The sequence below is a fragment of the Gordonia hongkongensis genome (assembly GCF_023078355.1).
Lineage (GTDB): Bacteria > Actinomycetota > Actinomycetes > Mycobacteriales > Mycobacteriaceae > Gordonia > Gordonia hongkongensis.
Map to the genome: position 1 here is coordinate 4,716,527 of NZ_CP095552.1, position 57,671 is coordinate 4,774,197.

At 68.2% G+C, this 57,671-nt stretch carries 50 protein-coding genes, 1 tRNA gene, 2 pseudogenes and 1 riboswitch (2 of these 54 running past the window's edge); of the genes and pseudogenes, 31 read left to right on the forward strand and 22 right to left on the reverse strand.

Annotation, left to right across the window (positions count from 1 at the left end; genetic code table 11):
* The 3 genes in view from MVF96_RS21305 to MVF96_RS21315 are tightly spaced (at most 22 nt apart) and all read left to right on the forward strand, a layout consistent with a single transcriptional unit that may run on beyond the window.
* Positions 1-1,357: the 3' portion of an SDR family oxidoreductase gene (locus MVF96_RS21305; RefSeq protein ID WP_247450352.1), read on the forward strand. Its footprint begins 431 nt before the window's first position; only the last 1,357 of its 1,788 coding nucleotides appear in the window; its start codon lies off the left edge, out of view; the stop codon is at positions 1,355-1,357.
* 5 nt (positions 1,358-1,362) lie between these two features.
* Positions 1,363-2,268 (forward strand): metal-dependent hydrolase, encoded by a 906-nt coding sequence (locus MVF96_RS21310; RefSeq protein ID WP_247450354.1) that lies wholly within the window; start codon positions 1,363-1,365, stop codon positions 2,266-2,268.
* A 22-nt stretch (positions 2,269-2,290) separates the two neighbouring features.
* Complete coding sequence (locus MVF96_RS21315) at positions 2,291-3,415, forward strand: PDR/VanB family oxidoreductase (RefSeq protein WP_247450357.1); 1,125 nt, start codon at positions 2,291-2,293, stop codon at positions 3,413-3,415.
* Here MVF96_RS21315 and MVF96_RS21320 read toward each other — a convergent pair.
* Positions 3,377-5,017: an MFS transporter gene (locus tag MVF96_RS21320; RefSeq protein WP_247450360.1), complete on the reverse strand. Its 1,641-nt coding sequence runs from the start codon at positions 5,015-5,017 to the stop codon at positions 3,377-3,379. The two genes, MVF96_RS21315 and MVF96_RS21320, sit on opposite strands and share 39 nt — an antisense overlap.
* A gap of 115 nt (positions 5,018-5,132) precedes the next feature.
* Here MVF96_RS21320 and MVF96_RS21325 point away from each other — a divergent pair, with 115 nt between their 5' ends.
* Positions 5,133-5,723, forward strand: a complete 591-nt coding sequence (locus tag MVF96_RS21325) for a TetR/AcrR family transcriptional regulator (protein ID WP_137809689.1) — start codon at positions 5,133-5,135, stop codon at positions 5,721-5,723.
* Positions 5,724-5,757: 34 nt separating this feature from the next.
* Here the strand turns inward: MVF96_RS21325 and MVF96_RS21330 are convergent, their stop codons facing one another.
* From MVF96_RS21330 to MVF96_RS21345, 4 genes are all read right to left on the reverse strand, one after another.
* Positions 5,758-7,305 (reverse strand): hypothetical protein, encoded by a 1,548-nt coding sequence (locus MVF96_RS21330; RefSeq protein ID WP_247450362.1) that lies wholly within the window; start codon positions 7,303-7,305, stop codon positions 5,758-5,760.
* A 95-nt stretch (positions 7,306-7,400) separates the two neighbouring features.
* A complete protein-coding gene (locus tag MVF96_RS21335; protein WP_065631630.1) occupies positions 7,401-8,837 on the reverse strand; it encodes a UDP-glucose dehydrogenase family protein in 1,437 nt (478 codons plus the stop codon).
* Positions 8,838-8,989: 152 nt separating this feature from the next.
* The gene (dcd, locus tag MVF96_RS21340; RefSeq protein WP_058249633.1) at positions 8,990-9,562 is read right to left on the reverse strand and encodes a dCTP deaminase; all 573 of its coding nucleotides are present in this window, start codon (positions 9,560-9,562) and stop codon (positions 8,990-8,992) included.
* 21 nt (positions 9,563-9,583) lie between these two features.
* Complete coding sequence (locus MVF96_RS21345) at positions 9,584-11,080, reverse strand: HNH endonuclease signature motif containing protein (protein WP_247450364.1); 1,497 nt, start codon at positions 11,078-11,080, stop codon at positions 9,584-9,586.
* Between the two features lie 252 nt (positions 11,081-11,332).
* Between MVF96_RS21345 and MVF96_RS21350 the strand changes: the two genes are divergently transcribed.
* Positions 11,333-11,406, forward strand: a tRNA-Gly gene (locus MVF96_RS21350).
* 40 nt (positions 11,407-11,446) lie between these two features.
* On the opposite strand, the gene MVF96_RS21355 is transcribed toward MVF96_RS21350, so the two are convergent.
* Entirely contained in the window at positions 11,447-12,508 is a 1,062-nt protein-coding gene (locus MVF96_RS21355) for a YdcF family protein (protein WP_247450366.1), read from the reverse strand.
* A gap of 216 nt (positions 12,509-12,724) precedes the next feature.
* Between MVF96_RS21355 and MVF96_RS21360 the strand changes: the two genes are divergently transcribed.
* Positions 12,725-13,810, forward strand: coding sequence for a beta-mannosidase (locus tag MVF96_RS21360; RefSeq protein WP_247450368.1), 1,086 nt, complete (start codon positions 12,725-12,727; stop codon positions 13,808-13,810).
* A 65-nt stretch (positions 13,811-13,875) separates the two neighbouring features.
* Positions 13,876-15,384, forward strand: coding sequence for an amino acid permease (locus MVF96_RS21365; RefSeq protein ID WP_247450370.1), 1,509 nt, complete (start codon positions 13,876-13,878; stop codon positions 15,382-15,384).
* 58 nt (positions 15,385-15,442) lie between these two features.
* On the opposite strand, the gene MVF96_RS21370 is transcribed toward MVF96_RS21365, so the two are convergent.
* On the reverse strand, positions 15,443-15,913 hold the full coding sequence (locus MVF96_RS21370) for an SRPBCC domain-containing protein (RefSeq protein WP_247450372.1): 471 nt from the start codon (positions 15,911-15,913) through the stop codon (positions 15,443-15,445).
* A gap of 120 nt (positions 15,914-16,033) precedes the next feature.
* On the opposite strand from MVF96_RS21370, the gene MVF96_RS21375 reads away from it, so the two are divergent.
* From MVF96_RS21375 to MVF96_RS21385, 3 genes are all read left to right on the forward strand, one after another.
* Entirely contained in the window at positions 16,034-16,450 is a 417-nt protein-coding gene (locus MVF96_RS21375; RefSeq protein ID WP_205334329.1) for a TIGR03668 family PPOX class F420-dependent oxidoreductase, read from the forward strand.
* Positions 16,451-16,535: 85 nt separating this feature from the next.
* Entirely contained in the window at positions 16,536-18,212 is a 1,677-nt protein-coding gene (locus MVF96_RS21380; protein ID WP_247450374.1) for an SLC13 family permease, read from the forward strand.
* 124 nt (positions 18,213-18,336) lie between these two features.
* Positions 18,337-18,996 carry an NADPH-dependent F420 reductase gene (locus MVF96_RS21385; protein ID WP_247450375.1) on the forward strand — a complete coding sequence of 220 codons (660 nt, stop codon included), beginning with the start codon at positions 18,337-18,339 and terminating at the stop codon, positions 18,994-18,996.
* Between the two features lie 33 nt (positions 18,997-19,029).
* Here the strand turns inward: MVF96_RS21385 and MVF96_RS21390 are convergent, their stop codons facing one another.
* A complete protein-coding gene (locus MVF96_RS21390; RefSeq protein ID WP_418930407.1) occupies positions 19,030-19,797 on the reverse strand; it encodes a LysR family substrate-binding domain-containing protein in 768 nt (255 codons plus the stop codon).
* Positions 19,798-19,838: 41 nt separating this feature from the next.
* Between MVF96_RS21390 and MVF96_RS21395 the strand changes: the two genes are divergently transcribed.
* A complete protein-coding gene (locus tag MVF96_RS21395) occupies positions 19,839-20,228 on the forward strand; it encodes a DUF5997 family protein (protein ID WP_247452152.1) in 390 nt (129 codons plus the stop codon).
* A gap of 55 nt (positions 20,229-20,283) precedes the next feature.
* On the opposite strand, the gene MVF96_RS21400 is transcribed toward MVF96_RS21395, so the two are convergent.
* Positions 20,284-20,892, reverse strand: coding sequence for a TetR/AcrR family transcriptional regulator (locus MVF96_RS21400; RefSeq protein WP_247450379.1), 609 nt, complete (start codon positions 20,890-20,892; stop codon positions 20,284-20,286).
* 90 nt (positions 20,893-20,982) lie between these two features.
* Here MVF96_RS21400 and MVF96_RS21405 point away from each other — a divergent pair, with 90 nt between their 5' ends.
* From MVF96_RS21405 to MVF96_RS21450, 10 genes and pseudogenes are all read left to right on the forward strand, one after another.
* Positions 20,983-22,158: a DUF418 domain-containing protein gene (locus MVF96_RS21405; protein ID WP_247450380.1), complete on the forward strand. Its 1,176-nt coding sequence runs from the start codon at positions 20,983-20,985 to the stop codon at positions 22,156-22,158.
* Between the two features lie 99 nt (positions 22,159-22,257).
* Positions 22,258-22,779 (forward strand): hypothetical protein, encoded by a 522-nt coding sequence (locus MVF96_RS21410; RefSeq protein WP_247450381.1) that lies wholly within the window; start codon positions 22,258-22,260, stop codon positions 22,777-22,779.
* A gap of 165 nt (positions 22,780-22,944) precedes the next feature.
* Positions 22,945-25,149, forward strand: coding sequence for an MMPL family transporter (locus MVF96_RS21415; protein WP_159371562.1), 2,205 nt, complete (start codon positions 22,945-22,947; stop codon positions 25,147-25,149).
* A gap of 37 nt (positions 25,150-25,186) precedes the next feature.
* Positions 25,187-25,831: pseudogene (locus tag MVF96_RS21420) on the forward strand (TetR family transcriptional regulator).
* Between the two features lie 161 nt (positions 25,832-25,992).
* A complete protein-coding gene (locus MVF96_RS21425) occupies positions 25,993-27,162 on the forward strand; it encodes a phosphatase PAP2 family protein (protein ID WP_247450383.1) in 1,170 nt (389 codons plus the stop codon).
* Positions 27,163-27,538: 376 nt separating this feature from the next.
* The gene (locus MVF96_RS21430; RefSeq protein WP_058249622.1) at positions 27,539-28,777 is read left to right on the forward strand and encodes an ABC transporter substrate-binding protein; all 1,239 of its coding nucleotides are present in this window, start codon (positions 27,539-27,541) and stop codon (positions 28,775-28,777) included.
* Between the two features lie 126 nt (positions 28,778-28,903).
* Positions 28,904-30,906: pseudogene (locus MVF96_RS21435) on the forward strand (ABC transporter permease).
* Positions 30,899-31,723, forward strand: a complete 825-nt coding sequence (locus MVF96_RS21440; protein WP_058249620.1) for an ABC transporter ATP-binding protein — start codon at positions 30,899-30,901, stop codon at positions 31,721-31,723. Before MVF96_RS21435 ends, MVF96_RS21440 begins: the two are co-directional and overlap by 8 nt.
* Positions 31,720-32,496 (forward strand): ABC transporter ATP-binding protein, encoded by a 777-nt coding sequence (locus MVF96_RS21445; protein ID WP_058249619.1) that lies wholly within the window; start codon positions 31,720-31,722, stop codon positions 32,494-32,496. The genes MVF96_RS21440 and MVF96_RS21445 overlap by 4 nt, the downstream gene beginning before the upstream one ends.
* 49 nt (positions 32,497-32,545) lie before the next feature.
* On the forward strand, positions 32,546-33,223 hold the full coding sequence (locus MVF96_RS21450; protein WP_065630385.1) for a TetR/AcrR family transcriptional regulator: 678 nt from the start codon (positions 32,546-32,548) through the stop codon (positions 33,221-33,223).
* A 46-nt stretch (positions 33,224-33,269) separates the two neighbouring features.
* On the opposite strand, the gene MVF96_RS21455 is transcribed toward MVF96_RS21450, so the two are convergent.
* Positions 33,270-34,757 carry a cryptochrome/photolyase family protein gene (locus tag MVF96_RS21455; RefSeq protein WP_247450384.1) on the reverse strand — a complete coding sequence of 496 codons (1,488 nt, stop codon included), beginning with the start codon at positions 34,755-34,757 and terminating at the stop codon, positions 33,270-33,272.
* 176 nt (positions 34,758-34,933) lie between these two features.
* Here MVF96_RS21455 and MVF96_RS21460 point away from each other — a divergent pair, with 176 nt between their 5' ends.
* The gene (locus tag MVF96_RS21460) at positions 34,934-35,569 is read left to right on the forward strand and encodes a pyridine nucleotide-disulfide oxidoreductase (RefSeq protein ID WP_247450386.1); all 636 of its coding nucleotides are present in this window, start codon (positions 34,934-34,936) and stop codon (positions 35,567-35,569) included.
* Here MVF96_RS21460 and MVF96_RS21465 read toward each other — a convergent pair.
* Positions 35,521-36,759, reverse strand: coding sequence for an oxygenase MpaB family protein (locus MVF96_RS21465; RefSeq protein WP_247450387.1), 1,239 nt, complete (start codon positions 36,757-36,759; stop codon positions 35,521-35,523). The genes MVF96_RS21460 and MVF96_RS21465 overlap by 49 nt on opposite strands.
* 120 nt (positions 36,760-36,879) lie before the next feature.
* Between MVF96_RS21465 and MVF96_RS21470 the strand changes: the two genes are divergently transcribed.
* A complete protein-coding gene (locus tag MVF96_RS21470; protein WP_247450389.1) occupies positions 36,880-37,470 on the forward strand; it encodes a TetR/AcrR family transcriptional regulator in 591 nt (196 codons plus the stop codon).
* Between the two features lie 9 nt (positions 37,471-37,479).
* On the opposite strand, the gene MVF96_RS21475 is transcribed toward MVF96_RS21470, so the two are convergent.
* From MVF96_RS21475 to MVF96_RS21485, 3 genes are all read right to left on the reverse strand, one after another.
* The gene (locus tag MVF96_RS21475; RefSeq protein ID WP_247450390.1) at positions 37,480-39,060 is read right to left on the reverse strand and encodes an MFS transporter; all 1,581 of its coding nucleotides are present in this window, start codon (positions 39,058-39,060) and stop codon (positions 37,480-37,482) included.
* A gap of 154 nt (positions 39,061-39,214) precedes the next feature.
* Positions 39,215-39,418, reverse strand: coding sequence for a hypothetical protein (locus tag MVF96_RS21480; protein ID WP_065630380.1), 204 nt, complete (start codon positions 39,416-39,418; stop codon positions 39,215-39,217).
* A 136-nt stretch (positions 39,419-39,554) separates the two neighbouring features.
* The gene (locus MVF96_RS21485; protein ID WP_247450392.1) at positions 39,555-40,742 is read right to left on the reverse strand and encodes an ATP-grasp domain-containing protein; all 1,188 of its coding nucleotides are present in this window, start codon (positions 40,740-40,742) and stop codon (positions 39,555-39,557) included.
* 270 nt (positions 40,743-41,012) lie between these two features.
* Between MVF96_RS21485 and MVF96_RS21490 the strand changes: the two genes are divergently transcribed.
* The 4 genes from MVF96_RS21490 (at position 41,013) to MVF96_RS21505 (ending at position 44,157) form a co-directional block, all read left to right on the forward strand.
* Entirely contained in the window at positions 41,013-42,065 is a 1,053-nt protein-coding gene (locus MVF96_RS21490; RefSeq protein ID WP_247450394.1) for an EamA/RhaT family transporter, read from the forward strand.
* A gap of 62 nt (positions 42,066-42,127) precedes the next feature.
* The gene (locus tag MVF96_RS21495; RefSeq protein WP_247450395.1) at positions 42,128-42,994 is read left to right on the forward strand and encodes an SCO6745 family protein; all 867 of its coding nucleotides are present in this window, start codon (positions 42,128-42,130) and stop codon (positions 42,992-42,994) included.
* Positions 42,991-43,461, forward strand: coding sequence for a nuclear transport factor 2 family protein (locus tag MVF96_RS21500; protein ID WP_247450397.1), 471 nt, complete (start codon positions 42,991-42,993; stop codon positions 43,459-43,461). The genes MVF96_RS21495 and MVF96_RS21500 overlap by 4 nt, the downstream gene beginning before the upstream one ends.
* A gap of 9 nt (positions 43,462-43,470) precedes the next feature.
* A complete protein-coding gene (locus MVF96_RS21505; RefSeq protein ID WP_247450399.1) occupies positions 43,471-44,157 on the forward strand; it encodes a phosphoribosyltransferase in 687 nt (228 codons plus the stop codon).
* An 83-nt stretch (positions 44,158-44,240) separates the two neighbouring features.
* Here the strand turns inward: MVF96_RS21505 and MVF96_RS21510 are convergent, their stop codons facing one another.
* The 6 genes from MVF96_RS21510 to thiO form a co-directional block, all read right to left on the reverse strand.
* Complete coding sequence (locus MVF96_RS21510) at positions 44,241-46,847, reverse strand: LuxR C-terminal-related transcriptional regulator (RefSeq protein ID WP_247450401.1); 2,607 nt, start codon at positions 46,845-46,847, stop codon at positions 44,241-44,243.
* A gap of 127 nt (positions 46,848-46,974) precedes the next feature.
* Positions 46,975-47,721, reverse strand: coding sequence for an ABC transporter permease (locus MVF96_RS21515; RefSeq protein ID WP_065630375.1), 747 nt, complete (start codon positions 47,719-47,721; stop codon positions 46,975-46,977).
* A gap of 4 nt (positions 47,722-47,725) precedes the next feature.
* Positions 47,726-48,715 (reverse strand): ABC transporter ATP-binding protein, encoded by a 990-nt coding sequence (locus MVF96_RS21520; RefSeq protein WP_247450402.1) that lies wholly within the window; start codon positions 48,713-48,715, stop codon positions 47,726-47,728.
* Between the two features lie 71 nt (positions 48,716-48,786).
* Entirely contained in the window at positions 48,787-49,575 is a 789-nt protein-coding gene (thiG, locus tag MVF96_RS21525) for a thiazole synthase (RefSeq protein WP_068970961.1), read from the reverse strand.
* Positions 49,576-49,633: 58 nt separating this feature from the next.
* A complete protein-coding gene (thiS, locus tag MVF96_RS21530; RefSeq protein ID WP_078114135.1) occupies positions 49,634-49,846 on the reverse strand; it encodes a sulfur carrier protein ThiS in 213 nt (70 codons plus the stop codon).
* Positions 49,843-50,907 carry a glycine oxidase ThiO gene (thiO, locus tag MVF96_RS21535; protein ID WP_247450404.1) on the reverse strand — a complete coding sequence of 355 codons (1,065 nt, stop codon included), beginning with the start codon at positions 50,905-50,907 and terminating at the stop codon, positions 49,843-49,845. Before thiO ends, thiS begins: the two co-directional genes overlap by 4 nt.
* Positions 50,903-51,014: riboswitch (TPP riboswitch) on the reverse strand. Its footprint overlaps the gene before it by 5 nt.
* Before the next feature lie 47 nt (positions 51,015-51,061).
* Here thiO and thiE point away from each other — a divergent pair.
* The 3 genes from thiE to MVF96_RS21550 all read left to right on the forward strand — a co-directional run bounded on the left by thiE (position 51,062) and on the right by MVF96_RS21550 (position 53,919).
* The gene (thiE, locus tag MVF96_RS21540; RefSeq protein ID WP_247450406.1) at positions 51,062-51,772 is read left to right on the forward strand and encodes a thiamine phosphate synthase; all 711 of its coding nucleotides are present in this window, start codon (positions 51,062-51,064) and stop codon (positions 51,770-51,772) included.
* A 316-nt stretch (positions 51,773-52,088) separates the two neighbouring features.
* On the forward strand, positions 52,089-52,463 hold the full coding sequence (locus MVF96_RS21545; protein WP_247450408.1) for a hypothetical protein: 375 nt from the start codon (positions 52,089-52,091) through the stop codon (positions 52,461-52,463).
* A 379-nt stretch (positions 52,464-52,842) separates the two neighbouring features.
* The gene (locus MVF96_RS21550) at positions 52,843-53,919 is read left to right on the forward strand and encodes an IS110 family RNA-guided transposase (protein ID WP_247450410.1); all 1,077 of its coding nucleotides are present in this window, start codon (positions 52,843-52,845) and stop codon (positions 53,917-53,919) included.
* Between the two features lie 176 nt (positions 53,920-54,095).
* On the opposite strand, the gene MVF96_RS21555 is transcribed toward MVF96_RS21550, so the two are convergent.
* Together MVF96_RS21555 and MVF96_RS21560 are read right to left on the reverse strand one after the other, a co-directional pair.
* Entirely contained in the window at positions 54,096-55,700 is a 1,605-nt protein-coding gene (locus MVF96_RS21555; protein WP_247452153.1) for an IS1182 family transposase, read from the reverse strand.
* A gap of 90 nt (positions 55,701-55,790) precedes the next feature.
* The gene (locus tag MVF96_RS21560; RefSeq protein WP_058249916.1) at positions 55,791-56,273 is read right to left on the reverse strand and encodes an NUDIX hydrolase; all 483 of its coding nucleotides are present in this window, start codon (positions 56,271-56,273) and stop codon (positions 55,791-55,793) included.
* A 349-nt stretch (positions 56,274-56,622) separates the two neighbouring features.
* On the opposite strand from MVF96_RS21560, the gene MVF96_RS21565 reads away from it, so the two are divergent.
* Positions 56,623-57,671 carry the 5' portion of a hypothetical protein gene (locus tag MVF96_RS21565; RefSeq protein ID WP_247450412.1) on the forward strand. The gene runs 403 nt beyond the window's last position, so only the first 1,049 of its 1,452 coding nucleotides appear in the window; its start codon is at positions 56,623-56,625; its stop codon lies beyond the right edge, outside the window.

The window sequence follows — 57,671 nt, forward strand, 5'->3', positions numbered from 1 at the left end:
TGCCTGGGCGCGTGACAATCTCTCCCGACCGACGCCTCGCCGACTGGCCCTGAGTCTCGCCCAAGGTGGCTCGTCGGCGTACACCGCGTTCTTCCAGCTGCCGGTCCTACCGAAGCTCTTCTTCCGGATCGCCGGCTCGGAACGTCTGTGGCGCGAGTTCCTGTACCGAGTCGAGGGCACCCCTCGCGAGAACGCAACCTTCCAGCCGAACCTCCGCACGGACATGATCTCGGGACTTCGTCTGTACCGCGCCAACATCCGCCCCAAGCTCGGCAACCCGAACCCCCGGCCGACATCGGTTCCCGTGCTCGAGGTGATCAACGAACGCGACATCGCCCTACGGCCCGCGATCTTCGACGACACGCACCTCTATGCAAAACGCCTGTGGCGGAGACGAACTCCGACCGGACACTGGCTACCGCTCACGCGACCGGACTACGTCGCCGCACTGGCCCGCGAATTCGTCGCCGAGCAGTCGGCAAACGCGACACTCGAGCACCCCTCGAAACTCGCCCGCACTCGCGTCGTCGGACCACCCAACAGACTAACCGGCCGGCTCGCCGTGATCACCGGCGCCGGTAGCGGCATCGGACGCGAGACCGCCTATGCGCTCGCCGAGCGCAGTTGTGAGTTGATCCTCGCCGATCTCGACCTCGAGGCCGCGGAAGAAACCGCCAGAGAGACAAAGCGATTCGGCGCACAAGCGACTGCATACCGACTGGACGTCTCGGACACCCGCGGTTTCGCGGCGTTTGCCCGGGAGGTCCGCGAGGCCCACGGCATCCCCGACATCGTGGTCAACAATGCGGGAATCGGTTTGGCCGGTGGGGTGTTGGCGGCCACCGACGAGCAGGTCGACCGGCTCCTCGACGTCAACCTGCGCGGCGTCGTCACCGGCAGCCGGGAGTTCGGCCGGCAGATGGTCGAGCGCGGGGTCGGCGGGCACATCGTCAACATCGCGTCGGCCGCGGCGTTCACGCCGTCACGCAGCCTCGGCCTGTACTCGGCGTCGAAGGCGGGCGTCCTCCTCTTCTCCGAGTCGCTCCGCGCCGAGCTCGCCGAACACCGCATCGGCGTCAGCGCGATCTGTCCCGGACTCGTCGACACCAACATCGTCTCCTCGACGCCGATAGCCGGCCTCGACGCCGAGGCCGAACAGGCCCGCCGCGATCGGCTCGACCGGTTCTACCAGCGCCGGGGATTCACTCCGGACCGGGTCGCCGGTGAGATCGTCGCTGCCATCGAGCACAACAAGGCGGTGGTGCCGGTGACCGTGGAGGCGAAGGTGGGATACCGGATCTACCGCTTCGCGCCGTGGCTGTCGCGCATCGGCGCCCGTCAGAACATCACGGGGTGAACGCCATGACGCACAACGACAATCGTGCACCGGGGGACGCATCGTCGGCCGATCCGGGGCCCGTCGAGCTGCACGCCCGCAACGTGGCGTTCGACTGGGACGATGTCCCGCTCCACTGGATACCCGGCCACCCGGTCGCGTCGAACTTCATCAGCGTGCTCAATCTCCTGCTCCCGGAGGGCGAGCGGTGGTTCGTGCAGACCTACAACGAGGCCCTTCCGCTGGTCGACGACGAGGAACTCGCCTCTCGCATGCGAGGATTCATCGGCCAGGAGGCGATGCACGCCGAGGCCCACGATCACGTCCTGTGGGAGTTCCTCGATCACCACGGCATCGACCCGCGGCCCTACCAGCTACAGATGGAGTGGATCTTCCGCAAGGTGCTCGGCCCGCTGGAGGGTGGCACCCAGGAGGCCCGCGACAAGCATCTCGTCGAACGCCTCTGGCTCATCGCGGCTTTGGAGCACTACACCGCCATCCTCGGCGACTTCGCGCTGAACAACACCTGGACCCGGGTCGGGGCGCACCCCACGATGACCGACCTGTTCATGTGGCACGGCGCCGAGGAGGTGGAGCACCGGGCCGTCGCACACGATGTCGCCGCGTACTTCGGCGACGGATATCTGCGTCGCGGCCGGGCGATGTTCGTGGTGCTGCCGATCCTGTTGATCCTCATCCAGCGGGGTTACCGATTCATCATGGGCCAGGACAGGTCGTTGTCGTACAACTACTTCCAGAAGACCTGGCATTACCACCGTGGGGTGCGGGCCGGCGTGCTCCCGAAGATGCGGACGATCGTCTTCGCCACCTTCAGCTACTTCCGGCCCGGGTTCCGGCCGGAGGACATCGGCAGCACCGCACAGGCGGTCGCCTATCTCGCGAGCTCGCCGGCCGCGCGCAACGCGGCGTGAGTGCGGACGGGAGAGCAGGGTCATGAACCAACGCGCGCATCCGCATTCGACAACGCTCACGCAACCACCGCCCCACCTGCACGGCCGATGGCGGCATGACCCGCTGCTCACCGTCGGCACCATGATGTTCCGGGCGTGGTGGCCGGTCTGGCGGCCGCTGTCACCGCTGCGCCGAGGTGCGGTGCGCGACGGGGCCACCCGGGTCCGGATCGTCGGACGCGAGGTGGTCGCGCGCGACGAGAACGTCATCGCGCTCACCCTCGCCGCCGCGGACGGTGGCGCGCTGCCGAACTGGCACGCCGGGGCGCACATCGATCTGTTGTTGCCGTCGGGACGCATGCGGGAGTACTCACTGTGCGGCGACACCGCGGATCGGGAGCACTACCGGATCGCGGTGCGCCGGATTCCCGACGGCGGTGGCGGTTCGGTCGAGGTCCACGACTCGTTGCGTGTCGGCGACGTCTTCTCGATCAAGGGTCCCCGCAACGCCTTTCCGTTCGCGGTCCCCGGCCACGGATCACCTGCGCGCCGAATCCGCTTCGTCGCGGCCGGAATCGGCATCACCCCGATCCTGCCGATGCTCGCCACGGCCGAACGCTTCGGGCTGGACTGGTCGATGATCTACACCGGCCGCACCGCCGAGTCGATCCCGTTTCTCGACGAGGTGGCCGCGTTCGGCGACCGCGTCACCATCCGGACCGACGACGTCCACGGACTGCCGAGCATGGCCGAACTCGTCGGTCCCGTCGACGCCCCCGCCGACCTCGCCGTCTACTGCTGCGGCCCGGTTCCCATGCTGGAGGGGCTTCGCCGTCATCTCGCGACACGCGCCGACATCGAGCTGCACTACGAGCGGTTCAGCCCGCCGCCGGTGGAGAACGGCTCCGAGTTCACGGTGACCCTGGCCTCGACCGGTCAGGAGATCCCGGTCGCCGCAGACGAATCGGCGCTCGCCGCGATCCGCCGGGTGGTGCCGTCGGTGCCGTACTCGTGCCGGCAGGGATTCTGCGGCACCTGCAAGGTCAGGACGCTGTCCGGGGAGGTCGACCACCGCGACAACATCCTGACCGAACCCGAGCGCGCCGCCGGGACCATGCTGACCTGCGTCTCACGCAGTCCCGGCGGGAACCTCACCCTCGACCTCTGAGGCTTCCGCCCCCTGAGCTGAGGTGTGAGGAGCGCTGGCGACAACCCCTCCGCTCCCTGAGGTGCGAGGAGCGCTAGCGACGAGCCACGAAGGGTTTCCGCTGCCCCGCAACAGGAATGCCGCCGCGACGCCCGCGACCGCCGTGACGGCGACCGCGGCCCAGACCGCGTCGTGCAACCCGACCATGAAGGCGTCCTGCACCGCGATCCGGACCGCATCACCGATCGCGCCCGGCGCCTGGCCGGCCACCCCGACCCCGGCCATCACCGATTGCTTCGCCGCGTCGACCGCCTCGACCGGCAACCCGCTGCCCGACAGCCGGTCCCCGACCCCGGCGACATACGCCGATGTCAGGATCGACCCGAGGACCGCGACACCGAGCGTCCCGCCGATCTCGCGTGTCGTGTCGTTGACCGCACTGCCCGCACCGGCCTGTTCCGGACGCAGCGCGTCCATGATGAGCTGGGTGCACGGACCGGAGATGAAGGCGAGACCCGCCGCCATCAGCGACATCGCCCAGATGATGAGTTCCCAGTACCCGGAGTCCCGCGCGGAGAGCTCGACGAGCGCGAACCCGCCGGACATCAGGAAGGCACCGGTCACCGAGACCACCCGGGGCCCGAAACGGTGCGACAGTGCCATCGCAACCGGGGACAGCGCCGCCATCACGATCGCGAACGGAAGGGTACGGACACCGGCCGCCAGCGGACCGTATCCCTTCACCGCCTGGAAGAACTGCGTGATCAGGAAGATGAAGCCGAAGAGCGCGAAGAACGCCACGCTGATCATTCCGGCGGCGGTCGCAAAGCGCCGGTTGGCGAAGAGCCGGACGTCGAGGATGGGGTGCGCGATCCGCAGCTGTGTGGCCACGAACACCGCCAGGATGGCCACTGCGACAACGACACCCACCACCGTGCGCGCCGTGGCCCAACCGACGTGGGGCGCCTCGATCAGGGTGAAGGTCAGCAGGCCCAGGCCGGCGATCGAGAGCACGACCCCGAGCGCGTCGAACCGGGGCACCGACACCGGTCGCGTGCCGGGTACGACCGCCAGGATCATCGCGAGGGCCACCACACCGAACGGGACGTTGACCCAGAACACCGATGTCCACGAGAAGTGTTCGAGGAGCCAGCCACCGAGAACCGGTCCGATGGCCACCGCCACTCCGGAGACCGCCGCCCAGATCCCGACAGCCATCGCGCGTTCCCGGGCATCGACGAAGATGGTCGTGATGATCGCGAGCGTGGCGGGGAAGACCAGCGCCGCGAAGACCCCGAGCCCCGCGCGACCGGCGATGAGCTGCCCGAGGTTCTGGGATGACGCCGCCAGCACCGACACCAGCATGAAACCTCCGATGCCGGTGAGGAGCACGCGACGGTGCCCGAACCGGTCACCGAGGTAGCCGCCGGTCAACAGCAGGCCGGCGAAGACGAGCGTGTAGGCGTCGACGATCCATTGCAGGCCCGAGATCCCGGCGCCGAGGTCGCGGGCGAGCGTCGGGAGGGCCACGTTGACGATCGTGTTGTCGATCATCACGAGTAGTTCGGCGAAGCTGAGGGCGCCCAGCGCCCACCAGCGAGCATGCGTGCGTTCGGTTGGCATCGATCTTCTCCTGGTCGGGTGGCGCAAGCGATTTCTGCGATCCGTTAGAACAACGTTCCAGCGTTGTAGCACAGTGTTCTATTCAAGAAGAACACCGTTCCAGTAGGTTGTCAACATGTCTCCCGCGAAGCCGCGCACGCGTACAGCAGGCGCCGACGTCCGATCCGCGCTGCTCCGGGCAGGTCGCACGATCCTCGAGCGCGATGGCACGGCCGGTCTGACGGTTCGGGCCGTGGCCGGTGAGGCGAAGGTCGCCCCGATGGGCGTCTACAACCACTTCGACGGCCGGGACGGCCTGCTGGACGCCCTGGTCACCGACGGGTACGCGGAGTTCGGACGGGCGATTGCGACGAGGGAAGACGATCCGGCGACTCGTCTGCGCAACGCCGGTGTGGCGTACCGGAAGTTCGCACTCGCCAATCCGGTGCTCTACGGGCTGATGTTCTCAGCGCAGTGCACGCCCGAGATCGACGTGGCCGCAAACGCATTCGAGGTCCTCGTCGACACCATCCGGTACGGCCAGGTGGCCGGGGTCATCTTGTCCGCCGACCCCGTCGAACAAGCCATGCAGACCTGGTCCGCCGTTCACGGCGCCGTGAGTCTCGAACTCGCCCATGCCTATCACCCCGACGTCGATGCATCGGCGAACTACGAGAACGTCCTCGACTTCGTGGCGCGCGCACTGGCGCCCCGGCCCGGCGACTGAGACCCGGCTCGGGGACGGTCATCGGGTTCGTGCGTCAGGGCAGGACGATCGGCGGCAGACCGGGAAGCGGGATCGTCACACCACCTGGCGGACGCGGAGTCCGTGGCCGGGGACGAGGCCGGGGCGCGGGCTCCTCCGCGGAGGGCGTCGTCGTCTCCGGCGGAGGAGGAGTCGTGTATCGGCGCGCCGGTTGCCGGGCCTCGGCATAGATTGCGGGATCAGCGAATTCGGGTTCCGGGGTGGCGCTGGTGCGCTGGGGAAGCGGCGCGGCCACGGTCGGCGACGCCTCATCGTGTCCGACGGCCAACGCCGTGGCCACCGCGACGACGGCCACCGCGCACAGCAGCGCCACCGCGGCGAGAACGCGCTTGCCTCCGTACCGCCGTCGGCTCGCTCCGGCCGCCTGCGGCCCTACTACGGACACGTCGAAGTGCGGTGGAGCCCCGATGGCCGACCCTGTGTCCGCCGGATACCCGGCCATCGGATCGACGTTCACCTCCCCATCGCCGGACCGGACGGGCGGCGTGGGCGTGTGCGCCGACGTCCACCGTGGCGCAGACTCGGCCGACGGCGGCGGCTCGGCAACCGGATTCGTCGGCGTGCGCTGATCGTGACCGACCGGAGAGAGCTCGGAGAACTGCTGGTCGTCCCGAAGCGGCTGGGCGCGAGGGACATCCGGGGCAGCAACATACGGAGCGAGCGCCCCGAACGCCGTGGCCACCACCGGTGGCGACTGAGTGACGGACTCGAAGATGGGGGTGTCGTGCGTGTCGTGCGTATGGTCGTCGCCACGCGGAGCGATCTCGGCCATCTCGGCGGGGGCCGCGAAACCGTCATCCGACCGGGTCGGGACCGCATCCTGTTCGGCGGGCGGGGTCGCCACTTCCACGTCTGGTTCGATCACATCGCCGGACACCGCGATCGGGTGCGGTAACTCAGGTTCCGCCGCGTGTCCGCCGTGCGCCGGGGGCCGAGTGATGCTCCCCGACGGATCGACGTCGACGACCGGCACGGGTACGGCTCGCGCGATCGCGTCCCGGAGGCCGGGCCATGCGCTCACGCGATCGGTGACCACGACCGCGGGGGCGGAGGCTCCGGACACCGCCGCGCGAGCGAGGTCCTCGGCGCGTGCGGTCAGCGGGGCTCCGGCTTCGGCGACGTCGCGGCGCGCCATGCGGAACAGCCGGATGTGGTCGCGGCCCATCAGGAAGGTGCCGTCGGACTCGCGGAGCCGCTCGCGGCCGCGGGTGACGAGGTCGAGGACCTCCTCGTGCCATTCGCGCGAGGTCGGTGCCGCCACCCGCCCGACCCGAACGAGATGGTCGGCGATCACCTCATCCAGGACGGCGAGGGTGAGACCGGAATCGGAGTAGGAGTCCGCGACGGTCCCTCGAGCCGGGTCCAACCGTCCCACCGAGACGCCCGCCCGCGGATCGAGATCGAACAGCACGACCTCGGCATTCTGCGCGATCCCCCGCTCAGCGAGTTCGGCGCGCACGGCGTCGACGACGGCAGCACTGACCGTGACCTCTGCCTGCGCAGACGTCGGTGTCACGGCCGGATCGGCCACCGTGTCGGTCATCTGGTTGATTCCTGCACCTCACGTGCACCTCGCCTCATGTCCCCCACCGGCGAGTAGGTGCCCCCTGGACAGTCGCGAGCTCAACCTAGCACGACTCAGCGGACGGTGGCCCCCGGCGCATATCCGTTCACCTGCTCGGACGGGTGGTTTCGCGGCGCAGGGCGGGTGGGAGCGGGGCCGCCCAGGGCGCGGTAGTCCCAACCCGCGTCGCGCCACATCTGCGGGTCGAGGCAGCGCCGGCCGTCGACGATGCGTTTGGCGCGGACGACGCCCTCGAGTTCTTCGGGCGCCATGTGCACGAACTCGGCCCACTCGGTGGCGATGACGACGACGTCGGCCCGGTCGCACGCGTCGCGCGCCGAGGTGGCGTAGCCGAGGCTCGGGTGGACGCGTCGTGAGTTGTCCATGGCCTTCGGGTCGAAGACGGTCACGGACGCCCCTTCGAGCGCCAGCCTGCTGGCCACCGTCAGCGCGGGTGAGTCACGGACGTCGTCGCTCTCCGGTTTGAAGGCGGCGCCCAGGACGGCGACGTTGCGCCCGAGGACCTCGCCGCCGAGGGCCTCGAAGACCAGTTCCACCGCCGCACCCCGGCGACGCATGTTGATGGCGTCGACCTCCCGCAGGAAGCCGACGGCCCGCGGGGCGCCCATGTCGTCGGCGCGCGCGGTCAGGGCGCGGATGTCCTTGGGCAGGCAGCCCCCGCCGAAGCCGAGACCGGCGTTGAGGAATCGGCGTCCGATCCGCGGGTCGTGCCCGATCGCGTCGGCGAGGGTGTTGATGTCGGCGCCGGCGATCTCGCACAGTTCACTGATCGCGTTGATGAACGAGATCTTGGTGGCCAGAAAGGCGTTCGCCGAGACCTTCACGAGTTCCGCGGTGGCCCAGTCGGTCTCGATCAGCGGCACGCCGGTCTCGAGGATCTCGCGGTAGATCTCGCGGGTGACCTCCCCGGCCGACGACCCGGCGTCGGGGTCGTCGGCGGCCGTGTTGAGGCCGCTCGGGTCGAGCGAACCGGTACCGAGGACGAGCCGATCCGGCCGGAGCGTGTCCTCGACGGCGAACCCCTCGCGCAGGAACTCAGGGCTCCACGACAGCTCGACATCCGCCCCGGCATGGGAGAGCACCGAGATCCGTTGTGCGAGTTCAGCACATGTGCCGACCGGTACGGTCGACTTGCCGATGATGAGGTGGGCGCCCCGCAGCGTCGGCACGAGCGCGTCGATCGCCGAGTACACGTGCGAGAGGTCGGCCCGGTGCCCACGGGGTTCCTGCGGGGTCCCGACGCCGAGGAAGTGCACCGAGGCGTGGTCGGCGGCCGCGAGGTGGTCGGTCGTGAAGCGGAGTCGTCCGGCGTCGATGTTGCGGCGCAGGATGTCGGCGAGCCCCGGCTCGAAGAACGGGACCTCGCCGGCCTGCAGGCGTTCGATCTTGTACGGATCGACGTCGATGCCGACGACGTCGTGCCCGAGTTCGGCCATGCAGGCCGCGTGAGTGGCACCGAGGTAGCCGCATCCGATCACCGTGAGCTTCATGAGGGCAACGGTTACCCAGCTGGAACCACCGGTAACCATCCTCGCCGTGGCGGGTTGTCATCGGCTGGGTGAACTTCCGGAGCCGCGCCCACCCGGTCCGTCCACCCGCCGGTTGAGCCGAGTGCTCCCGCTGGTTGAGCGGAGTCGAAACCTCAGTCGTGCTTCTGGAAGTTCAGGTACGCCTTCGACGGGGTGGGTCCACGTTGTCCCTGGTATTTCGATCCGACCGACGCGCTGCCGTACGGCTCCTCGGCCGGGCTGCTGAGGCGGATGAGGCACAGCTGCCCGATCTTCATGCCGGGCCAGAGGGTGATCGGTAGATTCGCGACGTTCGACAACTCGAGGGTGATGTGACCGGAGAAGCCGGGGTCGATGAAGCCCGCCGTCGAATGCGTGAGCAGGCCGAGCCGACCGAGTGACGACTTGCCTTCGAGGCGGCCGGCGAGGTCGTCGGGCAGCGAGCACACCTCGAGGGTGGACCCCAGCACGAACTCGCCCGGGTGCAGCACGAAGGGCTCGCCGTCGGCGGGTTCGACCAGCGAGGTGAGTTCGTCTTGGCGTTGCGCGGGGTCGATGTGGGTGTAGCGGGTGTTGTTGAACACCCGGAACAGGCCGTCGAGCCGGACGTCGACGCTGGAGGGCTGGACGAGGGCGGGATCGAACGGATCGATGGCGAGGCGCCCGTCAGCGATCTCGGCGCGGATGTCGCGGTCGGAGAGCAGCACGGTGTCGAGGTTATCGAATGGTCAGGGAGGATCTGCGCCGGTGTCGGTCGGCGCCGACCCTCCGCGCTCCGGCACCGCTGTACTGCGCCGCCGCCGGACATCAGCGCGCATCCGGTCGAGGATCGCGTCGGTGCGATGGGCATGGTTGATCCGCGGCGTCGACGACGGGTGCGAGCAGGGCGGGTGCCAGACGGCGCGGCCGGCGTCGACCCCTTCGGTGGCGATGGTGGTGACCCACTGATCCACGCCGGTGCCGACCACCCGGTTGTGTGGTGGGCAGGCGGTCGCGAGGGTGTCGAGGTCGGTGGAGCCGTGGTGGGCGTCCCACTCGACGACATGGTGGATCTCGCAGTCGAACGACGGCCGCGTGCATCCCGGGAAGGTGCAGCCGCCGTCGCGGGCGACCGCGGCGATTCGTTGTGCGCGCGAGGCCAATCGCCGGGACCGTCCGAGATAGAGGACCTCACTGGAGTGGTCCCGGAACACCGCGAGATGATGCTGCGCGTCCGCGGCGAGGTCGATGGCGTCCTTGATGGGTAGGAGGGTTCCCGTCGCGGTCCGTGCCGGGTCGCCGGCCGCGTCGCGCAGCGCCGATTCGGTGATGGAGACGACGAGGTGTGGCGGTAGCCCGTGGTGCGAACCCCCGAGCGCGCCGGCGTCGAGCACGAAGCGCAGCATGGCGCGCAACGCGTCGTGGTTCCGCTTCTCGGCCGTGCGCTCGTCGCGTCCGGCAGCGGCGGCCAGCGCGTCGGGGTCCGCGGCGGCGGGGTTCCCGGTGGGCGACTCGGGATCGGCGGGATTGTTCATCCCGGGAGCGGCCCACACCGACAGGACGACGTCGAACATGGCGCGCGTCACGGGGTCGAGCATTGCGGTGAGCCGGGACATCAGTTGGGCGTCTTGCGGCCCGAGTTTGAGTCCGCGGTTGCGGGCGCGGTCGCGATCGTCGGTGATGGTTCCGTCGGGGTCGAGGTGGGCCAGGATGCGGGCGCCGAGGTCACGGAGTGACGACGGGTCGTACTCGCGTGCGTAGTGGGCGAGCGTCGCCTCGGCGGCTTCCCGGTCGGCGGGGTCCACGTCGGCGGGAATCTTGCGCATCACCTCGATGACGACGTCGACATGGCGTCCCGAGATCTCGCCGTCGGCAACACCTTTGGCGGTCTCGGGGAAGCGCGGTTCGAGCGGCACCCCCTGCATGTCCGGGAACCTGCCCAAGGCCCAGACCCGGTTCATCAGGCGGGTCGCCTCGCCGCGCCGGTTCAGCGCGTGGCACAGGAAGTTGGAGACGGTCTGGCACCCCATCTTCCGGTACGCCGACCGCTCGTCGATGTCGACGATGTGATCGGTGAACAGCGACAGCATCCGTCGTTCGGCACGCTCGTGCTCGATCGCGACCTGTAGTAGGTCGGTGTCGGAGCAATCCGTGGACTGCGTCTCGGCGATCTCGTCCATAAGTGCATGCAGGCGCTTGTACTGGTCGAGAAGAAGTGGTGGTGCAGATGGCCCGGTAGAAGCCATGATTTCATCCCCCGTCATCATGGCTTTACTCGAAACTACGTTCGAGACTACCGGCCGGTCGTCCGATGCGCAACCCCTTCCGGCGAGTTGGTCTGCGTCGCAACTGAATCGCGTCGGCCCGCCGAGACCCGGCCTCGCCCAGATGTCGCGGTTCGTTGCGCCTGACGCCACGATCCACGACATCTGCGCGTGCCGACGACCGGCCCGGCTCCGGGTTTGCTAGGCTGTCGTTCGCGAGTCCGGCACTCGCACGCCGATGTAGTTCAATGGCAGAACATCAGCTTCCCAAGCTGAATACGCGGGTTCGATTCCCGTCATCGGCTCCACCATCACCGCGACTCGCGAGGCCCCTGGTCCGGTGATCGACTAGCCGAAGAGAGCGACAGCGGTGCCGGCGATCAGCGGCACACTGAGCAGGACCAGGACGACTCCGTTGATCCATCGGTGGTCACGCAGAACCGCCAAGAACTCACGGACCTGGGCGTTGGGGACGAAGTATCGCGCGGTGTGGGCGCCGGTCGAGAATCCGTCGATCCCGGCAGACCGCATGAGCATCGCTCCGCGGAAGGCGTGATAGCCGCTCGTCACCACCGCGACCGGTTCGGTCACTCCACGCTCGTCGAGCACACGCCTCGAGTACCGGAGGTTCTCCGCGGTGTCGGTGGATCGGTCCTCGAGTGCGATGGCATCACGATCGACGCCCTTCGAGACGAGGTACTCGGCCATCGCCGCGGCCTCCGACAGCCGCTCGTCGCCACCTCTGCCTCCGGAGCAGATGATCAGCGGGTCCAGGCCGGAAGGCCGGGCCAGATCATAGATCTCGCGACCGCGGTCGAGTCGTGACGCCAGCAGCGGACCGACGCGGGACCCGTCGAGCAGACCGGCACCCAGGACGATGATCGCGCCGACCTTCGCCCGTCGCGCCCGCCACCTGCTCCACCGGCCATACAGCCACGACCAGAGAAGCAGCGAGGCGAACACGAAACCCAGGTAACCGGCCGGCATCCCCACCGCCATGAGGAAGTTGAGCAGCGCGTTGCTCGTCGACACGTCGAACCATCCGACCATGATCCCGAGCAGGACAGCGAGCGCGTAACCGGACAGGAGTGCACCCAGGAGCGCCGACAGCAGGTTCGATGGACGGCGCCCCTCTCGGCGCAGAAGCGTCAAGCCGTTGGCGATCAACGACACCCCGAGAATGAGGATGGCAAGCAGCGCAACGAGTCCGAGGGCCACGATGACCACCGCCGGCGCGAGAACCGAGCCGTCGTCGCCGACGCCCCTGTCCACGACCGCGATCACCGCGGCGAGCATCACGCCCGACAAGCCCGCGGTCAGCAGGATGCCGGGGCTCAGACGACGTGGGTCCTGCCATGCGAGCACCGCGCTCATGATGAGCAGCACTGCCGCAACTATCAGTACGCCCATCACGAGCTCGATGGTGTCACAGGTGTCGCGCAGGTCGGGAAATGAGGAATGAGCCCAGTGGCTCTAACTCGATCTCGGCGCACACGAAACGTTTCTCCGTACCCATTCCCAGACACGTTCGAAACCGCGCGGCCGGCGTGCAATCATCAGACGAGTTGGGCCGACGCCACAGTCGGTCCTCGTCATCCCAGGACGCTCACAATGCATCTGCCCGCGATGAGAACTCCGATTCTGGTGCTGAGCATCGGCCTGCTCCTGAGCTGGCTGCTGCCGCCGCCCGCACATGCGTCGCCCAACCGGGTCGATGCCACTCCGGCTGGGCTGACCCTCTATGGACGCCAGTGGTGGCCTTCCGGATTCGACGCCTACCAGCTGGCCACCGATTGGTCGGTGAATGCCGGATGCGGAGCGATGGTTGATCTCGACGACTATTTCGCCGCCTTACCTCCGCATTCGCTCACTCGCTTCAATCTGTTCGCTCAACTGGCCGTGAACAAGTACACCCAGCAATTGGATTTCGGGCCGATGGATGCCGTTTTCGACGCCGCCGCGCGGCACGGTCAGATCGTCTTGCCTGTCCTCGCGGCCGCCGATGGCGCATGCGAGAGCGGAGTTTTCAAGGAACGAGACTGGTACCGATCCGGCTGGCGAACCGTCGCCGGCGCGGGTGGACTCACGTTCGAGCAGTGGGTCAGGACGGCAGTGGGACGCTGGAAGAGCAGGTCGGCCCTGGCGGGATGGGAATTGGTGGGTGAACCCGAAACGTCCATCTGTGGCGATCAGTCGTGTGGATGGCAGCAGCGGTCGTGCCCGGTCGACGCCGCGCGCGTACTGCGGTCGTTCTTCGGCAGCGCAGGTGCGATGGTCACCCGGTTGCACGGCGGGGCGGTGATCTGGTCCGGCTTCACCGGCGGTGGCCAGTGCGGCACCGCCGGGCCCGACTACCAGTACGTCGCCGGCTCCCCGTACGTGGACGTCCTGGACTATCACGACTACGGTGCGGACGGTGTCGCGCTCCCCGGGGATCAGTGGAACGGACTGGCCGAACGTCTACGCCAGGCACGCGTAGTCGGAAAACCCCTCGCGGTGAACGAGATCGGCCAGCATGCCGGCTCATGCGGTTCGACATCCGAGCGCGCCGACGACTTCCGGACCAAGGTCGCCGGTCAGCGGGCGGCCGGGACGGCAACCGCACTCTTCTGGGCATTCGTCCCGGACCCGAGGCACGACCAGTGCACCTACGACATCGGTCCCGGTGACCCGGTGCACGAACTGGTCTCCGAACTGACAAGCCTCGATTGAGGGTCAGCACTCGGGCAACAGTTCAATACCCGGCCGACGGGCCGACCGGCCGTTAGACTCTGCCGATGTCCAGTCCCCTGGGGATCACCCCCGACGAGTCGCTGCGCAAGGGACTTCAGAGTCGTCACATCAGCATGCTCGCGCTCGGCGGTGCCATCGGCACCGGCTTGTTCGTCGCCTCGGGCGCCACCATCTCCGACGCGGGCCCGGGTGGCGCCATCCTGGCGTATCTGCTGATGGGCTGCATGGTCTTCTTCCTGATGCAGAGCCTCGGCGAGATGTCGGCGTACATCCCGTGCAGCAACCCGTTCGAGGAGTACGGAAAGCGCTTCGTGTCCAAGTCCTTCGGCTTCGCAGCCGGGTGGAACTACTGGCTCAACTGGTCGGTCACCCTGGCCGCCGAGTTGGTGGCCGCCGGGCTGATCATGAAGTACTGGGCACCCGACGTGCCGTCGTGGATCTGGTCGGTCGTGTTCCTGGCGGGTCTGCTGGCGCTGAACCTGTTCGCGGTCAAGGCATTCGGCGAAGCCGAGTTCTGGTTCGCGGCGATCAAGGTCATCGCGGTGGTCGTCTTCCTCATCGTCGGCGTGCTGCTGATTCTCGGTGTCATCGGCGACCGTCCTTCGCCGGGCTTCAGCAACTGGACGATCGACGACGCTCCGTTCGTGGACTTCCCGCTCGGCATGCTGTCGGTCTTCCTCATCGCCGGTTTCGCATTCCAGGGCACCGAGATGATCGCGGTCGCCGCCGGCGAGGCGGTCGAACCGAAGACGGCCATTCCACGCGCCGTGCGCACCGTCTTCGTGCGCATCCTGCTGTTCTACATCGGCACCCTGACCGTCATCGCGTTCCTGATCCCGTACACCGACCCCAATCTGCTGAATGCGTCCGAGGAGAACATCGCGATCGCCCCGTTCACCCTCGTGTTCTCCGACGCAGGGATCGCGGTGGCGGCATCGATGATGAACGCCGTGATCCTGATCGCGATCCTGTCGGCGGGCAATGCGAGCCTGTTCGCGGCAACCCGCGCGTTGTACGGCCTGTCGGTGCAGGGCAACGCCCCACGTGTGTTCGCCTGGGTCACGCGATCAGGAGTGCCACTCCTCGCCGTGGCCGCGACGACGGCCATCGGCGCCCTCTGCTTCCTGGCGAGTCGGGTGGGCGACGGTCGCGCGTACGTCTGGCTGGTCACCGCCTCGTCGGTGGCGGGCTTCATCACGTGGATGGGTATCGCGTGGGCCCACTACCGTTTTCGTCGGGCGTGGCAGGCGCAGGGTCTGGACCTCGGCAGACTCCCCTACAAGGCCTGGCTCTACCCGGCCGGCCCGATCATCGCGTTGCTCATGTGTGTCGCCGTCATCGCGGGGCAGAATCTCCCGGCGATCCGCGACGGATCCGCGGGGAATCTCGAACTCTGGCTCACCGCCTACGGCGCACTGTTCGTGTTCCTCGCTCTGTGGTGGGGCCACAAGGTGATCACGCGCAGCCCGACCGTCGACCTGCTCACCGCCGATCTGTCACCCACATCGGCTGCGTCGGCGCATCGCGATCCGGATCCGGACCTCGTCGGCTGACCGGATCGTCGGGCGATCGCGGCGGGGCCGGGTCTCGCTCAGTCGATGACCTCGCGGATCAACCGACAAGTTCGGCGATGTGGTTCAACGAGTTACGCAGATGGTCGTCGGCGAACGGCGGGAACTCGATGTACTCGCGGATGTGGGCGGGTACGGCCGACCAGTCGTAGGTCAGGGTGAGCTCGGTGGACGACTCCCCCACCGGCACCAGGTCGTACCGCCATGTCCAGCCGCCGAACTCGAGCTCCCCGGAGTCGTTGCGCTGCCCTGGTTGCCACGCTATCGCCGACAGCGGTTCGATCACCTCGACCCGGTTCTCCATCAGGTAGTCACCATCCGGATGGTTGGAGTGGTACATGTTCATCCGGAATACCTGGCCCACCTCCCGCAGCGGTGTCGTGTCGACTGCGTCCCGAACCCAGCCGGTGCCGTCGATGGCCTGGTGTGTGCGGGGGTCGGCGAGCGCCGCGAACACCTCGTCGGGCGTGGCGGAGATCGTGCGTCTGACGGCAACGTTCTGGTTCGTCATGGTGCTGGCCCTTTCGGGTCGGGTCCCCTGGATCGGGGTTCGGACACAGAGGTGGACCCGAACCGGCGCCCGAGCTCATCGGTGACCTTGTTTCCCACGAGTGCATGCCATCCTCGGATGATGGACCTGCGCCTGAGTCGCGAACGCTTCGCCGCCGCCCGGTCGGTCACGCTCGCCACCGTGTCACCCTCCACCAAGCCGCACCTGGTCCCCGTCGTGTGCGCACTCGACGACGACGTCATCTACACGTGCGTGGATCACAAGCCGAAACGAACCACCGCACTCCGTCGTCTCGCCAGCATCGCGGACAACCCCGCGGTGTCACTCTTGGCTGACGTGTATTCCGACAACTGGGATGAACTCTGGTGGGTGCGGGTCGACGGCCGGGCACACGTCGTCGACGCCGGTGAACCCATCGGCAGTCACGGCATCGACACGCTGGCCGCGAAGTACCCGCAGTATCGACTCCGACGGCCCGATGGACCGGTGATCGTCGTGGAGTCTCTGACGTGGCACAGCTGGTCGGCCACCTCATAGGCACGTCGGCGGGCGGCGGTTTCGGATAATTCCGACACGCTCCTCGATAGGCTGGGTGCCACGCAGGCATACCGAGGAGGCTCCGATGGTGCAGCGCAGCGGCGAACGGCCACGCGACAACCGGTCCGACACACCGGGCTCGGCCGGCCGAGGCTCCGGATCGCCTGACTCACAGCAGGAGTTCGACGAGATCGACCACCAGTCGGCGGGTGAGCGCGCCGACGAGGTGGAACCGAAGATGCGGCGTCGGCAGTGGATCGGACTCGTTGCCGGCGTGGCACTCGCGGCACTGGTCTACGTGATACTGCCCGCCGAGGTCGGGCAGGGAGCCCGGCTCACGGCGTCGACCGCAGTTCTCATGGGCCTCTGGTGGATGACCGAGGCGATACCCATCCCCGCGACCGCGCTGCTGCCGCTGGTGATCTTCCCGGTCTTCGGCTCAGACGAAGCAGGCGAATCGATCTCGGTGAACGACGTCGGCGCGGCCTACGGGAACAACGTCATCTTCCTGTTCATGGGCGGCTTCATCATCGCCCTCGCGATGCAACGGTGGAATCTGCACCGCCGCATAGCCCTGGTGACCGTCGCAGCGATGGGCACCAAGCCGCCGATGGTCATCGCCGGCTTCATGATCGCCACCGGATTCCTCTCGATGTGGGTGTCCAACACCGCAACCGCCGTGATGATGATCCCGATCGGCGTGTCGGTCCTGGCGCTGGTGCTCGACCTCGGCAAGGAATCGGGCACCGACGCCCCCGCGCCGAAGGCCACCGGCACCGACGAACCGGTGGACGGTGAGACCCTCACCCAGGCGGTCATCAAGAGCAACTTCGGCACGGCACTGATGCTCGGCATCGCCTACGCCGCATCGATCGGATCGTTGGGCACGATCATCGGCACCCCGCCCAACACCCTCCTGGTCGGATACCTCGAGGGTGAAGGCATCGACATCGGGTTCCTGGAGTGGATGATCGCCGGCGTCCCGCTCGCCGTGATCTTCCTGGCCATCGCGTGGTTCCTGCTCACTCACGTCCTGTTCAAGCCGGAGATCGACGACATCCCCGGCGGCCGGCGCATCATCCGCGATCAGCTCGACGGCCTCGGCTCGATGTCGCAGGGCGAGATCCGGGTCGCCGCGATCTTCGGCCTCACCGCACTGGCGTGGATCGCGGTCCCGCTGATCTGGGACGAGAATCCGCCGATCTCGGACACCGGCATCGCGATGACGGCGGCGATCCTGCTGTTCCTGCTGCCCAGCGGCTCCAAACCCGGTGTGCGCCTGCTCGACTGGGAGACCGCGATCAAACTGCCATGGGGAGTGCTGCTGCTGTTCGGCGGCGGCCTCGCCTTGTCCCAGCAGTTCGAGTCCAGCGGACTGACCGCCTGGATCGGCGACGTGGCCGCCGGGCTCGACACGATCCCGGTCATCGTGCTGGTGGTCATCGCGGCGACCGCGATCATCTTCCTCACCGAGATCACGAGCAACACCGCGACAGCGGCAACCTTTCTCCCGGTCGCCGGAGGCGTGGCCATGGGAATGGGTCTCGACCCTCTGGTGCTCACGATCCCCGTCGCCCTCGCCGCAACCTGCGCATTCATGCTCCCGGTGGCGACGCCACCGAACGCGGTGGCCTACGCCAGCGGGTACGTCACCATCGGTCAGATGATCCGCGGCGGGCTCTGGCTCAACCTCATCGGGATCGTGCTCATCACCCTCGCCGCCTACACCGTGTTCGCGTGGTCTCTCGGCATCGCGTACTGACCCACGACTCGACCGGGCCCAGATCGAGTCGCTCGTCACCCTCCCGCCGACCACGGGAATGCACCGAACCGACGGATCCGTTGCGCGAAGGGTCAACAACGTCGTCGAACAAAGAGGTGCAGTTGTGAAGATCGGGATCATCGGAGCGGGATTCATCGGCGGGACGCTCACGCGTCGTCTGGCATCGTTGGGGCACGAGGTGCGGGTGGCGAACTCGCGCGACCCGGAGACGCTGGCCGAACTGGCCTCCGAGACCGGCGCCACCGCCGTTTGGGCCGCCGACGCCGCGAAGGACGCCGACCTGGTGATCGTCAGCATCCCGCAGAAGAACACCCCCGACCTCGCGCCGGGCATCCTCGACGCCCGCAAGCCCGACGCCCCGGTGATCGAGACCAACAACTACTACCCCCAGCAGCGCGACGGCAAGATCGAGGCGATCGAGAACGGCACCCCCGAGAGCGTGTGGGTGTCGGAACTGCTCGGCGTCCCGGTGTACAAGGTGTTCAACGGGATCTACTGGAAGCACCTGCTGAACAAGGGCGTACCCGCGGGCACAGAGGGCCGTATCGCGCTGCCGATCGCCGGCGACGATACGGCGGGCAAGGAGATCGTGTTCCGCGTGGTCGACGAACTCGGGTTCGACCCGGTCGACGCCGGACCGCTCGCCGAGTCGTGGCGGCAACAGCCGGGAACGCCGGTGTACGGCAAGGATTTCGGCGTCGACGACACCCTCAAGGCGCTCGCCGAGGCGTCGCCGGAACGCACCGCTGAGTGGCGCGCCTGACGCACTGACAGGGGCGGCACGCCACGGCGGGAATCACCGACGCTTCGGACGTCCGGGCCCGCGTCGCGCGCCCTTGCCGGGGATCTTTCCGGCCGCCTCGCGTGCCGCCCTCTTCGCCGCCGCCTTCTCCTTGGCCGACCGTTTGGGCGCCTCGTCGGTCCGCCCCCGCGACGACGTCGCCTTGCGGCCGCGCACGATGCCGATGAACTCATCGGCCAATTGAGTTGTGGGAGCAGGCCACAGGAGTCCGACGCTCCCGGTCGGGGCGTCGGTGACCGGTCGATACACCAGGTCCTTGCGGTGATGCAGGCGCGCCAGCGACTGCGGCACGAGCAGTACGCCGACGCCGGCCGCGACGAGTTCGACTGCGTCACCGGTGGTCTCGGGCCGATGATCCACCGCCGCACCCGGGCGTTCGGATACTGTCAACGGCTCGTCCAGCGGCCACAGGAACTGCTCGTCGGCCAGATCAGCCAGGGTCATCTCGTCGCCGGCGGTCAGGGCGTGGTCCTTCGGCACCACGACGACCGTCGTCTCCTCGTACAGGTCGATCGTGTGATGTTCCCGCGCATCGCCGGACCGCAGGGCATCGGGCAATCTGGTGATCGCCATGTCGACGCGCCGCTCCCCGACCGCCTCGGCACAGTCCGCGACGTCGACGGCGACGAGTTCCAGCGGGACGTCGGGACGCCGCTCGGCCCAGATCCTGACCCACTTGCTCGGCGTGACCCCCGAAACGTACGCCAGTCGGAAGACAGGGGCCTCGCCCGCTGCGTGAACGTCGGGTGTGGTCACGCCCAAAGGCTACCGCCCGATACCCTCGTCGAATGAGCTCGCAGTCGATGAAGCCGGCCACCGCCGCCAAGAAGCTGGACGTGTACCTGCCGGCCACTCCTGCGGAGTTCCAGCAGGGCCCGATCACCCGGGCCGAGCTCGCCGCCCTCCAGACCGACCCGCCGGAATGGCTCCGCACGCTTCGCGCCGACGGCCCGCACCCGAAGAATCTGGTCGCGGCACAACTCGGCATCTCGAACTCGGGCCTGGTTCGCGGGGGAATCACCGAGGCACTCACGACGGCACAGATCGACGACCTCCTCGCCGAGATGCCGGATTGGCTGGCCGCCGAACGCGCCACCCAGATCGAGGTCCGTCGCGAGGAGCGGCGCGTCAAGTCGCTGCATGCCGACCGACGACGCGCCCGCGAGGAGGGTGACACGGACCCGGAGAGTTAGTCCTCCGACCGGTCCGCAGCAGCACAACGGTATCCGCCCGACAGCGAATATCGTTTCACTGCAACGTCTCTCGGATCTCGACCGCCAGCCCTGTCAGATACTCCCGGAGCACGCGCTGCGCGCGAGCCGGCGAATCCGTGTCGGCGAGGAGCAGGTGCATCGCCAGACCGTCGACAAGGGCGTGTACCGCGATCGCTTGAGAGTCGAGTTCGCGGCCGGCGCCGATCAGCCCGTGCTCGTCGAGGACGCCCAGCACCGTCCGACAGAGTGAGCGCAAACCGTCGTGGGCCTCGCGCGCAGCATCCGCGAGACCGGGGTGTGCCACCGACTCGGTCACCATCGCGAGGTTGACGTGCATCTCGACGCGCCGCTCGTCGTCCAGCGGTAGGACCTCGGACAACACGGCTTCGGCCCAGCGGAGCGGATCGCGGATCCGGTCGTGCTCGCGGATGCGGAGCGCCACCCGTTCATAGATCAGGCGCATCGAGAACTCGAGCAGCTCTTCCTTGTCCCCGAACACGTGTCGAAGCGAGCCCACCGAGATGTTCGCCTCGGCCGCCACCTCCCGGACCGATACTCCGGATGCGCCTTCGCGCAACACGATCCGCCACAGGGCCTCGGCTATCTCGGCGCGTCGCCCGTCCCGGTCGATCAACTTGGGCATTGACCCATGCTAGTACACCCGTGCTACCTTGACTTCGAGTTTTGATAGCACGGTTGTGTCAGCAAAAAAGTGGCACAGGACGGAGACACGATGGCGACCCGACACGCGGCGCTGGACGTCCTGCGCGGCATCGCGATTCTGGGCACCCTCGCCACCAACATCTGGATCTTCACCAACCCGGAGGGGTTGATCGGCTACATCCAGGGCGCCTACCGGGCCACCGGCTCCTGGGCGGTGGCCGAGGACGTCCTGCAGCAGCTCGCCCAGGGCAAATTCCTCGGTCTGCTCACGATCATGTTCGGAATCGGGCTGGCCATCCAGCAGCGGTCGGCTGTTCGACGAGGCCGGCCCTGGCCGGGACGGTACTACTGGCGAGCCGCGCTGCTGTTCGTCGACGGCGTGATCAACTACTTCCTCTTCACCGAGTTCGACGTCCTCATGGGTTACGCGGTCACCGGACTCATCGTCGCCTACCTGCTGTCGATGCGGCTGCGGCGCCAGTACGTCGCGATCGCGATCGCCGCGTCGACGCATCTGGCGCTGCTGGGGCTGCTGAGCTGGGCCCTTCTCGCCGCGCCCGCTGCATCGAGTCCGGGCGCCGGGCTGTCCCCGAACCCCTACGCAGACGGCAGTTTCGTCGACCTCGTCGCTTTTCGCGCCGAGAACTTCCTGATGTTCCGTGCCGAGGTCCTCTTCATCCTGCCGATGTCGATCGCGCTTTTCCTCATCGGCGCGGCCCTGCTGCGCGCCGGCGTCCTGGAACCGCGCGGCGCCCGGCTTCGGCGACGCCTGATGGCCGTCGGGCTGGGGATCGCCCTACCTCTCGACCTCGCCGTCGGACTGGCCGGTGGCGATGCCGGACTCGTCGTGGGGCGGTACGGGTTGGCGCCGGTCGTCGCACTGGGGTTGCTCGCATGGGTCGCCGGGTACTACGCCGACGGCCGCACTCCCGGGCGGTGCGGCCGCGCGCTGACACCGGTCGGTCGAATGGCGTTGTCCTGCTATGTGTTACAGAACGCGATCGCGGGTGCCGTCTGTTACGGCTGGGGCCTGGGGCTCGCGCAACATCTCGACGGCTCGACGCTGGTCCCCGCCACGGTGTCCCTGCACCTCGCCATCGCCGTGGTGCTCATGCTGTTCTCCCGCTTCTGGCTCAACCGATTCGAGCGGGGCCCTCTCGAATGGCTGTGGCACCGAAGCTACGACCGCATCACCACTTCCGCCGACCGGCGAATGTCACCCGAACGAGTGGACTACCCGCGGTGACGGCTGCTCGACCGCAGGTCAGCGAGCTGACCGGGATGGGTTAGCCATCCCCGCCGCGGGGTACCCGACGCGCACCATCATCCGACCGAGGAGTGAGTCGTGGACACCGCCATCTGGATCATCATCGCCGTCGTCGTCGTGATCGTCATTCTTGCGCTCGTGTTGCTGCTTCTTCGTCAGCGAAAGGCACGCCGACGGGTTCAAGCCGAGGAGATCAGGCAGAACGCCACGCAACAGGTCTCGACCGTCCGCCACCGCGAGGCCGTCGCCGAGGAGGCCGACGCCCGGGCACGGAAAGCGCAGGCCGAAGCCGACGCCAAGTCCGCAGAGGCCAAGCGGCTGCAGGAACAGGCACGCCACCACCAGGGACACGCGGCCGAGTCGCGGCACGAGGTCGAAAGCGAGTTCGCCCGTGCGGACCGTCTCGACCCCGATGTCCGACGGAACGCGGATGGACGGGACACCGAGGGACAGGGCGCCGACGGGCGTGGTGCGGACGGGCGGAACGACCCGAACATCGCAGGCCGGCACGCCGGTCAGCCGTCGAACAACCCTATCGATCCGCGTCACCGCCCGGACGCCGATCCCCGCGGACACCAGACGCCGCCGAACGCCCGCTGACGAGACCCTCTCGCAAGGCGACACCGGCCACACCTGCAGCGCGGCGGACGGAGCAAGATCCGAAAAGTGGTACTCAGTCCCGAGTGTTAGTGGGTACCATTTCTCTCGTCATCTGCGCCGGGACCTTCGGGGGCCGGTCTTCCGCAGCACCAGAGGGGTCCACGCATGGCGTCGTTTCTGTTCAAGCTCGGAAGCTTCTGCTTTCGCCACAAATGGTCGGTGATCGCGGCCTGGCTGGCTGCGCTCATCGCGGTCGCCGGACTGGTCGGCGCACTCCAGCCCAAGTTCGCGCAGGACTTCAGCCTTCCCGGCACCGACTCGGGGGTTGCCACCGAACAGGTCGAGCAGTACTTCCCACAGGTCATGGCCCAGCAGGAACAGGCGTCGACGAGCATCCTCGTCGCTGCCGAGGACGGGCTGCAGAACCACACCGCGCAGCTGAACGAACTCGCCGCGGCCCTCCGCGGACTCCCCGACGTGATCGAGCCGCAGACTGTCGTCAACCCGCTGACGGTTGCGGCCGCTGAACCAGCACTCGCAGCGCAGGTCGTCGGCGACAACGGTCGGGTCGGCCTCATCCAGGTTCGCCAGGACATCCCGATCCTCGACCTCACCGTCGAGAACAAGGAAGAACTCGTCTCGATCCTGGACGAGTTCTCCGTCGACGGTCTGCAGGTGGAGGCAACCGGGTCGCTGATGCAGGTGATGGAAGCCGGCGGCACGGCCGAACTGCTCGGTTTCGCCGTCGCCTTCGTCGTGATGATCGTGGCGTTCGGAGCTCTCATCGCCGCCTTCATACCTCTCGTCACCGCGATCGTCAGTGTCGGCATCACCATCCTGCTGCTCACGCTGTCGGCCGAGGCTCTGTCGATCAACGAGTCCGCCACCGCCATCGTCACGATGCTCGGCATCGCCGTCTCCATCGACTACGCGCTGTTCATCGTGTCCCGGTACCGCGCGGAACTACTCCGCGGCGGCGCGCCATCAGACGCCATCGGCCGAGCCGTCGGCACAGCCGGGTCGGCGGTGGTTTTCGCCGGCCTCACCGTGATCGTGGCGGTGGTGGCCCTCATGGTGATCGGCATCCCGATCATCACTCAGATGGGCGCGGGTGCCGGCGTCGCCGTGTTCATCGCGGTGCTGGCTGCTCTGACCCTCATCCCCGCCATTCTCGGCGCGTTCGGGCGATTCGCCTTCCTACCTCGAATCCCCTGGATCAAGCACGCCGTGGAATCCGAGGACGACACTATGGGCGTCAAGGTCGGGCGCACCGTCGTCAAGTGGCCCATCCCGTTCATCGTGATCGGCCTGCTGGCGCTCGCGGCCGCGGCCATCCCGGCAACCAAGCTGGAACTCGGTCTGTCGCTGTCCAGCGAAGCCGAAGCACCCGCGCAGGAACTGCTGAGCCGCGGTTTCGGTGAGGGCATCAACGGCCCATTGCTCGTCGTCGTACACGACGAGGACGGCGCGATCAACGCCCCGGCCGAGGAGACCGTGCGGCACATCGCAACCCTGAGTGATGTCGCCAACCCCGAGGGGCTCACCTGGACGGGCAACCGAGCAGGCGACACCGCGCTCATCATGGTCACCCCGGAGAGCGCGCCGTCGTCAGCCGCCACACACGACCTCATGGAGCAGATCCGCGCCTTCGCACCGACGGTCGAGAACCGTGGCGCGGAACTCCACGTCGGCGGTCAGACAGCCATCATGTCCGATCTCTCCCAGAAACTCGACGATGCACTCATCCCCTACCTGGTCGTGGTCGTCGGTCTCGCATTCCTGATCATGATCGGCGTCTTCCGGTCGCTCTGGGTCCCGCTCATCGGCACCCTCGGATTCGTCTTCTCGGTCCTGGCGACCTTCGGCGTCACCGTGGCGATCTTCCAGGAGGGCTGGCTGGGATTGATCACCCACACGCAGCCGATCATCTCCTTCCTGCCGATCTTCCTCATCGGCGTGGTGTTCGGGCTCGCGATGGACTACCAGGTGTTCCTGGTGACCCGAATGCGCGAGGAGTTCATGCACGGCTTGTCGGCCAAGGAGGCGATCGTCGCCGGTTACCGGCACGGAGCCCGGGTGGTCACGTCGGCGGCGATCATCATGATCAGCGTCTTCGCGGCGTTCATGCTCTCCCCGGAGACGACCGCCAAGATGATGGGTTTCGCGCTGGCCGCGGCAGTGTTCTTCGACGCCTTCGTGATCCGCATGCTGGTCGTACCCGCGGCGATCGCGTTGCTCGGCGACCGGGCCTGGGGCCTCCCGCGCTGGCTCGACCGCTTCGTGATCAACTTCGACATCGAGGGCGAAGCAGTCCGCCATCGTGGGCTCGAGGAACCGGACGACACCAGGTCCCCGGTCCCGGCGAGTTGATAAGCCGCACAATCCTTCTGACAAGAAGTGAGCACGTATGGGCAACTGCCTGACTGTGCACGCCGGCTCCGACGCCCCGGAACCCGCACCGGGGCGTCGGATGGGCCTGCGTGAACAGAACAAACTGCGCACCCGCAACGCCATCCGGCAGGCGGCGATCACCCTGATCGCCGAGCAGGGGTACGCCAAGACCACCGTCGAGCAGATCGCCGAGGCCGCCGGCGTCTCACACACGACGTTCTTCCGCTACTTCCCGTCGAAGGAACAGGTGGTCGTCGGAGACGAGCACCTGCATGCCTAGGCGCACGCGATCGTCGAGTCCATGCCGCCCGGCCTCAGCCACTTCGATCTCATCCGGCGCCTGATGACCGAGCTGCACCGCCTGACGGTCGACGACCCCTGGGTCGGCAATCCGCTCCGCATGCAACTGATCCGCACCGAGCCGTTGCTGCAGAAGCCCTTTCAGGTCGAGTCCGAGCGCATGATCTCGGACATGACCCAGCTCATCGCCGACTACTTACGGATCGCGCCCGACGACTTCCGGCTCAAGGTGTTCCTCGACGCGGTGGCCGGGGTGACCTTCCATCTGGCCACCGAGTTCGACGACAACCGGGAGATGCCCCAGCTCGAGACGACCCTGCGCGCGATCGATCTGCTCGAGCAGGGGTTGCCGGTCGGATGAACAGTAGTTGTCCGGCCATTCGCCCCGCGAACATTCCCTCTAGGATTCAGAGCGTGATCTCGGACAACGCTGCCCGACCGCGACCGATGCCGGGCCTTCGACACGGCTCCTCGCTGCGCTCGTCGCCGGCTCAGGCAGCAGGGGGCACTGGCCGCTGGTCAGTGATTGCCATTGCGGTGGTCGCGGCCATCGCGGCCACCGTCTCGCTCGCGGCATCGGCCCAGGCCGCGCCGGCCAAGCCGACCCCGGCACCGTTCCCGGTGACCGACATCGCGCGGCTCTACGCCTCGGACGTCTCGTCGTATCCGGGCGGCGTGTACCTGCAACCGGTGGAGACGTTCACCGCCCTGCGCCGCGATCACCCCGAGGTGATGGCCCGCAATCTCGAGACGGCCGTCGCGATCAACCAGTCGGCGGCCGGCAACCCGGGACTGCAGCGCCGAGCGCTCGCCGACGCACACGACGATCCGCTCTGGACGATGTCCGATGCCTTCGGCGACCGGCTCGGACGGGATTTCCGGAACGCCCTCGCCGCCAATCGCCTCCCGAAGACCACGGCCCTCTTCAGCGACTACCTCGCCCGCGCCGGTGGGCTCGCGAACGCGACGCTCGTCGAGAAGTACGTGTTCGGGTACGAGCGGCCGTTCATCGTCGCACCCGAGCGGATCCGCAAGTACATGCGCGCCGGAGCCAGCGAGTACGACGCGCTGGGCAGCAACCCGTCGTTCCCGTCCGGCCACACCAGCCTGTTCTTCTGGCGGGGCACCCTGTTCGCGTCGATGCTCCCGGAACTCGCGCCGCAGTTCCTCGCCCGTGCCTCGGAGGGTGGATATCACCGCATCGTGCTGGGCGTGCACTACCCGCTCGACGTGATCGGTGGAGCGATCGTCGGGCAGGCCGCCGCCGCCGATCGCTGGAACGACCCGCAGTTCCGCCGGCTCCTCGCCGCGTCTGCCACCGAGATCCGCAAGGAACTCGAATGGCGTTGCGGCGCAGCCCTCTCGGTGTGCATCGCGCGTGACACGCCCTACGCCACCGATGCCGCGGCCCAGACGATCTACGCCCAGCGCATGACCTACGGATTCGGACGCGTCTCGTCGCCGACACATCCGATGGTGGTGCCCCGACAGGCCGTCGAACTGATCGCCGGGGCGTACCCGCGACTGACCGACGAGCAGCGGCGTCAGGTCCTGGAACAGACCGCGTCGCCCGCGGGATATCCGCTCGACGACCAGCGTCCCGGCCGCGCCTCCTGGCAGCGCCTGGACCTCGTCCGTGCTTACACCGCCGACGTCACGGTCGGCCGCGACGGTCGGGTGACCGTCCACTGAGGGCCGCCCTGACCTGCCGGTAACTGAATCGTTTGTCCCACTGCCCGTTGCGAACTCGTTCGTGACGGGCAGTGTCGTGCCATGTGGTCCACTGTGTGTCCAGTTTCGCCGAACAGCTTGACACCGGCGTAAGGGTATGGCTACTTTTCGAGTGGCCCACATCACATCCGACGTGGACTCACCGCCGTGACCAGGGCGGACGGTGCCGGAATCGCGGACCCAGACACAGCACTGGGTCGATGAACTCAATCCTTCTAAGCCCCGCCGGGGCGATGTCGCCGTGCCCTCTCGCAGGGCGGTTCCGTCGTGCCCGGAGATCATCGGGAAAGGCAGTCGAAACACGCGTTGGTCGAATTCACGCAGGAGAGCCGGACGGTTGGCGGCGGTCGCCGTCGCCGCGGCGTGCATCTTCTCGGTCGTGTCGTGCAGCAGCGACGACGGCGGATCGTCGGACGGCTCCGCCGCGGATGCCAGCGGCACCAAGGCGTCGGGCGAGGCGATCAAGGTGGGGTTGTTCAACCCCACCAAGGGCCCCGCCACCCAGGGTGGCGTGACCACCGGCAAGGACGCCGCCCTGGACTACATCAACAACCAGATCGGCGGCATCGGGGGCCGGCCCGTCGAGATCGTCGACTGCGGAATCGACCAGACCGCACCGGAATCGACGGTGTCGTGCGCCAACCAGTTCGTCGAGGCCGGCGTGGTCGCCGCGATCGACGGCTACAATGCCGAATCCGCCTCCGCGGTGCCGATTCTCACCTCGGCCGGCATCCCGCTGGTCGGCCAGATCCCGTTCAACACCTCCACCGGCGCCTCGGCGGAGAACCGCGTGTACTTCGGTCCGCCACCCGCCGCGTTCCTCGTCGGTTTCATGCAGCAGCTCAAGGCCGCGAACAAGAACTCGCTGACGCTGGCGAATGCCGATCTCCCTCAGGCACATCAGGTCTTCGACGGTTTGATGAAGCCGCTCGGCGCCCAGCTCGGCATCGACGTCAAGTCGGTCTACTACCCGCCGACCGGCCCGAACTTCACCTCGCTGGCCACCACCCTGGCCGAGGGCAACCCCGCCGCGGCCGGCCTGATGACCTCACAGAACGACAACGTGTGCACCAAGCTCGCGCAGTCGCTGCGGTCGGTGAACTACGAGGGCACCATGTTCATGGCGGCCTGCACCGACTTCATCGACACCATGGGTGCGCAAGCGGTTGGCGCACAGACCTACTCACCGATCTGGCAGCCCCCGGCCATGGACTCCGCACCGGAGCCGGCCAAGGCGAATCTCGGGATCGCCCAGAAGTTCATCGACGAGCAGGGTGGCACCGGCGGTTTCTACGCCTACGGCACCTTCGCGACCCTCGCCGACTTCGCGATCACGCTCAACAACGCCAAGGTCACCGATTTCACCGGCCCGAACGTGCTCGGTGCGCTCAAGGCAGTCACCGACTACCAGTCGTTCATCGGCCCGAAGCTCAACTGCGGTAAGCCGACCACGCCGAACTGCACCACCGAGATGCTGCTGTTCGACGTCGTCGCCGAGAAGAAGACCGAACCCGCCACCGGCGGCTTCATCACCCCGCTTCCGGCTGCGCTGCAGCGCATCCCGGGCGCTTACTGACACGGGTCGCTGGTGTGGCGGGGTGGTCACCCACCCCGCCACACCCGGCTCTGCTCCCCGATCCGAACGCTCCGCATCCTCACACGCGCGTGAGATCCGTACGCGCCGAACGAATGAGTACGCCACATGGGCCAGTTCCTCCAGTTCGTCTTCCTCGGACTATCCGCCGGTGCCATCTATTCGGTGCTTGCGTCGTCCCTCGTGGGCATCTATGCCGCCACCGGCATCATCAACTTCGCGCAGGGCGCCATCGGCCTCTACTCGGTCTATCTCGTCGCCGCACTGCGCACCGACGGCAGTCTCGTCCTGCCCATCGGCACACTGAAACTCGGGAGTGAGTCCGACCCCACCTCGATGGAGTTGGCACTGGTCCTCGGCGTGCTCAGCGCGGTCGTCTGGGCCCTGCTCGCACACGTACTCATCTTCCGGCCGCTCCGCTCGGCCCCGGTGCTCGCCCAGGTCGTCGCCTCGGTGGGACTCATGCTGTTCATCCAGGCGCTCGTCCATCTCCGCTTCGAGACCGAGAACCTCTTCGCCGAGGCCATCCTGCCGGAGGACACCGTCGACATCGCCGGCGCGGTCGTCAACGTCTCGGACCTGATCCTGGCCGGCGTCGCCATCGCCATCTCACTGGTGCTGTGGGCCTACTTCCGGCTCACCACCCTGGGCGTCGCCACCCGCGCGGGCTCCGAAGACGAACTCGCCGCCCGACTGTCGGGTTACTCCCCGGACCGCCTCGCGGCGATCGTGTGGGCACTCACCGGTGCGGCAACCGGTCTCATCGTCGTCCTCGCGTCCTACACCATCGGACTCACCGAGACCAGCTACACCTTCTTCGTCATCCCGGCCCTGGCCGTCGCCCTCGTCGGCCGGCTCACCTCCTTCGGGATCGCCTGTGCCGCAGGTCTTGTCCTCGGCGCATTCCAATCCACCATCACGTGGCTCACCACCAAGGACTGGTGGCCGGAATGGGCGCAGGCCGGCCTCGGCGACGCCGTTCCGTTCGTCATCGTCGTCATCGCCCTCTTCCTGCTCGGCGGTCGGATCCCGTCGCGCGGCTCGCTCGGCGAGGTGCGCATGCCCGCGGTCCGGATCCCCCGCATCCGGCTGATCCCGACCGTCGTCTGCATCGCGGTGGTCGTCGTGGCGATCCTCCTCACGTCCGGCAGCTGGCGGTTCGGCGTCGTCACCTCGGTGATCCTCAGCCTCATCGCATTGTCGCTGGTCCTGCTCACCGGTTACCTCGGCCAGATCTCGCTGGCCAGCATGGCCTTCGCCGGCGCGGCCGGGTTCGCCCTGTCGAAGCTGACGACCAACTGGGATGTGCCGTTCCCGTTCAGCATGATCTTCGCCGCCTTGATCGCGACCGGCCTCGGTGTCCTGGTGGGCGTGCCCGCACTCCGATCCGCGGCGCCCAGCTGGCCGTCGTGACATTGGCAGCGGCCCTGGCCATCCAGAGCTTCGTCTTCAACAACCCGGCGATCACGTCCTTCGAGGGCAACCTCATCGCGGACCCGACGATCTTCGGCCTCGACCTCGGGGTGCGCGACGGCACCAACCTGGTCACGATCCGGTTCTCGCTGATGGTCCTGATCGTCGTCGCGATCGCGACTCTCGTGGTGTTGCGCTTCATGGGCGGCTCGACCGGCCGGGCCTTCCTGGCCGTCCGCTCCAACGAGCGCGCCGCGTCGTCGGTCGGGATCAACGTCGCCGCAACCAAATTGCTCGGCTTCGCACTGTCGGCGTTCCTGGCCGGCATCGGCGGTTGCCTCATCGGTTACAGCCGCGGACAGCTGTCGGCCGGCTCGTTCACGGTGATGATCGGGCTGACGCTGCTCGCGATGACCTACGTCGGCGGCATCACGTCGTTCGCCGGTGCGGTCCTCGCCGGCATCATCGGACCGCTGGGCGTGGGTTACGTCTTCCTCAACCAAACCCTCGCTCTCGGTGAGTACTACGAGCTCTTCGCCGCCGGCAGCCTCCTGCTGATGGCGGTGCTGAATCCCGTCGGCGTCGCGGGGGCCATGTCGGAGCTCGGCGAGAAGCTACGCGCCCACCGGCACAAACCGTCCCCCCGTCCGGAAGCGCCCGGCGCGGCACAGAACGCACAGGAGGGTGCACATGTCTGAGTCGACACTCGAGAAGCCGGCCACGTCGACGACACTCCTCGAGACGGGCGGGCTGTCGGTCCGGTACGGCGGCGTCAGCGCCAACTCCGACATCGACATCTCGGTCTCGGCGGGCGAGATCGTCGGACTGATCGGACCCAACGGCGCGGGCAAGACCACGTTCGTCGACGCGGTCACCGGATTCACCAAGGCCACCGGCACGGTGTCGTTGCGCGGGGAGAGACTGGACAAGGCGAGCCCCCATCGTCGACGCCGGGCCGGCATGGCCCGAACGTGGCAGGCGGGCGAACTGTTCACCGACCTCACCGTCGAGCAGAACCTGGCCGTGGCGGTCCAGCCGGTCGGCCTGCGTGCCATGCTCGCCGACGTCCTCAACGGTTCCCGTCCGCCCGCCGATGTCATCTCGTCGGCACTCGAACTCGTCGGCCTGGCCGATGCCGCCGACCAGTTCCCCGGCGAGCTGACCCTGGGACAGCAGAAACTTGTCGGTGTCGCGCGGGCGTTGGTCGGCGGGACGCAACTCGTCCTGCTGGACGAGCCGGCCGCCGGACTCGACACCCACGAGAGCCGCGACTTCGGGACCGAACTCCGCCGGATCGCGGCGACCGGTATCGGCATCCTGCTCATCGACCACGACATGTCGCTCGTCCTCGACGTGTGCGACCGCCTGTACGTGCTCGACTTCGGCCGGGTGATCGCCAGCGGGCCCCCGGCCGCCATCCAGGACGATCCGGCGGTCATCTCGGCCTACCTCGGCAGTCCCGAGGTGGACCCGGACGCCGCCCCGACCGGACCCGACCCGAAGGAAACGCGATGAGCGCGCACGCCGCCCCCGGCCAGGCGACACCGGACCCGACGACACCGGATTCGACGACCCCGGTGTTGACGATCGACGACGTCACCGTCGGTTACGGCGGGGTTCCCGCCGTCCGCGGTCTCAGCGCCGCCGTCCGTCCCGGCGAGATCCTCGCGCTGCTCGGTCCGAACGGGGCGGGCAAGACGACGAGTCTGCTCGCCGCGGTCGGTGCCCTCGGACTGATGTCGGGCACGGTGACCGCCCTCGGCGACCCCATCGACCGTCGCATCGAACGCAACGCGCGGCGCGGGATCACCCTGGTCCCCGACACCCGGGGCGTCTTCCACCGTCTGTCGGTGTCGGACAATCTCCGTCTCGCCAAGCGTCGTAACGGGCCCGACCTCGACACCGTCTACCAGTACTTCCCGAAGCTCAAGACGATGCGGGGCCGACGCTGCGGCAATCTCTCCGGCGGCGAACAGCAGATGCTCGCACTCGCCAAGGCGCTGCTGGCGGACCCGAAGGTCCTCCTCATCGACGAGCTGAGCCTGGGCCTGTCCCCGGTCGCGGTCCAGGACCTGCTGCCCCGGCTCCGGTCGATCGCCGACGAACACCAGATGGCTGTCGTCCTCGTCGAACAGCACATCGATCTCGCCCTCGGCATCGCCGACGCCGCCATCGTGCTCCATCACGGTCGGGTCGCGCTCTCGGCACCCGCGAGCGAACTCCGCAACCGGCGGGACATGGTCGAGGCGGCCTACTTCGGGCGCACCGTCGAGGACCGCGCCTCCTAGGGCCGCGCGGTCTGCAGGCGTACGGACGAGACGACGGAACCGGGACGACGTGGCCACCGGAGACACCGACGATCCGGTGGCCACGGACGCCGGCGTCGTACGACCGGCCCGCAACACCCGCAATCGGCCCACCGACGACGAGTTGCTCGACGCCGCATGCGCGGTCATCGCCGAGGTCGGTGCCGAGCGCACCACGATGACCGCCATCGCCGAACGCGGCGGCACCACCCGGGTCACCCTCTACGCACACTTCGGGTCCCGCGACGAGCTGGTCAACCGGGTGATGACCCGCGAGCTCGACACGTTCACCTCGTTCATGTTCGAGGTGTACGACGCGAGTGAGGACATGCCGTACGGTGCCCGCGCCCGCTACTCGGTGCAGGCCCTGTTCGACTACGCCCGACGCCACCCGGCAGGTCTGCGTGTCCTCATCGGCCACCGGGAGGGTGGCAGTGACCGCCGGTTGTACGCCGCGCTCGAACCCCGTATCGCCGCACGCCTACGCCAGAACTACGCCGAACGCGGCGCGCGGATCGCGGCCAGTGCCGACACCCTCGCGTCGCTCCTGCTGGGGATGAGCCTCGACGTCGCCCACCGCGCGCTGATCGTCGACGGCGCCGGCGTCGACGAGGCCTGCGACCTCGCGATCACCGCGACCCTCGCCGTGCTCCGCGACGTCCGCGCGGACCAGCTGCGCGCTCTCGACGAATCGCTCGGGCAGCGCTGAACCCGTGACAGGCGGTCGACACGGGCGCGCTCAGGACCCGGGGCGGTCACCCCAGCCAGCGGCCGGCCCGCCGGCTGTGGCCCGCCTTCGTCGCCGCGGGCAACCGGTCGTAGGCCCGGGCGAGGAAGTTCGACCGCGCATTGGCCTCGAAGACGTCCCGGTGGTCGCGAACGAACGTCCAGTACAGCCCGTCCCAGTCCGCGGCCCAGTCGCCGGGCGGTATGTCCGACATCTTCTTCAGATAGTTGCTGCCCGAGACGTAGGGCTTGGTGGTGATCGCCTCACCGGCCGCGAACTGACTCATCGCGTACACGTTGGGGACCATCACCCAGTCGTAGGCGTCGACGAACATCTCCATGAACCACTCGTAGATCTGCTCCGGGTCGATGCGGAGCAGGCACATCGCGTTGCCCAGGACCATCAATCTCTCGATGTGGTGGGCATACCCGTTGGCGAGAATCCGCCGGATGACGAGATCGACCGGCTCGAGTCCGGTCTCGGCGGTCCACCACCCGTCGGACAGCTTCCGATCGTGGCCCAGATGATTCCGGCTCCGGAGGGCACGCCCGCGGGTCTCGTACGACGCCCGCATGTACTCCCGCCAGCCGATCAGCTGCCGCACGAACCCTTCGACGCTGGCCAGCGGGACACGGTTACGTCCACCGGCCTCGAGCGCCCTTCTCAGCACCGTTCGCGGGCTCAGGAGCCCGGTGTTGAGTGCGGGCGTCAGCAATGAATGGAAGACGAACGGGTGCTCGGTGCTGATCGCATCCTCGTAGGGTCCGAACTCCGCGAACCGGTCGGCCAGGAACTGCTCGAGCATGGCCCGCGCCTCGTCGTGGGCGGTGGGCCAGGCGAAACCGTCGGCGTCGCCCGGGTTGTCGGGGAACTCGTCGGCCACCCAGGCGATCGCGGCGTCGACCTCGGGATGTCGCGCCGGCGGTGTCGGTTGCGGGACCTCACGGTTCTTCGGCAGTTTCTTCCGGTTCTCGGTGTCGAAACTCCACCGACCGCCCGCCGGTTTGCCGTCGTCGTCGACGAGGATGCCGAGCCGTCGTCGCTGCCAGGTGTAGAACTGCTGCATCCGCGGTCGCTTGCCGGCGAAGAACTCGTGGATCTGCGCACGGGTGGTGAGGAAGTTCGGACTCTCGACGATGTCGTCGGCCGCGAGTGGACACCCGGCGTGCTGGAAGGCCGCCAGCAGGTCGCCCGTCAGCCAGTCGTCGACGACGTCGTACAGGTGAACCGACGCCGGCGCCCGGCGGGACAGGTACTCCACGAGCTGATCGTGACTGGACTCCTCCGCGTCGGTCTCGAGCACGTCGACCTCGAAACCCCGGTCCCGCAGCCGGTCTGCGAACCTGCGCATACTCGCCCGGTGCAGGACGAGTTTCTGCACGTGGAACCGGTACTGCCGGAACATCAGATCGTGTTCGACGAGGACGAAGCGGGTGCCGGGGTCCGCGTCGAGGTGCGACTCGAACAACTGATGCGGCAGCACCACGCGGACGACATCGCCGGACGGACCTGACATCGGCTCTCCTCTCGCCCCCGCTACACGCTCCCGACTTGGACGGCCCCCTCAAGGGCCGGACAAGTCGACCCCAAGTTCGCACCAAGCGCCCGGCGACATCCTGTCGTTCATCACCCGAACACCACGATGAGCCGCCGAGACCGGGCACCCGCCCACTCCAGACGATAGGAACCACGATGTCGCGCAGCACCGCCAGCTATTCGCACCCCTCCGACGATCGGATTGCCGAGTCCGGCGGCGACGTGCCGTCCGTGGACAGGCCCCTCTGGCAGCTGGGCCGGCGTGCCACGGTCATCGCGGCCTGCGTGGGCTTCGCCGCCCTCGCGGCCTGCAGTGTCAGCGTCGGCACGCAGTCGATCGAAGAGGCCTCCGACATCGACGTGGGCGAGTGCCTGCAGATCGGTGCCGAAGCCGGTGAAGGCAAGGTCGAGGCGACCAAGGCCGAGTGCGAAGGCACCGAGGGACTCACCTTCTACGCGGCCGACAAGGTCAGCACGTCGGCGGAGTGCGGCACCCCCAACACCTCCGCGCTCACCTTCGGTGAAGGCGACCAGAAGCTCTGCCTCACACCCAACTTCGCCGTCGACACCTGCTACCAGATCCCGATCGGCGGCGGCAAACTCGCCGACTACCGTGAGGTCGCGTGCGACGCCTCCCCCGCGGAGAGCACCATCCTCGCCAAGACCGTCAGCCGCGGCGCAGACTCCCTCACCTGCACCGAGGACGAGACGAAATGGGCTTTCACACAGCCGCTGTCGGTCAGTTACTGCCTGACCGAGGACGTCACGGCCGCGAGCCGATTCGACGGCTGAGCGGCGGCCTGCGGGCCGGGCGCCGCGTCGACGAGGTCGTGGGTGACGCGGTAGTCCTCCCGCATCCGCGCCATGGCGACATCCCTTGCGCGATACGATTTCTCGACGCGTGCTCGTGCCCGCCGGGCGCCACCTACCCGCTGCGCCGAATCCGCCACCGCGAGAACCGGTCCGACCCGTCTCAGCACATGTGTGAACCGGCCGTCGGGGATTCCGAGCGCGTCGGCGTCGGCGTCACCGATGAACACCCGCTGCAGTCCGTGCATGGTCTTCGTGGCCAGCCGGCGTCGCAGGGCCTGCGGCCCCGGGAACACCGCGGCCAGTTCGGGCACCAGATAGTCGCCGGTCAACGCGACCACGAAATCCCGGTCGTCGGGACCCGGCCCCGGCGAGGTCAGCCGATAGAGCTCTTCGATCCGGACGTGGTCGGCCTCGCAGACCGGGTTGAGCTCGGGGCTCATCCCGACCACATGCCCCACGTACCGCCACAGGTGATAGATGTCGTCGAGTTCGCGGTCGGTGAACCGCACCCCCAGCTTGTGCATCGCGTCGATCGCGATGTGCCCGAACTCGGCGATCGTGAACGCCATGTACGGCTGCGGAATCGGCACGCCCCACGCGGTCTCGTCCCAGTCTCCGCGCTTGAGCAGCATGGAACGGACATGTGCGTGGATCATCCGGACCCGCACCGTGTATGCGAAACCGTCGCCGCCGCGGCGCATCCCGCCGGGCGTCAGGACCTGTCCCAACCACTCACCGACCTCCACCGACCGCACCGCCGGCTGGGACACGTAACGCCCGGTGACCGCAAGCGGCTTGCCCGCGATCGTGTTTCCCGCCCCACGGACCAGCGATGCCGCGCCGAGCACGATGCCCAGCGGTGCGGTGTTGACGACCAGCGCGTCGGCCGCGCGATTCATCCGATCATGATCGACCCAGTCGGGCTCGTCATCGAGGAACTCGAAGAGCGCGCGCAGCGAGTCGGTCGCGTCGTCGACCGAGTCGATGCCGTTCTTCAGCGCCGCCCGCAGCACTGTCGTGGTCGGGCCGCCGGGTTGCCGGTCGGCGGCCACGGCGTCGGCGAGCGGGTCGGCGATCCACATCTGATCGAGCCAGTCGCGGCCGGCTGTCCCGAACCGCTGCACGGCGAGGTCGGTGTTCACGAGGTCGGCGGGTGCGCTCCGTTCCATGAATCCATGAGAACACGAGCAATCCTCACTTACTATTCACTTTTGATGGCATCGTCGACGACTCCCAAAACCACCGCATCGCAACGGCGCAAGGCACCCGAGCAGCAGCGTAGTCGCGAGATGAGGCAGCGCCTCCTCACGTCGGCGCTCACTCTCCTGGAGCGTCGTCCGGGCCGACGGCCCACCACCGCCGAACTCGCCGACCACGCGCACGTCAGCATCGGGACGGTGTATCGCTACTTCGCCGACATGGACGCGATCATCGAGGAGCTGCGCCTCGCGGCCGTTCACGACATCACCGCCACCCTCGCGAGCGGGATCGGCCGGGCGATGGATCAGCAACCGGACACCGCGATGGTCACGGTGGTCGAGACCCTCGTGTCATCGTTCGAGTCACATGCGCCGGTACTGCGCGCCTCGCTCGAGATCGGCGAACACGGCTTCGGCGACGCCTGGGCCGAGGTAGAGGGACCGCTCCTTCCGCTGGCGCGGATCCTCCCGTCACGGATGAGGCCCGACCTCGACGATCGGGCGATCGACGAACTGGTCTTCCTCACCATGGGCGCGACCGCGAGCCTGTGCCTGCGCATCGCCCTGCAACGCCCGCGCGAGGCCGACCGGACCTCGCTCATCGCGATGGCGGCACGAATGTTGTTGGCGGCCTTCGACTCACCGCCGTCGGGCAGTGCTGGTCGAGTAAGTGCTGGGTGAGTCGGCGACTCAGAGGCTGCGCTGTTTCGCGTACTCCGCCATCGCCGTTCGCTCCGCCTCGTGTCTGGGGTAGAAGAAGAACACCACCGCCGCACCCACCACCACGATGGCGGCCGCCGCGCCGTAGGCGTTCTTGTCGCCCTGTACGAACGCGTCGCGGGCCGCAGCGATGATCTGATCGGCGTACTGCGGATAGCGCTCGGCCAGGACCTCGGCACTCGAGAACGACTTCGTCAGCGCGGCCTCGGTCTGTTCGGTGACCTGATCGGCCTGCGGCGAACCGGAGATGGTGTCCCGCAATTGATTCGCGTAACCCGCGGTGAGGATCGCGCCGAGGGTGGACTGCAGGATCGCGCCGCCGAGGTCGCGCTGCAGATCGGACATGCTCGACGCCATGCCCGCGCGCTGCACCGGCACCGAACCGGTCAGCGATTGCGAGGCCGGGGTTCCGGCGAGACCGACGCCCACCCCGACGAGGACGTAGACCAGACCGACATGCCAGAAGTGGGCGTCCTCATCCCAGGTGAGCATCGCGAGCACCAGGCCGACGACGATGAAGGCGTAACCGGACAGCAGCGTGAACCGCGAACCCATGCTCTGCACGAGTTTGGCCGAGCGCGGGGCCACAACGATCATGGCGGCCGCGGCTGGCAGGATCGTGGCGCCGGCCGCCAGCGTCGAATAACCGAGCACGTTCTGCATGTACTGCTGGCCGATGAACATCGCGCCCATGAGCGTGCCGAACACGATGAGCCCGCCCACCGCCGCGACCCAGAAGGTGCGTCGGGCTGCGATCCGCAGGTCGAAGAGCGGAACCCGCACGCGCAGCTGCCGCCAGACGAAACCCGCCCCTGCCAGCAGCGCGATCGCGGCCAGGATGTAGACCTGCAGTCGCTGATCGGAGTTCGGGGCGAAGTTGATCGCCAGCACCAGCGAGCCCACCATCACGATGGACACGACGCCGCCCAGGTTGTCGACGACCGCCGCCTGGTCGCCGTTGTCGTCGGGCACCAACCGCCACGCCGCGATCAGCGCGACGACGGCGAGCGGCAGGGTCACCAGGAACACCGAGTGCCAGGCCAGGATCTCGAGGAGTGCCCCGGACAGGACCGGTCCCAGCGCCGAGATCGCACCGCCGAATGCCGACCACGCGGCGATCGCCCGGACCCGTTTCGGCCCCGACCACAGTGCGGTGATCACCGCGAGGGTGGTCGGGAAGGCCAGGCCCGCGGCGATGCCGCCCACCAGACGAGCTCCGAACAGGACCTCGACGTTGGGCGCGAATCCGGCGACGAGCGACGCCGGGATCGACAGGCACATGCCGATGACCAGCATCCGCTTGCGCCCGTGCCGATCTCCCAGCGCGCCGAAGTAGAGCACCGACGCCGCCAGGCCCAGCGAGTAACCGACCGCGACCAGGTTCAACTGCGTCGAACTCGCGTCGAGCGCCTTGCCGATGTCGGGTAGCGCGACATTCGCCACCGCGAGATTGATGTTGGCCACCCCGGCGACCAGGATCAGCGCGACCAGGATCGCCTTCGCCCGCTTCGGAGCCGTCCCCGCCTCGACCTCGGCCGTTGTCGACGTCATCGGGGAATCGTACGTGCGCGAGCGCCATCGGGCCGGGGATCGGGACGCTCCGGCACGAAATGGTCACGCCGGCGTCGACTTCTGGTGGGGTACGAGGAATCCGTATGACGTCGTGCCCGGTTTCCGGGCACAGCGTCATACAGCTCGGATCAGATCAGAGGCAGACGCTGATGGTCACCGGCCCGATGGGGATGCCGAAGCAGATCGCCACCGAACCGACGGCCTGCACCGGCTGCACCGGCTGCACCGGCGCCGGCGCGGCGGAAGCGGCCGGCGCGGTGGCCAGTCCGATCGCACAGGCGGCACCGACAGCGGCCACCCCGACAGACGTACGACGCATGATCCCGGACATGTTCATGAGCAGCTCCCCTCGAGCTCGAGTCCCCCCGGACAACCCTGCGGATGGGGTCAACACGCAGGTGATGGTGACTCGAGATTCTACGCCCCGGCGTAGGCGTCGTCCCCATCCCGAAGGGCCGAATCCGCGACGGGTGTCACAGGCTGATGCGGAGGCCGTCCCACTCGTGGTCGTGCATGAAACCCTCCGCCAGCCCGACCCGGTACTTGAGGCAGCTGCGCAGGATCCCGCCATAGGCGAACGGGAGCATCAGCGCGGGCTTCTGGTCGCCCGGACTGCTGACGACATCGGACGCGCCGCGGAAGTCGCGGACGAAGTCGCGCAGGGTCCGGTCCTTGCGCGACGACGGACGCCACCCGTAGAGCAGCATGCCCAGCCCGATCATCTTGTCCACGCCCGACCCGGGCGTGATCGGTCCGTCGTCGGGATCCCAGGTCCCGAGGAACGCGCGATCGACACCGTCCTCGGGCGTGAACATCATGATCCCGCTCGTGGCGCGCGGATTGCACTCGATGCAGAACAGGTCGCCGCCACCGTTCCGATCCTCGATGAAGTCGAACCCGATCTGGCCGGTGAAGTTCGCCCGGCGAACGAAATCGCTGACCCACTCGGCGATCCGCGAATGATCCACGGACCGGAAGTTGAGGCACGAACTGCCGTCGATGGCGTAGTCCACCGGATACGTGGCGTGGGCGTGGACGCGGCCCTCATGGCAGACCGAATACGTGCAGAAGTTGTTCCCCGACGCCCACTCCTGTGCGATCCACGGGTTCTGCTCATCGTGTTCGAGCCAGGTGAGCGGATCGTCGGGAGTCACCTTGTGAACCTTCTGCGAGCCCCGCGAATAGCAGTGTTTGAGCGCGAACGGCTTGGTGAAATCGAGCGATCCGACGTCCTCGGGTCCGGACACCCGCGCGAACTTGCGCGTCGGGATTCCGAGTTCGACGAGCAGCTCCTGGAAGTCGTACTTGTTGTGCAGGCGGTTCTCGGTGGTGAAATCGGAGAGGAACAGCCGACATTCGGGCGGGAACACCTCGGCGAGCATCGCGATGATGTCGGTCTCCTCGTGCACCGGGATCACCATGTCGACGTCGTTGTCGGCCACGATCCGGGCGAGGGCGAGACAGTATGCGAGCGGCTCGAACTTCGGCGGGGGCACGCGGTGAAAGTCGCTCACCGCGTTGGAGAATCGGCCGATCCCGACCGGGATGGAGTCGACGATGCTAACCCGGTGACCCGCCGCGGCCATGAGCCGCGCGAGTTCCAGGGTGAGGAACGATCTGCCGAATGTGATCAGTACATGGGTTTGTCCGGCGCTGTTCACCCGAGCGAGTGTAGTGCCGACGGGCCCTGAGCACGGAAGCCGGACGGCCTGCGAAAAAATTCGGTCAGGTCGGGAATCTTCAGTACCGCCCTGTCGGTTCACCCTGCTAGCTTTTTGCACGATCGGCCGGTCCGGGTGCTTCGCTTCCGGTTGCGGAACAGCAGTTGCGGAGCAGCGCTGGTGCGGCCCGAGCCGATCGCGTGCGTACGCAGTCGGGGTGGTCGTCGGTCCGAGCCTGTCGAGGCTCATCCGGGCCGAGTTGGAGGAGGCATGCAGCTGTTCGTCATCGGCGTCATCGCCGCGTGCCTCGCCGCAGTCGCCTACGGGATGTCCACGGTCTTGCGCGCGCTCGGCGCCCGCCGCGTGGCAGAAGCCGCTGCCGACGAGGGTGAGGGCATCACCACCGAGAACGGCGCACCGACCCTCTCGTCCACGATGTCGACGCTGGTCGATCCGGCCTTCATCCTCGGCACGACACTGGTCGTCCTCGGCTTCGCGGGTGGCGCCCTCGCTGCCCGGTTCCTACCGCTGTTCCTCTCGCAGACCATCGTGTCGGCCAACCTGGTCATCACCGCCCTGCTCGGCACGATCATCCTCAACATCGCGCTGCACACCCGCGAATGGGTCGCCATCTGGCTGGTCGTGACGTCGCTCTGCCTGCTCGGCGTGGCGTCGTCCCATCACACCGGCGGCGGCGAAGAGGTCGGATTCCACTGGGGTCTGTTCGTCGCGACGCTCGCCCTCTGCGCTCTTGCTCTGGTGGGCGTCTACAACCTCGGTCCGGCGGGCGCCATCGTCGGCGGCGCATCGGCGGGTCTGCTGTTCGGCATCATCGCCATCGCCGTGCGCATCCTCGACGGAATCCAGCCGTTCGATCCCGTGGCGCTGCTGACCGATCCGGCCGCCTGGACCATCGCCGCCGCGGGCGCGGTGGGCTTCTACGTCCAGACCGTCGCCCTGCAGCTCGGCGCGGTGAACGGGGTGACCGCGGTGCTCGTGGTCGGCGAGACGGCCGGCCCGAGCCTGGTCGGGGTCGTCTTCCTCGATGACACGGCCAAACCCGGACTCGGCTGGCTGGCCATCCTCGGTTTCGTCGGCGCGGTCATCGGTGCCGTGCTGGTCGCCTGGTACGGCTCGGTCGACCCGGATCACCTCGGCGAGGCACCGCCCATGAAGGGCGGGTGGCGCCGTGGCCGCGAAGAACCCGCCTCCGACGAGGAGCAGGGAGCATCCCCGGCAGACGCCGATCCCGAGGTCGCGGATGCCGATCTGTGGACGACCGACGACCCCGTCTTCGAGAGCCGGGACTCCCGGCGCACCTGACGCTCCCGCTCTCGTCGTCGCAGGTGGTTGACACCCGCCCCGCTGATGGAGAGGGTGGGTTGATGACATCGACCAGCACGGGCTCCGCTGCCCGGCTCGCCTACGAAACCCTCGAACCCTTCCACATCCTGGCCTACTTCAACCCGGGACTGAAAGGCGCGCAGGCAGACACCGGGCTCGATCCCTACGCCTTCTACGTCGGTGCGCGCGGAGCGCCGTTCGGTCCGTGCGCGGCCTCGGTCGTCGCCTCCGCCTTCTACAACTTCAACCACGAACTCATCGCGAAGGGCTGGACGGCCGCCGTCGACGCCGGGCTCGACCGGGTCCACGAACGACGCAATCAGATGCTCGACGACTCGCTGCGAGAGATCCTCGGCGAGTCCATCGACGACTCCCTCCTCGACGAACTCGCCTCCGCCTATTACGATCTGGCCGCCCGACTACCCCTCGGCGGACGCCCGCTCGCTGCCGCGTGGTCGACGGCCCCGCGACCGGACACCGCGCGCCTACGGCTGTGGCACGCCATCGCGATTCTCCGAGAGTGGCGCGGCGACAACCACATCGCCGCTCTCGCCCTCAACGGTCTGAACGGCTTCGACGCGGCCGTCTTCCACGAGTCGCAGCTTCCCGACCCCACGGTTCGTCGTCCCACCCTGGGCAAGCGCATCGTGCTGATGACCCGCGGCTGGTCCGAACAGGACTGGCAGGACAGCGTCGATCGCCTGGTCGATGCCGGGCTGGCCGAGCGCGTTGAGGACGGGCACCGTCTCACCGCTTCCGGCGCGGCGACCTACGACGACATCGAGGCCACCACCGATGCTGTCGGAGAAGCCATCTGGGCCGGCACCGACGACCTCCTCACCCGGACGAGACCGGTCGTGAAAGCCGTCATCGATGCCGGAATCCTGCCGGGAACGAGGACGAAGTGAGCGCGCCCGCCGGCGGCTTCGAGGACCTGCGGGCGATCGAGAGCCTCAAGTATCGATACCTGCGATCCCTCGACACCAAGGACTGGGCGACGTTCGAGTCGACGCTCACCGAGGACGTCACCGGTAACTACGGTGAGAGCCTGGCCTTCTCGAATCGGAACGAGCTGGTCGGATACATGCGCGAGAACGTCGGTCCCGCAGTCATCACCGAACATCGTGTCGCACACCCGGAGATCGAGATCGACGGGGACACCGCACGCGGACGCTGGTACCTGCAGGACCGGGTCATCGTCGCCGGGTTCTCCTTCATGCTCATCGGGGCGGCGTTCTACGACGACACCTACCGCCGCACCGCAGACGGATGGCGGATCAGCAGTACCGGTTATGACCGCACGTACGAGGCCACCGTCGGGCTCGCCGACGTGCCGAGCTTCGCACTGAAGGTCGGTCCCGCAGTCCAGGTCTGAGGCCTGCCCATGCGCGCCCGCATCTTCGCCGACCGCCGCGAGGCGGGTCGGTTGCTGGGTGCGCGGGTCGTCGAAGTCCGGTACGGCGACGGGGTTCCGGAGGCCGGTGCGACAGAACCTGTCGTCCTGGGACTCGCGCGCGGCGGGGTTCCGGTCGCCCGCGAGGTCGCCGACGCCATCGCGGCGTCGACAGGCAGGTGCGCGATGGATGTGCTGGTGGTGCGCAAGATCGGGGCGCCCGGCCACGAGGAGTTCGCCATGGGCGCGCTCACCGCGCACCACCTGGTGGTCAACGACGACATACCGCGTCGGCTCGGGGTGTCCCGCAGCGAGTTCGACGAGGCCGCCGATCGACAGCGGCGCATCCTCGACGACCGCGAACGACGTTACCGCGGCGGACGTCCCGGCACCGAGCTCGGCGGTCGGACGGTCATCCTGGTCGACGACGGTCTCGCCACCGGGTCGAGCATGGCCGTCGCGGTCGACTCCGTCCGGTCCGCCGGCGCCACCCACGTGGTGGTGGCGGTACCCACGGCACCCTCCGATTCGATTCAGCGACTGCGGGATCGGGGCGCCGACGACGTGATCGTCCTCGTGACGCCGGAACCGTTCCGGGCCGTCGGCCTGTCCTACGGCGACTTCACTCAGGTGGACGACGACGAGGTGATCGCGGCCCTCAGCCGGCCGGGCGACTGAGCCGTCGAGGACCGCACTGGAAACCACCCGTCCGAGGGGCACCGGCGACCTGTCGTCGACTGTCCGTTTCCTGCGGGTGGTTTTCAGCCGGGCTTTCGCTGGTCTTTGAGGAGTAGCTCGGCAAGCTCGGCACGGTCACCCACATCCAGCTTGGTGTAGGCGCGGAACAGATGCCCTTCGACGGTGCGGACCGAGACGGTGAGTCGCTGCGCGATGTCCTTGTTGGACAAGCCCGCCGCCGCGAGGTTGGCGATCTCCCGCTCGCGCGAGGTCAACGGCAACGGTTGCGCAGCCGAGATCAGCGCCGGAGTCCGCAGGCCACCGCACTGCGACGCCAGTCGGTTCGCCACCGCGGCCGACGCCACGGTCGCGGACCGTCTGCCCGCCGCGTCGTGCAGGACACTGGCCTGCGCGGCCGCGTCCGCGGCGGACAGACACACCCCGGAGTCCTCGAACGCCGTCGAGCACAGATCGAGTTCGACCGCATCACCGTCGCGGAGGGCCGCGGCGTGGCGCGCGTACAGATCCGAGAGCGGACCGTCGACGCGCTCGGCCAGTTCGGTGAGCCGGTCGGCGACGCCGCCGTCCCCGAACCGGGCGGCGGTGTGCAGGGCCTCGGCCTCCACCGCGAACTGACCGGCGGCACGGGCGGATGCGGCCGCGGAGTGCGCGAGTTCGACGGCGGGCGTGACGGTTCCGGCGGCCGCCGACTGCCAGGCCGCCGCGATGGCGAGCATGGGCCCGAAGACGGCCACATGCTTGCCGGACCGCTTTCGCGCCTTGGCCAGCGCGGCCGCGGCACGGTCGGCCTGTCCCAGCGCACTCAGGGCCTGCACCAGGAAGATGTGGGCCGGGAAGTTCCACGACTCGGAGAACCGGCCACTGTCGAGGATGGCGAGGGTCTGCTCCATCCGCCGGGTCACCGAGGCGCACGATCCGCGGGCGAGTTCGACTGCGGCGACGAGTATTCCGGACATCGCCCAGCCCAGGTACTGCGCGGCCTGCGCGGCGGACACGAAACGCCCCGCGGCGCCGTCCGCGTCGTCGAGTCGGCCGGTGAGGGTCAGCGCGAGGGTCTCGCCGAAACCGGTGGGGAACCGGAGCAATCCGTCCACCTCGACCTCGCGCGAGTGTTCGGCCAGCGCCCCGACCTCCGCTCCCCGACCGGCGACCGCACGGGCGAGGCTGCCACCGAAGACCGCCCACTCCACCGCCCACGGCAGCGCCCTGGATTCGGCGAGGACGGTGTCGGACAGCGTGATCGCCTCGTCGATCCGGTTCTCGAAGAGGGCGCACGCCGAGGCGATTCCGGTGACGATCGGCGTGAGTGCCGGGTGGGTGACCCGCTCGGTCAGCAACCGCAGGATCTCGTCGGCCCGATCAGCGTCGCCCAGAGCCCAGAACGTGTTGCCGATGATCGAATTGCCCCACAGCACGAGTCGACCCTCGTCGAGATCGTCGGGCGAGAAGCGGGACAGGATGTCCCGCGCCTCGTCCGGATGCCCCTGCCACATGACCGCCCGCGCGAGCAACTCGGCCTCCTCGAGTCCACCGCCCTCGTCGAGCGCCGCCCGCGCGAATCGCTCGCCGAGCGGCGTCTGCGCGAGGTTCAGGGCATCGCGTGCGGCGGTCCGTACCAGCGCGAGGTCGATCTCCACGTCGCTCTCGATCGCGAGATCGGCGAGCCGAATCCGCTCGGCCGGGGTGTTCGTGGGCCGTGACTGCAACGCCTCGACGAGCCGGCCACGCAGCCGCCGCGACGACACGAGACCCAGGCGGCGCCGGATCACCTCACCGAACAGCGGATGGTGGAAGGCGACGTCGAGACGCCGCCCGTCGCGGGTGATGCGCACCAGCCCGGCGATCTCCGCCTCTTCGACGGCTTCTTCGCCGGCGAGCTCGGCGAGGACGTCGATGTCGAGGGGTTCGCACAGACTGAGGTATTTGAGGGCCCCGAGAACCGGCGCGTCGAGTTGCTCGATCCGCCCCTCGAGCAGCGATGCGAGCTCCGAGGTGATGGCGGCGCGTCCGCGTAGCTGCCACACGCCGTTGACCTGCCGCAGCGTGTCGGCCTGCCGCGCACCGTCGACGAGATGCCGTAGGAACAGGGCGTTCCCACCGGAGGCCTCCCACATGAGATCGGCCGAATGCTCCTCGAGCTGCCCGCCGAGCACTGACTCGATGAGGTCGACGCTCTGCTCTTTGGTGAACGGCGACAACGTGATCCGCGTGAGGTGATTGTCCTTCCACAGCGAGGTCACCGCATCCGGGACGGTCTCGCCGCTGCGGACCGTCGCGACGATGTGCACCGCACGGTCGATCGCGAGCTGATGCAGCAGCGTCGCCGACAGTTCGTCGAGCAGGTGGGCGTCGTCGACCCCGATCACGACATCGCCGTCGGCGAGGAGCGATTCACGGGCCGCCGCAAGGTAGGTGACCGGATCGCTCGACGTCGCCGGACCGACGAGATGCGCGAACACACCGAGCGGGATCGAGCGCGCGGACTCGGTGCCCGCCACCCAGCGCACCCCGGTCGGCAACTCGGCGGTGACGTGCCGGGCGAGGGTCGTCTTGCCCACGCCGGAGTCACCGGTCAGGACCACCCCACAGCCGGTCGTCTCACCCCTGAGGGCCGCCTGGATCGTGCGGAACTCCCGATCGCGCTCGACGAGCGGCCAATTCGTGGACATAACCGCGAATTTTAGTCTGCTGGGCCCTACAATGGGCCGCCCGGAAGCACCAATGTGGTCCGACCGGATGGCCCTGTCGACACGCGGCTAATCCCGGATTTGACATCGGCGGAAGAAAATCCGCGAACTACGCATCCCGGGCATTGGTCACGGCCACTGCCGCCGCCAGCAACACGATCGTGAAGCCCGCGAAGTAGGCCAACGAACCGTAGGCGTTCCAGTGGAACGTGTCGCTCCCGCCGGCGAGGAAGTTCCACCCGTTCAGGAACGGCAAGAACGACACGATGTGCTCGCCCACCCGCGGGAGCACCGACACGATCCGCTCGAGGGCCAGCATCCAGACGAGCACGATCGCCACCGCACCCGCCGAATGCCGCACCAACGCGCCCACCGCGAGGCCGATCAGCGCGCACAGCATCGCGAAAACCGGCGTCCCCCAGAGATGCCGGACGGTCTCGGGCCCGGTCAGAGAGACTCCGACGCCGGCGAGCACCTGCGCCGCCACGACCGCGACGACGGACACGATGGCCACCACCGCGAACGAGAGTCCGCCGAACACGACCGCTTTCGCGAGGAGGACCTGTGGCCGACGCGGAATCGCCGCGAACGTCGGTCGGATCGTGCCGAAGCGATATTCGGTGGTCACGCCCAGGATCGACATGATCGCGAGCACCGCGACCCCGAACTGGTTGACGCCGAGCAGGAAGTCGTCGGTCAGGGTGTCGGTCTCACCGGGACTGCCGTAGGAACCGCCGGCGATGGCGCCGAGCAGCACCGCGAAGCCCAGGCCCAGCACCACGACGACGCCGAGGCACCAGTACGGCGACCGGGTGCTGGCAAGTTTGATCCGTTCGGCGTTGATCGCGGCGATCACCGGTTCACTCCCCGTGGTTCCCGACGGCCCGGTTGTGGGCGTCGGGGTTGTGGACGTCGGGGTCGTGGACGGCGCGGTTGTCGACGGCGGTGTAGTCGACGGCGTGCGCCGTCATCGACATGAAGACCTCTTCCAGTGACGCCGACTCGGCGGCGAGTTCGTGCAGGGTGATGCCCGCGGCGGCGGCGAGGTCGCCGACCCGATCGGTCGTGGTGTCCGGCACGCGCATCACCGGGCGCCCGTGGGCATCCGGGTCGCCCGGCGCGGGATTCAGCCCCGCCGCCGCGAGCGCGGCGTGCAACTGTTCGAGCTGCGGGCCGCGCACCCGCACCGACTGCCGGGCCCGCCCGGTGAACTCCGCCACCGAACAGTCGGCGATCAGCCGGCCCCGCCCGATGACGACGAGATGGTCTGCGGTGAGCGACATCTCGGTGAGCAGATGGCTCGACACCAACACCGTCCGCCCTTCCGCGGCGAGCTTACGCATGAACCCGCGGATCCACACGATGCCCTCCGGGTCGAGGCCGTTGACCGGCTCGTCGAACAGCAGCGTGTGCGGGTCGCCGATCAGGGCACCCGCCAGCCCGAGCCGCTGCGACATACCGAGCGAGAAGCCGCCGGCGCGCTTCTTGGCCACCGAGGTGAGCCCGACCGTCTCGAGCACCACGTCGACGCGGGCGGCCGGAATCCGGTTGCTCGCCGCGAGCCACCGCAGGTGGGACCGCGCACTGCGATTGGGATGCACCCACCGGGCGTCGAGCAGCGCACCGACCTGCCGCAGCGGATGCTCGAGGTCCCGGTAGCGCTGCCCGTTGATCGTCGCCGTGCCCGATGTCGGGCGGTCGAGTCCGAGCATCATCCGCATGGTCGTCGACTTGCCCGCACCGTTGGGCCCCAGGAAACCGGTGACCCGTCCCGGCCCCACCTCGAAGGTGAGGTCGTCGACCGCGCGTTGACCGCCGAAGTCCTTCGTCAGATTCGCTACCTGCAACACGACTCGACCATAGCCGCCGAACCCCGAGCGGCCCGGTCTGTCATTCGGACGGCCTGCCGCGGGACCGCGCGTCAGTCCCGGTCGCGCCCGGGCGAGGACGCGTGCGCCCAGAAACGCTTGGGGATCCGGCCCGCACGCGCGGCCAGTCGGCCCCCGGCCACCGCGTGCCGCATCGCCGTCGCCATCAGTTCAGGGTTCTCCGCCCGGGTCACCGCCGTGGCCAGAAGCACGCCGTCGCAACCGAGTTCCATGGCCAGGGCCGCGTCGCTCGCCGTCCCGATGCCCGCGTCGAGAATGACCGGCAGCGGGTCGTCGAAGCGGGTGTGGCAGTCGTCGACGATCATCTCGATGTTGTGCGGGTTGAGGATTCCGAGTCCGGTCCCGATGGGCGATCCGAGGGGCATCACCGCCGCCACCCCGAGATCGGCGAGTCGCGCCGCCAGGACCGGATCGTCGTTCGTGTAGGCCAGCACGACGAAACCGTCGGCCACCAGTGCGGCCGCGGCGTCGACGAGCTCGATGGCGTCGGGCATCAGGGTGCGTTCGTCGGCGACCACCTCGAGCTTCACCCAGTCGGTCTCGAACGCCTCGCGCGCCAGTTGGGCGGTCAGGACCGCCTCGGCGGTGGTGTGACAGCCCGCGGTGTTGGGCAGGACGGCGATGTCGAGCCGGCGCAGCAGATCGAAGACCCCGGTGCCCGAGGCCGCGTCGACGCGCCGAACCGCGACGGTGGTCAGCTCGGTCCCCGACGCGACCAGCGCGCGTTCCAGGGTCGCGAGATTCGACGCGCCGCCGGTGCCGGTGATGAGTCGCGACGAGAAGTCGCGACCGGCGATGCGCAGATGGTCCGCATCCGGGATCGTCTCGTCGCCGGACCTCTGCTCGGTCCGCGAGGCGTCGGGCTTCAGATCGGCGAGGTCAGCCACCCTGCACCGCCGTGACGATCTCGACGACGGCACCGTCGGTCATCGTGTGCCGGTCCCAGCGGCCGCGCGGGACGACCGCGCCGTCCACCGCGACCGCGATCCCCCGGTCCGGCAACCCCAGCCCCATGACGACGTCGCGCACCGACGTGTCGGCGCCGACATCGACGCTCTTGCCATTGACGGTGATGTTCGCGGTGATACTCATTCCTCTGCTCCTTCCAGAATCGACAACACGCGGGCGGCGGTGCCCGGGGCGAGGACGATCCCGTTGCGCCCGTGCCCGGTCGCCACGACCGTTCGTGTGTCCACACGGGTGACGATCGGCAATCCGTCCGCGGTGCACGGCCGCAGACCGGCCCCCGCTTCGGTCAGTTCGTAGGTCCGCAGCCCGGGGAAGACCTCGATCGCGTCGGCGAGCAGATCCGCGACCCCACCGGCCTGTGGCGCGCGGTCGGCCGTCCCCTCGGCCTCGTACTGGGTGGCGCCGACGACGACTCCGTCCTCGCGCGGCACCAGGTACACGGCCCGCCCGTGGAGGCGTGCCCGGACGACGTGACCGGGCGGCGGCACCGACCAGCGCGTGCGGCGCAGACGGAGGATCTCCCCCTTCGCCGCATGCAGGTCCACGTCCGGCCAGAGGGCCGCGGTGCCGAGTCCGGCGGCGAGCAGGATCTGGGTGTCGGAACCGAGGTCGTCGAGATCGGCCAGGGATTCGACACGCGCGGAGACCAACTCGGCACCCGCCGACGTCGTGGCGGCGCGCAACGCCTCGAGCAGCCGCCGGTTGTCGACGGACCACTCGCCGATCGCGCGGTAGCCACCGACCAGTCGAGAGCTCAGCGACGGTTCCAGGGTCCGGATGTCGCGGCCGGTCACCGGCTGCAGCGCGGCATCGGTGGCGGGCTGCCCGGCCCAGACGAAGTCGGCGAGATGCCGCAGGTATTCGATGTCGGTGGCCGATGCCGCGACGAACAGCGAGTCGGTGGCGGTGACGACGCCCGGGTCGTCGAGCCGCTTCACGAGCGCCGGCCACAGCCGGACCGATTCGACCGAGAGGGCCAGGGACGCGTCCTCGCCGGGATGACCCTCGCCGAGTGAACCGAGCATGCCGCCGGCGACCCAGGACGCGCGCTCGTCGGTGCCGGCGTCGAGGACGCGAACCCGCCATCCGGCGTCGGCCGCGGTGAGCGCACAGGTCAGCCCGATGACACCGCCCCCGACGACAGTCAGGGCGCGGTGGGCAGGGCGCTGCGGTGGGGAGTCCACGCTGGGAATCACCTTCCTTCGCCGGAATGACCCGGATCAGGTTCGACGGTCAGCGGAATCTGTCCGCACTCTCAGCCCGGCCGATCCGGACTCCCGTGTGTTCGTGCGATCCACCCTACGCCGGGGCGTCGGGGGTCCGGTTAGCCTGGTCGGCGTGACGACCCCGAACCGCACCAGCTCCGCGTCGACGGACCCCGGCTCCGCGACGGACCGTCGCCGGCGGCTCTCCACGGCCCGCCTGTACCTGTGCACCGACGCCCGGCGCGAACGCGGTGATCTGCTCGACTTCGTCGACGCGGCGCTCGCGGGCGGCGTCGACATCGTGCAGCTGCGCGACAAGAACTCGCCGGGTGAGCGCGAGTTCGGGACCCTGGAGGCGGGCGAGGAACTCGAGATCCTCGCGGGCATGCGGACGGTCGCCGACGCGCACGGTGCCCTGCTGGCGGTCAACGACCGCGCCGACGTCGCGGCGCTTTCCGGGGCCGATGTCCTGCACGTCGGACAGGGCGACCTGTCGCCGTCGGCGGCCCGCCGGATCGTCGGACCGGACGTCGTCATCGGCGCCTCGACCCACGACCCCGAGCAGGCTGCCGCCGCGATCGCCGACGACGACGTCGACTACTTCTGCGTCGGTCCGTGCTGGACCACCCCCACCAAACCGGGCCGCGCCGCAGCCGGCCTCGACCTCGTGTCCTCAACGGCCGCAACACAATCAGCCAAGCCGTGGTTCGCCATCGGCGGTATCGATGCCGGCCGCGTCGGGGAGGTCACCGCGCTCGGGGCGCGGCGCATCGTCGTCGTGCGGGCCATCACCGCGGCCGCCGACCCGACCGCCGCAGCCACCGATCTCGCCGGGATGCTCTAGCGGTTCCCCCGGCGGAAACACGTTTGCCCGGTCGGTGTCGCGGGTCTATGGTGGACCGATCATGTTGTGCATCACGAGCGTTCTCGTAACCCGCCGCAGCGGGGTCTGAATCTGACCGACCCCCCGCTGCGGGTCGGTTGCGCTCTCCAGTCGGTCATCCGTTCTTCGACCGAAATCGGTTTTCGAGATGCACCCTCTTCATCTACCTCGTCGATCCTGTTCGTGGACCGAGCGCGACGACCGGCACGGCGGCGACCACTTCGCCGCACGTTTCGGCCGCCCGCTTCCCCCCGGGATGCACGAGGAGGCCGCCGGGATGACCTGGCAGGAATTCACCGACGAGTACTCCCGTGGCGGCACGATCCGGCTGGGCTCCTTCTCTGCCGTTCCGTGCTCGGGCGACCTGATCGAGTGCCGCGCGACGCTCGCGATCGCCGACCGCATCATGTCCCGCAGCGCCGTCGCCGCCGGCCCCGTCGGTGCGATGACCTCGATCCTGTACGACGTCGGCGCCCCGGTTCAGATCGTCCGGCTGCACCAGCGGGTCGTCGACGGCCTGGTCACGACGTTCCTGCTGTGCGAGCACGACGGCCGGCAGGCCTGGGCCGTCGGCGAGGGCGCGAGCAGCGACGAGGCGAACGTCCACGCGCTGGTCGCCGGGGCGAACCGACTGCTGGACGCCGGGGTGTGACCCTGGCCCTCAGTATCTGCGGCCTCGCGGCCGTCGTGGACTTCGAAAAAACCTCTGCTCCCTGAGGAGGCCGGAGCTTGCGGAGGCCGTCACGAAGGGTCCTGGCGAGATGGGTCGCCAGCCCTTCGTGGCAGTGAGAATGGGTGTGGGTGGTTGACCGGGTTTGGGTCTGACTTACTTCGTGGCTGACGGTGCTGTCATGGGCGAGATGTGTCGGCCCAGAACTTCGGTCGATCACCTGCACCAAGTGACCTTGAGGGCCGGGGCGGGTGTGACCTGATTAGGACCCTGTCTGGCTGGTAGGCCGTGACTCTTCACTGTCCTGTCCACCCGCCCCGGTGAGGTCATCCCACACCGCAGTGAAGGAGACATCGCCAGAATGGCTGAGACAACAGTGACCACGCAAGTGGTCGTACTCGGAGTCGACACCCATCAACAGACCCATCACGCCGCGATCGTCGCCACCGACGGCCGCCCGCTGGCCGATCGCGAGTTCCCGACCACCACCGCCGGCTACACCCAGTTGTGGCAGTGGGCGTGTGGCTTCGGCCGCGTCGAGGATGCCGCGGTGGAATCGAGCGCCTCCTATGGGGCCGGGTTGACCCGCATGCTCACCGCTGAAGGGGTGCGAGTGATCGAGGTCAACACCCCCGATCTGCCGCGCCGCTACGCCCACGGTAAGACCGATCAACTCGATGCCTACGCCGCGGCGATGGCAGTCATCACCGGCCGCGCCACCGCGGTGGCCAAAGACACCCGAGGCGCGGTCGAATCTGTTCGGATGCTCACCGTGGCAAGGGCTTCGGCCGTCGCAGAGGCCACCCGGATCGGTAACCAGATCCGTGACCTGTGTACCACCGCGCCGGCCGAGTTCGCCGATGACGCGCGCCAGGCACGCACCATCGCCAAGCGGGCAGCGTTCATCACAGACTTGCCGGTACCGGCCGAGAAAGCTGATCTGTCCGCGCCGGCCGCGGCGTTCGTGCGCGCGGCGCGGTCGCTGCTCGACCGACACCGACTCGCCCAACAAGAAGTCCGGTCCTTGGCCCGCGAACTGCAGCGACTGTTGGTGAAGGTGGTGCCGACCTTGTTGTCGCGCCCGCAGATCGGGCCGATCACCGCCGCACGCCTGGTGATCACCGCCGGTGACAACGTCGAGCGGATGGGCACCGAGGCACGGTTCGCCAAACTCGTCGGCGCCGCACCGTTACCGGCATCCTCAGGCAAAACCAGCCGCCACCGACTCAACCGGGGCGGGGACCGGCAAGCCAACAGCGCTCTGCACATGATCGCGGTCGGACGCATGAAATCCCACGCCCCCACCCGCGCCTACGTCGAACGCCGCTCCGCCGAACACAAAACGAAGAAAGACATCCTCCGCTGCCTCAAGCGATACATCGCCCGCGAAGTGTTCCGCGACCTCACCACCGACCTCGGAGCACTTGACAAGCTATAGGACCCTCTCGTCGCTTGCGCTCCTCGCACCTCAGGGAGCAGGGGTTATGCGATTCTCTCGGATTAGGAGCCTGCTGAATTAGGGTCCAGCCTGGGTTGAGGTTCCTGCTGCGGGGATGTGTCGGTTCCGGGGTGTGGTCGTGGTGATCGATCTAGGTGGGGCGGCGGTGCCGCGGTTCAGGCGGTGGCCAGTGTCCAGGTGCCGTTGGTGGTAGTCAGTCCGAGGGTGATCAGGCGGCGTAGGTTGATCGCGGCGGCGCGGTGGTGCAGCCAGTTGTTGTTGCGTTCGATTCCACGGTAGGGCACCCGCCGGTTACCGCGGGTGAGCCAGGCAATCGTCCGTTCGACCATGGGTCGATGCTGGCGGTAGGTGTCGGCAATAGTGTTGTCAGAGAAGTGTTGTCGGTGTTCGCGCTGGAGTTGGTGGTGTTCGCCGAAACTGATTTTGCGTCCACGAACCGCGGTGGTGCACCGTGCCCGAAGTGGGCAGTCTTGGCAGGCCGCACCGTAGGTGACGTGGCCTTTCGCGCTGACCGGTCGGGTCAGGTTGTTGGGGCAGGTCAATGTGTTCGCGTCGGCGTCGAAGGTGAAATCGTCGATGACGAAACCACCAGCAACCGCCGGCATGTGTGGCTTGGGTTTGATCACCGCGTTCCATCGTGTCCGCGCCAGCGTGGCCAGCATGTCACCGGAGGCATACGCTGAATCACCCAGCACCTCACGATCGTCGGCGTCGTCGGCGACGGTCGGATCGCTCAGCAACAACCGTGCCCCGACTGCTCCGTCGGAAGTGTCCGGACCAGCGGCTTTGGTCATCTCGATCGCGGTGACCAACCCGGTCTCCGGTTCATTGACGATGTGGCCCTTGAACCCGTCCTGCTGGCGTGCCCGGGTTTTGTGGGCGTGGCGGGTGTCGGTATCGACGGTAGAGATCACCCGGTCCGGGGCGGTCCGGGGCGCGATGCGCCAGCGTCCGTCGGTGCCATCAGAACCTGGTGCCGGTTCCACATCCTGGCCGGTCACCAATGCCAGCAATGCCACCGCCTGCGCCTGGGCCTGGTTACTCGGTTCCTTGTCGATGGCCTCGAGGTCCAGACCGTCGAGCACGGCCAACCCATCTTCGACAAGGGCGCTGATCAGGTCCTGTTGAGCACACTCATCATCCCAGGCGATCCGCGGCTTGCCGGGCCGGTCATAGCCGCCGCCGGTCAACGCGGCCAGACGAGTCGCGTGCTGCTCGACCACCACCGCACCACCGTCGACCTCTCGGGCGACCCGCCGGATCGCCGCGATCACCTGGGTGATGGCGTCCTGGCGGGCCACCGCGTCATCGAAGATCGTCGAATCCAGCGCTCGACGACTCTTACCCGCGAGCACCCCGGTGGTGGTGATGACCTCGCGTACCACCTCGAAAATGCGGTGCGGCCGATCGCTGGCTGCCAGTCGCCGACGCCAGTACGTCAGAGTCGACGGATGAAAACCTTTGTTACCCAACACGAATCCACACGCCGCTTTCCACCGCAGATCGAAAGTGACCGCATCAGCGGCTTCGCGATCGGACAAACCCTGCAGCGTTTGCAGCACGATCACCGACGCCATCGTGGCCGGCGGGATCGACGGACGGCCCCGGCCGCTGGGAAACAGGTCCGCGAACATCTCCGCAGGAAACAACTGCTCGCGATGAGCAGCCAAAAACGCGAACACACTGCCCTCGGCCAGCAAATGCCCGACGACCGAGTTCACATCCAGAAACTCACCCTGACGATCCGGCTCACCCTGCATACCCACCAGGATCCCAGCCCACCAGGCAAACCCGCTCACCCCACACCGAAACGACACCGACTATTTCAGCAGTCTCTTAGGGAGCGGTGATCAGCTCTGGGGATCCAACATCGCGATCCGCTCGCGGAGAACGGGCCACGCGAGTCCGAACGCGGGATGCAGCGGGAGTTGATCGACGCGCTTCTCGTCGACCCATCGCAGTTCCGTGGATTCGAAGTTGGCGACCGTGCGGACCGGCGAGTCCGTCTCGGCGATGACCGTCGTGTAGGTCCATCCGCCGGGCGCCTCGAGGGTGACGACCGCTGCGACGACGCGCAGGTCGTCGGCGGTGATCCCGGCTTCCTCCTCTGCCTCGCGGATCGCGGTGTCGATGGCACCCTCGTGCGAGTCGCGGGCCCCGCCGGGCAGCGCCCACGTGCCGCCCTGGTGCGACCACGCGGCGCGGTGTTGGAGGAGCACCCCGGTCGATCCGTCCGGCAGCGGCGCCCGCAGCAGCAGACCTGCCGCGCCGTGGATACCCCAGTATCGAGAACCGTCGGGATCGATCACCCAGCCGTCGCCGTCGCCGCGCACCACGCCTCCTCGCAACCCGGTCGCCCCGACCGGGTGCCTCCACCGTAAGTGAGATGCGCAACACCTGCCAGGGAGACCGCGAAGCCCTCTCGTCGCGGCTAGGAACCTCGAGGTGCCGTCGGCGAGCACCCGGCACGCGCGAACCGCCGAGGTCGGCGGCGCGGCGCCGGTCGACTCGGGAGGAACCCGGCACGATGACATAGGGTGAAACACGCACGACCCGGTGAACGATGACCCAGATGACACAACCCCTGACGTTGATCGCCCGGTCACGCGAATCCGGAACGGGGAACCGGTGACCGTAGGACCGCACCGGAGACGATCCAGCGTTTGAGAAGGGATCAGGTAGGTGACCGGCGACGCGTCCTCCGTGCGGACGGCGCTGACGCGTGGCGGTCGCACGATCCGTCCGGCGCAGGCCTCACCCCCGATCCGACAGGTGCTCGCCGACCGACGCGAACTCGTCGCCACCGCCCGGGAACGCGCCCAGTCCCCGTTCCAGACCCTGCGCCACTTCGCCGTCACGACCCCCGGCAAGCTGATCATCATCTGCGGAATCCTGGCGATCGGCTGTCTGAGCACCGGCCTGTACGCATCGACGGTCCTGGAAGACCGCACCCAGACCCTGCAGCGCCTCATCGATCGGACCGAACCGCTCGCCGAGGCCGCGCAGGTTCTCTACAGCTCGCTGTCGATCGCCGATGCGTCGGCGAACGCGGCGTTCATCTCCGGCGGACTGGAGACCCCCGATCTGCGGCAGCGCTACTCCGACGCGCTGGCGACGGCGTCGTCGTCGCTGATCCTGGCCACCGGTACCTCCAGCGAACCCGGTTCCGGCATGGTGTCGGACCGGGCCGAGCAGGCGGTCAGCGCCGATCTCGAGACCCTGTCCACCTCGATCCCGGTCTACAGCGGACTCATCGAGACGGCGCGGACGAACAACCGGCTCGGCAACCCGGTGGGATCGGCGTATCTCGGCCAGGCGTCGTCGATGATGCAGGACCAGATCCTCCCGGCCGCCCAGCGCCTCTACGAACGGCGATCGATGGCCATCGCCGACCCCCAGCAGACCCTCACCCGTCCACCCTGGACCGTGTATGCGCCGCTCCTGTTCCTGCTCGCCGCGCTTGTCCTGACGTCGCGCTACCTGGCGCGGCGGACCCGGCGGCGGTTCAACATCGGCATCGTGGCGGCCATCTTCGCCCTCAGCGTCGGGACCCTGTGGTTGCTCGCCTCCGGTCTGATGTCGGTGGCCGCCACCAGCGATGCCCGCACCGAGGGCGCCGACCCGCTCCGCGACCTGACCGCCGCCCGGATCCTCACCCAGCAGGCGCGGTCGGCCGAGACGCTCTCGCTCATCCGCCGCGGTGATCAGGGCGGTCTCGAGCGCAGCTTCTC

What these genes read in the sequence shown, in the direction of transcription:
- MVF96_RS21310 (WP_247450354.1), top strand. Translation starts at nt 1,363, where the DNA reads ATGACGCACAACGACAATCGTGCACCGGGGGACGCATCGTCGGCCGAT.
- MVF96_RS21315 (WP_247450357.1), top strand. Translation starts at nt 2,291, where the DNA reads ATGAACCAACGCGCGCATCCGCATTCGACAACGCTCACGCAACCACCG.
- MVF96_RS21320 (WP_247450360.1), bottom strand. Translation starts at nt 5,017, where the DNA reads ATGCCAACCGAACGCACGCATGCTCGCTGGTGGGCGCTGGGCGCCCTC.
- MVF96_RS21325 (WP_137809689.1), top strand. Translation starts at nt 5,133, where the DNA reads ATGTCTCCCGCGAAGCCGCGCACGCGTACAGCAGGCGCCGACGTCCGA.
- MVF96_RS21330 (WP_247450362.1), bottom strand. Translation starts at nt 7,305, where the DNA reads ATGACCGACACGGTGGCCGATCCGGCCGTGACACCGACGTCTGCGCAG.
- MVF96_RS21335 (WP_065631630.1), bottom strand. Translation starts at nt 8,837, where the DNA reads ATGAAGCTCACGGTGATCGGATGCGGCTACCTCGGTGCCACTCACGCG.
- MVF96_RS21345 (WP_247450364.1), bottom strand. Translation starts at nt 11,080, where the DNA reads ATGGCTTCTACCGGGCCATCTGCACCACCACTTCTTCTCGACCAGTAC.
- MVF96_RS21355 (WP_247450366.1), bottom strand. Translation starts at nt 12,508, where the DNA reads ATGGGCGTACTGATAGTTGCGGCAGTGCTGCTCATCATGAGCGCGGTG.
- MVF96_RS21360 (WP_247450368.1), top strand. Translation starts at nt 12,725, where the DNA reads ATGAGAACTCCGATTCTGGTGCTGAGCATCGGCCTGCTCCTGAGCTGG.
- MVF96_RS21365 (WP_247450370.1), top strand. Translation starts at nt 13,876, where the DNA reads ATGTCCAGTCCCCTGGGGATCACCCCCGACGAGTCGCTGCGCAAGGGA.
- MVF96_RS21370 (WP_247450372.1), bottom strand. Translation starts at nt 15,913, where the DNA reads ATGACGAACCAGAACGTTGCCGTCAGACGCACGATCTCCGCCACGCCC.
- MVF96_RS21375 (WP_205334329.1), top strand. Translation starts at nt 16,034, where the DNA reads ATGGACCTGCGCCTGAGTCGCGAACGCTTCGCCGCCGCCCGGTCGGTC.
- MVF96_RS21380 (WP_247450374.1), top strand. Translation starts at nt 16,536, where the DNA reads ATGGTGCAGCGCAGCGGCGAACGGCCACGCGACAACCGGTCCGACACA.
- MVF96_RS21395 (WP_247452152.1), top strand. Translation starts at nt 19,839, where the DNA reads ATGAAGCCGGCCACCGCCGCCAAGAAGCTGGACGTGTACCTGCCGGCC.
- MVF96_RS21400 (WP_247450379.1), bottom strand. Translation starts at nt 20,892, where the DNA reads ATGCCCAAGTTGATCGACCGGGACGGGCGACGCGCCGAGATAGCCGAG.
- MVF96_RS21405 (WP_247450380.1), top strand. Translation starts at nt 20,983, where the DNA reads ATGGCGACCCGACACGCGGCGCTGGACGTCCTGCGCGGCATCGCGATT.
- MVF96_RS21415 (WP_159371562.1), top strand. Translation starts at nt 22,945, where the DNA reads ATGGCGTCGTTTCTGTTCAAGCTCGGAAGCTTCTGCTTTCGCCACAAA.
- MVF96_RS21440 (WP_058249620.1), top strand. Translation starts at nt 30,899, where the DNA reads ATGTCTGAGTCGACACTCGAGAAGCCGGCCACGTCGACGACACTCCTC.
- MVF96_RS21445 (WP_058249619.1), top strand. Translation starts at nt 31,720, where the DNA reads ATGAGCGCGCACGCCGCCCCCGGCCAGGCGACACCGGACCCGACGACA.
- MVF96_RS21455 (WP_247450384.1), bottom strand. Translation starts at nt 34,757, where the DNA reads ATGTCAGGTCCGTCCGGCGATGTCGTCCGCGTGGTGCTGCCGCATCAG.
- MVF96_RS21460 (WP_247450386.1), top strand. Translation starts at nt 34,934, where the DNA reads ATGTCGCGCAGCACCGCCAGCTATTCGCACCCCTCCGACGATCGGATT.
- MVF96_RS21465 (WP_247450387.1), bottom strand. Translation starts at nt 36,759, where the DNA reads ATGGAACGGAGCGCACCCGCCGACCTCGTGAACACCGACCTCGCCGTG.
- MVF96_RS21470 (WP_247450389.1), top strand. Translation starts at nt 36,880, where the DNA reads ATGAGGCAGCGCCTCCTCACGTCGGCGCTCACTCTCCTGGAGCGTCGT.
- MVF96_RS21475 (WP_247450390.1), bottom strand. Translation starts at nt 39,060, where the DNA reads ATGACGTCGACAACGGCCGAGGTCGAGGCGGGGACGGCTCCGAAGCGG.
- MVF96_RS21480 (WP_065630380.1), bottom strand. Translation starts at nt 39,418, where the DNA reads ATGAACATGTCCGGGATCATGCGTCGTACGTCTGTCGGGGTGGCCGCT.
- MVF96_RS21490 (WP_247450394.1), top strand. Translation starts at nt 41,013, where the DNA reads ATGCAGCTGTTCGTCATCGGCGTCATCGCCGCGTGCCTCGCCGCAGTC.
- MVF96_RS21495 (WP_247450395.1), top strand. Translation starts at nt 42,128, where the DNA reads ATGACATCGACCAGCACGGGCTCCGCTGCCCGGCTCGCCTACGAAACC.
- MVF96_RS21505 (WP_247450399.1), top strand. Translation starts at nt 43,471, where the DNA reads ATGCGCGCCCGCATCTTCGCCGACCGCCGCGAGGCGGGTCGGTTGCTG.
- MVF96_RS21510 (WP_247450401.1), bottom strand. Translation starts at nt 46,847, where the DNA reads ATGTCCACGAATTGGCCGCTCGTCGAGCGCGATCGGGAGTTCCGCACG.
- thiS (WP_078114135.1), bottom strand. Translation starts at nt 49,846, where the DNA reads ATGAGTATCACCGCGAACATCACCGTCAATGGCAAGAGCGTCGATGTC.
- MVF96_RS21545 (WP_247450408.1), top strand. Translation starts at nt 52,089, where the DNA reads ATGACCTGGCAGGAATTCACCGACGAGTACTCCCGTGGCGGCACGATC.
- MVF96_RS21550 (WP_247450410.1), top strand. Translation starts at nt 52,843, where the DNA reads ATGGCTGAGACAACAGTGACCACGCAAGTGGTCGTACTCGGAGTCGAC.
- MVF96_RS21555 (WP_247452153.1), bottom strand. Translation starts at nt 55,700, where the DNA reads ATGCAGGGTGAGCCGGATCGTCAGGGTGAGTTTCTGGATGTGAACTCG.